Origin of the sequence: Achromobacter sp. 2789STDY5608615 (assembly GCF_001298995.1) — a bacterium.
GTDB lineage: Bacteria > Pseudomonadota > Gammaproteobacteria > Burkholderiales > Burkholderiaceae_B > Achromobacter > Achromobacter insuavis.
In genome coordinates this window covers 57,375-113,471 of sequence record NZ_CYTY01000020.1, presented here as the reverse complement: position 1 = coordinate 113,471, position 56,097 = coordinate 57,375, and the positions used below count along the sequence as shown (strand labels likewise).

Sequence of the window (56,097 nt, the reverse complement as noted above, 5' to 3'; positions counted from 1 at the left end):
GTGATCCTGCTCTGGATCCTGGCGCACTACACCTTGTACACGTACATCGCGCCGTTCATGGCGTCGCGCGGCCTGGGCGCGCGTGTCGATGCGGCGCTGCTGGTGTTCGGCGTGGCCGCGCTGGGCGGCATCTGGTTCACCGGGCTGTGGGTGGACCGGGGCCTGCGGGCGCTGGTCCTGGCCAGCCTGGGCGGATTCGCGCTGGTGGCGCTGGCGCTGGGGTCGGGATGGGCGCAGGGCGCGGCCGTGTACGTCGCGATCGCGCTGTGGGGCGCGAGCTTCGGCGGGGCGCCCACGCTGTTGCAGACGGCGTTGGCGGATGCCGCGGGCGAGGGCGCCGAGGTGGCGCAATCGATGCTGGTGACGGTGTTCAACCTGGCGTTCGCCGCGGGCGGGGCGCTGGGCGGGGTGTTGCTTGAAACGGCGGGCGCGCAGGCGCTGCCGCGCGGCATCCTGGTGTTGCTGGCGTTGGCGATTGCGGTGGCATGGCGCGCCAGGGTCCACGGCTTCAAGTCTGGCCGGCGGCGGGCGGCGCGTTGAGCGGCGGCGCTGGAGTACAGTACGCCAGCGCCGCCGCCCTTCGTGCCGTGACCGGCAAGGCGCGCCACTTCCTTCCTGGATGATTGCCGTGAACTTCCGCCTGTCTGTCCGCGCGCTTCTGGCCGCGCTGGTTCTGCTGCCCGTGGGGCCGGCCATGGCCAACCGGCCGACGCCCGCGATCCCGCCCACGGCGCCGATCGCGGTGCCGGCGGCCGGCACGCTCGAAGTGGGCTTTTCGCCCGATGGCGGCGCCGAGCAGCTGGTGTTGCGGGTGATCGCGTCGGCCAGGACCGAGCTCAAGGTGCTGGCCTACAGCTTTTCCAGCCCCGCCGTCACGGCCGCGCTGGTGAAGGCGGCGCGACGCGGCGTGGCGGTGACCGTGCTGGCCGACTACAAGCGCAATCTCGTCACCGACCACAGCGGCAAGGCGCGCGAGGCGCTGGCCAGGCTGGTGGAGGCGGGCATCGATGTGCGCATGGTGTCGACCTTCCACCTGCATCACGACAAGGTGCTGATCGCCGACCGCGAGACGGTGGAGCTGGGCAGCTTCAATTTCGTCGATTCGGCGGCGCATCGCAATTCCGAGAACGCGCTGGTCAATTGGAACAATGCGGCCCTGGCCGAGGCCTATCTGGCGCATTTCGAGCGCAACCTGGCGCTGTCGGAACCGTTCCGCGCCAAGGAGTGAGCGCCGGCGCTGCCGGCGTGCTAACGCGCCGCCGCGGGTCGTTGCAGCGCCGCGAACGTCTCGCGCACGCAGTCGGCCATGCGCCGCGCCAGCGTGTTGACCGGGTAATGCTCGGAGGTGACAGCGTAGCTGTGGAACTCCACTTTTTCCGAGAACGGGATTTCGCATAGCTCGGCGATGCCGAGCGCGCGCGGCACCACCGGGTTGACGATGGACACGCCCAGCCCCTTGCCGACCATGCTGCAGATGGTGGTGGCGTAGGGCGTTTCGATCGACAGCACGCGGGCGTCGTCGGGAAAGTGGCGGTCGATGGCGGCGCGGTTGAAACTGCCGGCCGGCAGCGAGATGAAATCCTGGTCGCGGAAGTCGGCGGGCGTCAGCATGGCCTTGGCCGCCAGCGGATGCGCGCGCGGCACGATGGCGGCGCCGTGGGTGGTGTCGATGCGCTCGTAGCGCAGTCCCGGCAGGTCGGTGTGCAGCGAGCAGAAGCCGATGTCGCAGACGCCAGTGGCCAGCCATTTGGCGACGGCGTCGGAGCCGCCCGTATTGACCACCACCGGGATGTCCGAGTGCTTGTGCCGGAACAGGCGGATGGCGTCGGGCAGGACGCATTGGGTGATCGAGCCGACCGCGCCGACCCGCAGCAGGCCGGTGCCGCGCCGGCGGATCGAGCTGGCGCTGTCGTTGAGCGATTCCAGGCCGATGAAGGCGCGCTCGACGTCGGCGTAGAAGGCCTCGGCTTCGGGCGTCGGAATGATGCGGGTGCCGACGCGCTGGAACAGCACGAATCCCAGCGCTTTTTCCAGCAACGCGATCCAGCGGCTGACATTGGGCTGCGAGGTGTGCAGCAGGCCGGCCGCGGTGGTCATGGAGCGCGTCATCATGACGGCGCGGAAGGCCTCGACTTGTTTGAAATTCATGCGTTCGACGGTCCGGAGACGAGCGGGTCAAATCATATCATTTTTGTATGAGAAGTCGTAAGAATCTGATTTGACGTATGAATTGGCCCGGCAGGAGACTACGGTTTTCCTTGCTTCCCTCCGGACCGATATGGAATCCAAAGTCAGCGCCCGTCTCAAGCAACCCCTGGCCAGGGAGGTGCTGGAGCATCTCTTCCTGCCGCGCCTGAATCGCGAGTTCTTCGCCAACTTCGACATGCTCACGCAGATCAACCTGGCGCACCTGCTGATGCTGCGCGAGCGCGGCATCGTCGATCACGACGCCGCGCGGCGGCTGGCGCGGGCGCTGCTGCAAATGCAGGCCGATGGCCCGCACGCGGTCGAGCTGGACGCGGCGCGCGAAGAGGCCTACTTCAACTACGAGGCGCACCTGATCAAGGCGGTGGGGCAGGAGCTGGGCGGCCGCCTGCATACCGCCCGCAGCCGCAACGACATCGGCGCGACCATCGACCGCATGCGGGCGCGCGATTTCACGGCGCGCATCGGCAGCGCGCTGATCGGCGTGTCGCGCGCCGCGCTGGCGCAGGCCGAGCGCTATGCCGATTGCGTGATGCCGGGCTACACCCACATGCAGGCGGCGCAGCCGATCACCTACGGCTATTACCTGTCGGCGCTGGTGGATGCGTGGTCGCGCGACATCGGCCGGCTGGCGCACGTGCTGGAGACGGCGGACGCCTCGCCGCTGGGCGCCTGCGCGCTGGCCGGCACCTCGTTCCCGATCGACCGCGACAGCACCAGCGCGCTGCTGGGCTTCAGCGGCCCGCTGGCCAATGCGCTGGACAGCGTGGCCTCGCGCGATTTCGCGCTGGAACTGAGCGCGACGCTGTCGATCATGATGATCACCTGCAGCCGCATGGTGCAGGACTTCTACATCTGGTCGACGCCGGAGTTCGGCTATCTGTCGTTCCCGGACAGCATCGCCAGCACCTCCAGCATCATGCCGCAGAAGAAGAACCCGGCGGTGCTGGAATACCTGCGCGGCAAGACCGGCCACCTGATCGGCCTGACCAGCGCGGCGCTGTCGACGGTCAAGTCGACCCACTTCACCCACTCGGGCGACAGCAGCCGCGAAAGCACCCGCACCTGCTGGGAAGCCTGCGAGGAAGCGCTGAAGGCGCTGGAACTGATCCAGTTGCTGGTCGAGCAGGTCGCGCCGAACCGCGAACGCATGGTGGCGCGCGCGGCGGATGACTTCTCGACCGTGACCGACCTGGCGGACCTGCTGGTGCGCCAGGCCGGCGCCTCGTTCCGCGACGCGCACCACATCATCGGCGCGGTGGTGCGGCAGGCGCTGGAGCAGGGCTTGCCGGCGCGCGCGATCCCGCCGGCGATGATCGCGGCGGCGGCCGAGCAACAGCTGGGCCGGCCGGTGGCGCTGGCGGCCGATGACATCGCCGCCTGCCTCGACCCGGTGCGCAACGTGGCCGCGCGGCTGTCGCCGGGCGGCCCGGCGCCGCAATCGGTGCGGGCGCACCTGCGCGAACAGCATGCGGTCCTCGACGCGCGCCAGGCGTCCATCGATGCCGCCCGGCAACGCGTCGCCGACGCCCGCGAGACGCTGCAACGGCGCGCCCACGCGCTGGTTCATCAGGAAAACGGCATGGCCGCCGCCTGAGGCGCCGCCGTATAAATCAAACCAAGGGGAATTCCTTCATGTTCAAAGCACTGCCCAAACTCGCCGTGGCGCTGGCCGCGGCCCTGAGCCTCAACCCGGCGGCCCGCGCGGCGCCGGTCTATCCCGCCAAGCCGATCACGCTGGTGGTGCCGTTCGCGCCGGGCGGCACCGTCAATCTGATGGGACGCCTGCTGGCCAACCGCATGTCCGAGGCATTGGGACAGACGGTGATCGTCGAGAACAAGCCGGGCGGCGGCGGCAGCATCGGCGCCAACTTCGTGGCCAAGGCGGCGCCGGATGGCTACACGCTGCTGCTGGCGACGATGGGGCAGCAGTCGATCCTGCCGCTGATATCGAAGAACCTGCCCTACAACGCCGACAAGGACTTCGCGCCGGTGGCGCTGTTCTCGACCGTGCCGAACGTGCTGGCGGTGTCCAGGGACGCGCCGGCCAAGACGGTGGCCGAGCTGGTGGCGTACGGCAAGGCCAACCCGGGCAAGCTGAACATGGCCTCGGCGGGCATCGGCTCGGTGAACCACCTGACCGGCGAACTGTTCATGTTCCGTTCGGGCGCCCGCTTCGAGCACGTGCCTTACCGCGGCGCGGGGCCGGCCACGTCGGACCTGCTGTCGGGCCAGGTGCAGGTGCTGTTCGCCAACCTGCCGAACGTGCTGGCGTACGTCAAATCCGGGCAGGTGCGGGTGCTGGCGGTGGCCAGCGACAAACGCAGCGAGTCGATCCCCGACATCCCGACGCTGGCCGAGGCCGGCGTCAAGGATGCGGTCGTCGAATCCTGGTACGGCGTGATGGCGCCGACCGGCACGGACCCGCAGATCATCCGCAAGCTGCAGGACACGGTGATCGCGATCGCCAACGACAAGGCGCTGGTGGGGCAGCTGGCGGAGCAGGGCGCGGTGCCGTTCCCGGGCGGCAGCGAAGACCTGGCCAAGCTGTCGGCCGAGGAAACGCGGCGCTGGAAGCAGATCATCGACAGCGCCAAGATCCAGCTGGATTGAGGCGGGGCGCCAGGGCCCCGCGCCAGGCGGCCGGTTGCGCGCAACCGGCCGTTTTGCGTTCTACAGCGTCATCACCATTTCATGCCAGGCCATGCCGCCATGATCGGACGGCGACGGCCGCACGTACTGGTAGCCGAGCTTGCGGTACAGCGCGACGTGGCGCTCCTTGCACATCAGATGGATGGTCTGCTTGCCGAGCCCGCGGGTCTGCTCGACGAAGGTATCCATCAGCCGCGTGGCATATCCCTTGCCCTGATGGGCGGGGTCCACCACGACCGACATGATCACCACGTTGGGGGCGGCGGGATCGTGGCCCACCAATTCCTTGAAGGCCTCGTCGGCCATCACCACCTCGCGGGCGCAGCCGCTGTTGATGAAGCCGACGATGACGCCGTCCTCCTCCAGCAGCAGGAAACCCTGCGGATACCGGGCGATGCGGGTGGCGATCTTGGCGTGGGTGGCGGCTTCGTCGCCTTCGTAGGCGGTGCTTTCGATCTCGAAGCAGCGGTCGGCGTCGGCGGGGGTGGGGGCGCGGAAAGTCAGGACGGGCATGAGGGGCGGGAAGGCGGGCCGCCCAGGATGGCGGCAAAGCCGGTATGGTAGCGGCTCGATAAAATGCATGCACTGCATTGTTTTCAATAGGGAGTGCATGCCATGCATGAGGTGCTGCGCCGCCTGGATATGAATCTGCTGCTGGTGTTCGACGCGCTGGTCCGGCTGGGCAGCGTGGCCGCCGCCGCCGAGGAACTGGCGATGAGCCCGTCGGCCTGCAGCCACGCGCTGACGCGGCTGCGCGGCGCGCTGTCGGATCCGCTGTTCGTGCGCTACGGCAGCGGCATGCAGCCCACGGCGCGCGCCCAGGCGATGGCGCCGGTCATCGGCCAGGCGCTGCAGGCGCTGGGCGGCAGCCTGGACGGCGCGCGGCCGTTCGCGCCGGCGGACAGCACCCAGGCCTTTGTCTTCGCGGTCACCGACTACACGGCTTACGCGGTGTTGCCGGCGCTGGCCGAGCGCCTGCGCACCCTGGCGCCCCGGCTGCGGCTGCGCGCGGTGTACTCGACCCGGCAGGATTCCTTCGACGACCTCGCGGCCGGACGCGCGCATTTCGCGCTGGGGTTCGACGAGGGGCCGGCGGCGCTGCCGGAAGGCGTGCAGGCGCGCGATGGGTTCACCGACGACTACGTGGTGGTGGCGCGCGAGGATCATCCCGAGGTTCGCGGCAGCCTGTCGCTGGCGCAATACCTGGCGGCCAGCCATCTGGCGGTGAAACCCTGGCGCGAGGGGCGCGGGGTGATCGACGGCGCGCTGGAACGGCAGGGGCTGCGCCGCCAGGTGACGATGGAGCTGCCCAGCCTGCTGGCGGCGCCTTTCATCGTGGCCGGTTCCGACCTGCTGGCGACGTTGCCGCGGCGGCTGGCGCGGCGCCTGGGGCCGGCGGCGCGCCTGGCGGCCTATCCCGCGCCGTTCGCGGCGCCGGCCTACACGCTGAAGGTGCTGTTCCATGCGCGCCACGCGGGTATTCCCGGGCATGACTGGATGCTGGAGCAGGTGCTGGCGGCGGCGCGCGAGACGGATGAATGAAAAAAAGCGCGCATTCCCCCTGAGGGGAATGCGCGAAATGCTTTGCGGCGCGCGCCGGGCAGTCCCGGCGCGGCGCCCCGCTGGCATGCGGTACTTCGGCCCGAGTCCGCGTACGTCTTGCGGAATCTCCTGGCAAGCTTAGATACTGTTAGTCTCGTGGCTATACCGTGCGTCTCAGTTTTTGGTGGGTGACGCCGGATTTACTTTTTGTCATATTTGGCCCCCCGAGTCCGCGCCATCCGCGCGGCAACCCGCAAGCATGAACCCGAGTGCTTACCCCGCCGGCCAACCGCCGCGCCTGCCGTCCGAGATCGCCCACCATCATTTCGATGTGGCGGCGCAGGCGCCTGAGCGCCGCCTGCTGGCCTGGCGCGACCAGGTCGGGCACGTGGTCGACGTGCTGCCCAGCCGCGACGCGCTGCGTCAGCCTTTCAATGCGTCCATCGACCGCTACCGCGCCGGCCGGCTGATGTTCACCGATTGCCGTTCCGACGCCATGCAGTTGGAACGCTCGCTGGTGCGCATTTCGCGCGACCACATCCGGGATTTCGCCCTGCACGTGTTCCTGGAGGGCGGGGTCGACGAGCTGGCGGTGCGCAATGGGCCGCGGCCCGCCGCCGACGGCGCCGCGGCGCGGGTGGTGGCGGTGGACCTGGGCCAGCCGATGCGCATGCGGCGCCAGGCCTGCCGGCTGCTGACGCTGTTCGTGCCGGCGGACCTGGTGCAGGAAGTGTTCCCGGATCCGCAGGCGATCCACGGCCGCATGCTGCGCGACGCCACGCCGCTGGCGCGGCTGGCGATCCGGCAGGCGGCGGCGCTGGGACAATCGGTGCGCGGCCTGGGCCTGGCGCAGGCCGAGGCGGACATCACCGCCTGTGCGCGCCTGCTGCTGGCCGCCTTCGGCAAGGACGCGCGGCTGGCGGGCAATGCCCGCGCCGCCGGACGGGCGGCGATGTTCGCGGAGGTGCGGCGCTACATCCAGGCCAATCTGCACCAGGCCGGCCTGACGCCGGACTCGGTGATCCAGGCGCTGCGCCTGCCGCGGCCGACGGTGTACCGGCTGTTCCAGCACGAGGGCGGGCTGGGCGCCTACATCCGCCACCTGCGGCTGCGGCTGGCGGCCGAGGAACTGGTGCGCTATCCGCACCTGGGCGTCATGGAAATCGCCTATGGGCTGGGGTTCGGCAGCGCCTCGGACTTCGCCCGCGCGTTCCGCCGCGCCTACGGCATGCCGCCGCAGGAATTCCGCGAGCAATCCTGGCGCTGGCCCGAGCGGGTCACGTTGCGGGCCTGAGCGGCGCCGCGCGGGCTCACGCCGCGCACACCTGCCGCACGCATTCGCGCAGCCAGCGGTGCCCGGGATCGGCGTCCATGCGCGGATGCCAGAGCATCGAGACCGTCAGGCCGGGCGCTTCCACGGGCAGCGCGAAGCTGTGCATGCCGGCGCGCAGGTTGGTGGTGTGGCGCTCGGGCACGCTGGCGATCAGGTCGGAGGCGCGCGCCAGGGCCAGCGCGTCGGAAAAGCCGGCGACGATGACCGTGATCTCGCGCGCCAGGCCGAGCGCGTGCAGCGCCTCGTCGATCGGGCCCTTGTCCAGGCCGCGGCGCGAGACCAGCACATGCTGGCCGGCGGCGTAGCGCGCCGCCGTGACCTTGCCCTTGGCCAGCGGATGGCCGGCCCGCACCACGCCGATGAAGCGATCGCGAAACAGCGCCCGGGTGCGGATCTCGGGGCTGCTGGCGGCGCCGATCACGCCGGTTTCCAGGTCGGCGCTGCCGTCGCGCAGCGGCGTGCTGTCCTTGTCGGGCTTGGGCACGAAGCGCAGCCGCACGCCGGGCGCCTCGCGTTGGGCCAGGGCGATCAGCGCCGGACCGAAATACTCGACGAAGCCGTCGCTGACGCGCAGGGTGAAGCCGCGCGACAGCCGCGACGGATCGAGCAGTTCCGCGGGGCGCAGCACGGCCTGCGCCTCCTGCACCAGGCGGCTGACCGGGTCGCGCAGTTCCTGGGCGCGCGGAGTCGGCACCAGGCCGCGGCCGGCCCGCACCAGCAGCGGATCGCCGGTGGTCTCGCGCAGCCGCGCCAGCGCCCGGCTCATCGCCGAGGGGCTCAGGCGCAGGCGGCGCGCGGCGCGCGCGACGTTGCCTTCGGTGAGCAGCACGTCGAGCGTGAGCAGCAGGTTCAGATCGGGGCGGGACATGGCGCGACGGTAGCACGGCGCCGCCGTGAGATGGCGTCAAACGCACGAATAAAGTGCAAATGCTGCGCCTTCCGCCATGGGCGCGGCAGTCCTACGCTGGCGGTTGGGCTGTTCCGGCGCGTGCCGGATGGCCATTTCCAACCGCTACGGACCTTCATGTCGCAATCGCTTCCGCATTCCTCCGCCCCGGCCGCCCGCGCCGTCGCCTGGCCGCTCGCCAGCCTGGCCCTGTCCCTGTTGCTGGCGTCGCTGGGCACCAGCAGCGCCAACGTCGGCCTGCCGACGCTGGCGCGCGTGTTCGACGCGCCGTTTTCCCAGGTGCAGTGGATCGTGCTGGCCTACCTGCTGGCGATCACGCTGTGCGTGGTCGGCGCCGGCCGCCTGGGCGACCTGATCGGCCGGCGGCGCCTGTTGCTGGCCGGGATCGCCGTGTTCACGGCGGCCTCGGCGCTGTGCGGGCTGGCGTCCTCGCTCGGGCTGCTGTTGGCGGCGCGCGCGCTGCAGGGCGCGGGCGCCGCGGTGATGATGGCGTTGACGATGGCGTTCGTCGGCGACCTGCTGCCCAAGGAACGGACGGGCAGCGCCATGGGGCTGCTGGGCACCATGTCGGCGGTGGGCACGGCGCTGGGGCCGACCCTGGGCGGCGCGTTGATCGCCGCGCTCGGCTGGCGCTGGATCTTCCTGGCGAACCTGCCGCTGGGCCTGTTGGCGATGGCGCTGGCTGGCCGCTTCCTGCCCGCCGATCGGCCGCGGGCGGCGGCCGGCGCGCGGTTCGATGCCGCGGGCACGCTGCTGCTGGCGGCGGCGCTGGCGGCCTATGCGCTGGCGATGACGCTGGGACGCGGCCATTTCAGCGGACTCAACGCCGGCCTGCTGCTGGCCGCGCTCGCGGCGGGCTGGCTGTTCCTGCGGGTCGAGACGGGCACGGCGTCGCCGCTGCTGGATCCCGCGCTGCTGCGCCAACCGCGCCTGGGCGCCGGGCTGGCGATGAACGCGCTGGTGTCCACGGTGATGATGGCGACCTTGGTCGTCGGCCCGTTCTACCTGACCCAGGCGCTGGGCTTGAGTCCGGCGCGGGCCGGGCTGGCGATGTCGGCCGGGCCGCTGGTCAGCGCGCTGTGCGGCGTGCCGGCGGGGCGCCTGGTGGACCGCTACGGCGCCGGGCGCATCACGCGCGCGGCGCTGGCCGCGCTCGCCGTCGGCACGGCCCTGCTGGCGGCCGCGCCGGCGACGCTGGGCGTGGCGGGTTACATCGGTCCGATCGTGTTGCTGACCGCGGGCTATGCGACGTTCCAGGCCGCCAACAACACGGGCGTGATGGCGGCGATCGACGCGCGGCAGCGCGGCCTGGTGTCGGGCATGCTGAACCTGTCGCGCAATCTGGGGCTGGTGACCGGGGCGTCGGTCATGGGCGCGGTGTTCGCGCTGGGGGCGGGCGCGGCCGAACTGGCGGGCGCCTCGGCGGCGGCGGTGGCGCGCGGCATGGCGCTGACGTTCGGGGTGGCGGCGGCGCTCGGCGCGGCCGCGCTGGCCATCGCCTGGCGCGGCCGTGGCTGAGCGGCCCTGACCCGGGCGCAACGTCGCGATGCGCTAGTCGCGCATTGGCTCGGGCAGGCTCAACAGCCGCTCGATGGCGTCGTCGTCGACGGCTTCGGACGCCGCGTCATGGGTGTCGGCGTCGCGCAGCGCCTGCGGAAACGCCAGGCCGGTGGCACCCTCGATCCACGCCAGCGGTTTCTGCTGCATCTTGAACAGCTTGTCGAAATGCAGCACCTCGAAGTCGATGCCGTCGACCAGCTTCTCCTGCGACAGCCGGAAGCCGGTGGCGCGCAGCGCGCCGCGGGCGTCGAACCAGGCCACCACCTTGAAGCAACTGAGCGCGACCTGCACCGAGGCGTAGACCGGATCGTCGTTCAGGAAGATCGGGCCGCTATAGACGCAGATGCGGGCGCTCTTGCCGGACTCGCCTTCCACTCCCTGTTCCAGCAGCATCTGTTCGAGCCGGCCCCATTGGCCGTGGTAGCCCATGATGGCGCGGTTGAACGCCGGCACCTGCGGCACCGCGTTGGCGTAGGAACAGGTCATGTCGGCGGCGGTCTTGGCGGCGGCCAGGGTCGGGCCCCATTCGGCGTCCTCGCGGCGCGACAGGTGGCCGCGATCGAAGCCGCTCTTGGCATACCAGGCGTCGTCCAGCTGGGCGTCGTAGTCGATGCGGTTGTCGCGCAGCCAGCGGTCCTTGCGGGTGCTGTCGTCCAGCTCGGCGTAGCGCTGCTTGCCGTAGACGTTGATGGCGCTGAGCACGGGCACGCGCCGCACGGCGTGCTGCAGGGTGCTGAAGTGGTGGTACTTCAGCACGAAGTCGGCGGGCGCGTCGCCGCGCCGCGCGAGCTTCTTGCGCAGGGCCGCGTTGGGCGCGGGCAGCGGCAGGCGGATGCCCATGAACTGGTCGTCGTAGCCCAGGCAGGCCGAGTAGTCCTGCTCGTCCTCGGCCTTCTTTTCGTAGGCCAGGGCCTGCGGGGCGGCGCCGTCCGTCAGCGCCTGGACGGCGACGGGCTGGTCGGCGCTGATGCGGATGCGGATCTCGATCGGCGCCGGGGCGGCTGGCGTGGCCGGAGCCGCGGCGGGCGGCGGGGTCAGCCCCAATTCGCGCATCGGCGGCAGCGCGGCGGCGGTGAAGGGGCGGGCGTTGGTGTAGGCGGGGCTGCGCAGGGTCTGGATCAGCGGGTGCGGGTCCACCCCGCTGGCGGGCGACAGCAGGTAGGCGACGATGGCGCTGACGCGGATGCCGCGGTTGCTGAGCCACACCAGCCGCGATTCGTCGACGCGGCCGTTCTCGACCGGGATGATCTGGCCGTCCCGGTCCAGGTAGTTGCCCGAGGCGTCCTGCCTGGCCACGCCGGCGCTGTGCAGGGCGATGACCTGCCATTCGTTGTTGAAGACCGCGGCGCCGCTGCTGCCGGGCGCGGTGTCGCTCTGGTAGATCAGGACGTCGGCCAGGCTGTTGTCGACGATCTCGTTGTTGCGCAGCGCCACCTGCTTCTCGCGGCCGTCGGGGTGCTGCACGATGGTGGCGTAGTCGCCCGCGCCGGCCTTGCCCAGCGCGCCGTCCAGCACCAGGTAGCCCTGGTCCGTCAGCGGGCGGCGGCCGCCGACGTCGAGCGGGCGCACCGCCACCAGCGCCAGGTCGAGCGCGGCGTGGGTGTGCAGGAAGGTCTCGGGGTCGAGGGCGTGGGCCACCGGTTCCTGGAGCCGGCCGAGCACGTCGTATTCGTAGCCGAATTCGATCACCGCGCCGTCGGCGAAGGCGGCGAACTCGGCGGCCGTGGCCACCGGGAAGACGTGATGGTTGGTGATCATCAGTTCCGGCGTCACCATGAAGCCGGTGGCGTAGGCGGCGCGGCGCGTCGTCCGGTCCAGGTAGCGGATGCGGCCGACCGCGCGCGCGTGCAGATGGCCCGACAGCAGGTAGTTGCTGGGCAGCAGGTCGTTGGTGCCGATGTAGCGCTCGAACGCCAGGTCGGCGCTTTCGCGGGCGTTGGCCGAGATCATGGCGCGGCGCCGGGCGAAATGCGCGGGGCCATCGAGCTGGAGGGCGGACTCGGCCGCGTTGCGCTGGCGCAGCGCGGCCATGTCGTCGGCGCGCCTGGGGTACGCGGCGGTGGCTTGGGCGAGCAGTTCGACCGGCAGCTTCATGGGCACCTCCGTCAAGGTGCGAAGAGCGTAGCGCGCGGTCGATGACAGGACTATTGCCGAAAAGGCGGAGGTCTGGCGGTGGAGCCCGCCGCCATCCGGCGCGGACTCAGCGGCGTCCGCCGCCGGCCTGGTAGATGTCCCAGGCGCGGGCGGCGTCGGCGTTGTCGTGGATCATGGCCATCAGCGCCCGCACCACCGCCGAGGGATCGGCATGCTGATACACATTGCGGCCGTACACCAGCCCCACGGCGCCCTGGTCCAGCAGTTCGCGCGAGCGGCCGAACACCTGGCGCAGGTCCTCGCGGCCGCCGCCGCGCACCAGCACCGGGCAGCGCGCGGCCTGCACCACTCGGTGGAACTCGCCGGCATGGGTGGTGGGGTCGGCCTTGACGATGTCGGCGCCCATCTCGCGCGCCAGCCGCACCAGCGTCACGATCTTGTCGGCGTCGCCGTCCACCATGTAGCCGCCGCGTTCGGAATGCGGCGCCATCACCAGCGGTTCGATCATCAGCGGCATGCCGTAGCGCTCGCAGTCGGCGCGCACGCGGGCGATGTTGGCGACGCACTGGCGGAACAGGTCGGGCTCGCCGGGCAGCATGAACAGGTTGACGACCACACAGGCCGCGTCCATTTGCACGGCGGGCAGCACCGGGTCGTGCTCGTTCTGCAGCACCGCCCACATGACGCGGTGGATCATGGCGTTGTAGGGGTTGCCCATGTCCAGCCGCATCACCAGCGCGGGCTTGGCGCGGGCGGGATGGTGCTGCAGCAGGTCGGCCTGGCCGTAGTTGAGCTGGATGGCGTCGGGGCCGGCGGCCAGCAGTTGCGCCATGACGGCGGGCATGTCCTCCAGGCCGTCGAGGAAGCTGGGTTCGTTGCAGACGCCATGGTCGACGGCGATGTCAAGGCAACGGCCGGCGGTGAAAAGGCGGTTCAGGCGGGCTTGCTTGAGATGGGGCATGCGGGTTCCTGGTTCAGTCCAGCGCTTGCAGGTGGCGCCGGGCCGCCGCGTCGATGGCGGCGATGTGGGAGGGGGAGAGGCGCAGCAGGGCCGCGCGGGCGTTCTGGGTGGCCTGGCGCGCGTCGCGGGCGCCGCACAGCGCCACGCTGACGCCGCCGGGGCGCGTAGTCCAGGCGATCATCAGTTGCGAGAACGGGCAGTCCAGTTGCCGGCGCAGCGGCTCCAGTTCGTCGAAGAACGCCGCCAGCCGGGCGCGGTTGGCGGCGCCGAAGCGCGGGTTGCCGGCGCGCTGGTCGTCGCCGGTGAATTGCCGCCCCGGGTCGATCGGGCCGGCCAGCAGGCCCAGCGCCAGCGACGAATAGCCGAGGATGCCGACGCCGTGATCGCGGCACAGCGGCATCAGGGTCGATTCGATCTCGCGGTCGATCAGGCTGTAGCGCTCCTGGATGGCGTCGACCGGGCCGTGGCGCAGGTACTCGGCCAGCGTGGCGGTGTCGACGTTGCTGACGCCGATGGCGCGGATCCTGCCCTGGCGCTTCAGGTCGAGCAGCGCGGCCATGGTCTCGGCCACTGGCGTGGTCTCGTCCTGCCAATGGGTGATGTACAGGTCGATGTAGTCGGTGCGCAGGCGCGCCAGGCTCTGTTCGACCTCGTGGAAGATGGAGTCGCGGCCCAGGTGGCGGTGCACCGCCTGGCCGGCCTCGTCGAAGAAATGGCGGCCCTGGCGGGTGTGCCACACCAGCCCGCATTTGGTGGCGACGATGGCCTGCTCGCGCCGGCCTTCCAGGGCGCGGCCGACCAGCGTCTCGGCATGCCCCAGGCCATAGGCCGGCGCGGTGTCGATCAGTTGCACGCCCGCGTCGAGCGAGGCGCGGATGGCGTCGATGGCGGCCGCGTCGTCGTTGCCGCCCCACATCCAGCCGCCCATGGCCCAGGTGCCCAGGCCGACGGACTGGCAGCGGATGCCGGAGCTGCCCAGCGTGATGGTGTTCATCGGTGTCCCTTCTTGACGTTCATGAGATGGTCGACGGTCACCGCGCCCAGCAGGATCAGGCCCTTGACCACGTCCTGCCAGTACGGCGACACGTCCAGCAGGATCAGCGAGCTGGTCACCACCGACAGCAGCGCCAGCCCCAGCACCGCGCCCAGCACGGTGCCCGAGCCGCCCTTGAGGCTGGCCCCGCCGATCACCACCGCGGCGATCACGTTCAGCTCCATGCCGACGCCGAAGGTCGGGGTGGCGGCGCCGAAGCGCGCGGTGTAGACCACGCCGGCCAGCCCGGCCAGCGCCGAGCACAGCACGGTGACCCAGAACTTGACGCGGCCGGTGCGGATGCCGGCGTAGAGCGCGGCCTTTTCGTTGCTGCCGGTGTAGAACACCTTGCGCAGCAGCGCCGAGCGGCGCAGCGCGAAGTCGCTGGCGATGACGATGGCGCCGAAGATCAGGATCACGGCGGGGATGCCGGCGACGTTGCCCTGGCCGATGAACTTGAACGACGGCGGCAGCGAGAACAGCGATTGCGGCGTGCCCTGGGTGATGGCCAGGCACAGCCCGCGCACGATCACCATGAAGGCCAGCGAGGCGATGAAGTGGCTCAGCCCGATGCGCGTGACGCAGCCGCCGATCAGGGCGCCGATGGCGGCGCTGGCCGCGATCGCCGCGAGACCCGCGGTCCACGGGTCCAGCCCCATCAGGAACAGCTTGCCGGTCACCACCATGGCTAGGCACACCACCGAGCCCACCGACAGGTCGATGCCGCCGACGATCACCAGGAAGGTCATGCCCACGACCACGATGCCCTCGATGGAGAACGACAGCAGCATCGCGCGCACGTTCTCCCAGGTCAGGAAGTGGGGCGAGGCGAAACTCATGATCACGCACAGCGCGGCGATGATCAGCAGCAGGCCGGCTTCGCGCAGGCTGGCCAGCCGGTGGCGCAGGCGCGGCGGCGCGTCGGCCGCGGTCGCGCCGGGCGCCAGCATCGCGCCGGCCGAAGGCGGGGAGGGGGGAAGGGTCATCATGGCGTCTCCTGTGCGCCCAGGCCGGAGGCCAGCCTCAGCAGCTTTTCTTCAGTCATGTCGGCCGCGGCCAGTTCGCCGGCCAGGGCGCCGTTGCGGATCACCAGCGCGCGGTCGCACAGGCCGATGATCTCGGGCAGTTCGGAAGAGATCACCGCCACGCCCACGCCCTGGTCGGCCAGTTCACGCAGCAGGTGGTGGATCTCGGATTTGGCGCCCACGTCCACGCCGCGCGTCGGTTCGTCCATCAGCAGCACGGCGGGGCGCGTTGCCAGCAGCTTGGCGATGGCGACCTTCTGCTGGTTGCCGCCCGACAGGCAGCTGGCGTCCTGCTCGACGCTCGCGGCCTTGAGCTTGAGGCGCGCGCCCAGCTCGGCGGCCAGCCGCCGCTCGGCCGCGCGCCGCAACAGGCCGAAGCGGCCGCTGACGCGGGCCAGCGCCATCGACGACACGTTGCGCTCGATCGGCATGTCCAGGAACAGGCCGGCGGCCTTGCGGTCCTCGCTCAGGTAGGCGATGCCATGGCGCAGGGCGTCGGCATAGCGCCGCAGCCGCAGGGGCTGGCCGCGCAGGCTGACCGAGCCGCGGCGCGCGCGCCGCAGGCCGCAGACGGTTTCGGCCAGCTCGCTGCGGCCGGCGCCCATCAGCCCCGAGATGCCGAGGATCTCGCCACGCCGCAACGTGAACGAAATGCCGTGCACGCGCGCGCCGTCGTCCAGGTCCGTGACTTCCAGTACGGTCTCGGGCGGCTGGCCGCCGTCGGCGGCGCGCGGCGGATGGTAGTTGCCCAGGTCGCGCCCGACCATGCGGCGCACCAGCGCGTCGGGCGTCAGCTCGGACAGGGCGCCGCAGTGCACGTCGCGGCCATCGCGCAGCACGGTGACGCGGTCGCAGTGCGCGAAGATCTCGGCCATGCGGTGGCTGATGTAGATGATGCCGATGCCTTGCGCCTTCAGCCCGTGCAGCACGCGGAACAGCGCGGCCGACTCGACTTCGGTCAGCGCCGCCGTCGGTTCGTCCAGGATCAGCACCTTGCAGTCCAGCGTCAGGGCGCGCGCGATCTCGACCAGTTGCTGGCTGGAGATGCCCAGCTGGTCGACCCGCAGGCCCGGGTCGATGTCCTGGCCCAGCCGCCCCAGCACTTCGCGGGCGCGCCGGTTCAGGCCGGCGTAGTCCATCCAGGCTCCGCGCTGGGTGTTGATGTGGGGCATGAACAGGTTCTCGGCCACCGTGGCGTCGCCGCACAGCGCGATTTCCTGGTGCACCAGGCCGATGCCCAGCCGCATGGCGTGGGCCGGGCCGTCGATCACCACGCGCCGGCCTTCGAGCAGGATGGCGCCGTCGTCGGGCTGGTGGATGCCGTCGATGATCTTCATCAGCGTCGACTTGCCGGCGCCGTTCTCGCCGCACAGGGCGTGGATCTCGCCCCGTTGCAGCGAGAAGCGCACGCCGGCCAGCGCCTGCGAGGCGCCGAAGTGCTTGCTGATGCCCTGCAGCTCCAGCAGGGGCGCGGCCGCCGTCATTCGTTGATGCCCTTGGTGCCGCGCCGCGCCAGGTACTTGTCCCAATAGAAGTCGTCGGCGTTGGCCTTGCTGACGATCGACAGGCCGTTGTCCAGGAACGGCACCGCCATCGGGTTGGTGCCGTTGCGCCTGGCGTCGCTCATCGGGTCGATCAGCTGCTGGTTGCGCGCCAGGAACAGCAGCATCATGCCCATGTAGCCCTGCACGCCCTGGTTCGGGTTGACCGAGCCGTAGACCTCGCCGGACTTGATCATGTCCAGGATCTTGGCGTTGACGTCGCAGCACAGCACCTTGATGTTCTTCTTGGTCTCGATGCTGGCCTGGGCCGCGCCCAGCGCCGAGTTGGCCTCGGGCATGAACAGCGCGCCCAGGCCGGGGTTGCCCTGCGCCAGGCTCAGCGTGGCCTGGTAGGCCTTGTTGGGATCCTGGTTGCTGGCCGCGCGGCCCACCAGTTTCATGCCGGGGTGCTGGGTCTTCATGCGGTTGATGAAGGCCGCGATGCGGCGGTCGTGGTTGTCCTGGCCGGGGTTCTCCAGCACCGCGTATTCGCCCTTGCCGCCCAGCGCGGCGGCGATCGCGTCGGCCGCCTGCGCGCCTTCGCGCTCGTTGTCCGAGGTCACGAACGAGACCCGCTTGGAATTGGGCGAGTCGGCGGCGAAGGTCACCACCGGGATGCCCATGGCGGCGGCGCGGTTGATGGGCTCGATGAACGGATCGGGGTTCATCGGATGCAGCAGGATGCCGGCCGGCTTGCGCGCCAGTTCCTGCTCGAACGAGGCCAGCTGCTTGTTGACGTCGTATTCCGGGGTGCCGGAATAGCGCGTGCGCACGCCGAGCGACTGGCCCAGCTGCTTCATCATTTCGTACACCGGAAACCAGTACTCCACGCCCGACACCATCACGTTCATCACGTAGACGTCATTGGCGTTGCCGCGCAGCCCGGGGGCCTGCGGCGCGGACTGCGCAAAGGCATTGGCGCTGGCCAGGCCCGCGCCCGCCGCCGCCACGGTCTTCAGGAAATCTCGTCTCATGTTCTCCGCTCCTCGTCCTTGCACTGATCCAGTGGGCTTGCGGCCCGGGAACCTGCTGATGATGCGTCTTGGGGCTGATTAGTTGTTATGACATCGTTGCCCTGGTCGCTGCACTATATGGCAGCCGAAATTTTTAGATTACTAGGGGAAACACTGCTATTCTCCAAAAAAATTCCGTAGACAATGTTATGACATGAGAACAGACATCTACCTCGGGATCGACATGGGCTCCACGGGCCTGAAGGCGGTTGCCTTCGCGGCCGGGAGCGGGGCCACGCTGGCGGCCGCGGGCGGCGCGCTGCCTTACCGGCAATTGCCGCAGGGCGGCTGCGAGCTGGCCGCCGACGCCATCGTGGCGGCGCTGGCCCGGGCGCTGCAGGGCGTGGCCGATCAGCTCGGCGCGCGGGTGCGCGACATCCGCGCCCTGAGCTGCACCGGCCATGGCGCGGGGCTGTACCTGCTGGACCCGCATGGCCAGTTGCTGGGCGCGCGCGCCGTGGCCTCGACCGACCAGCGCGCCGCGGCCCGGGCCCGCGCGCTGGGCGAACGCGCGGGCGATGCGCTGTATGACGAGGTCGGTTGCCGGCCATGGTCGGGCCAGTCCTCGCTGATCGCGGCCGAGTTGCTGGGCGCCGATCCCGGACTGCGCGACCGCGCCCGCCATCTGCTGTTCGCCAAGGACTACCTGACCTTCCTCCTGACCGGCGAGATCGCCACCGACGCCAGCGACGCCAGCACGGCGGGCCTGCTGGCGCTGCGCGATGGCGGCTGGTCGTCACTGGCGTTCGAGGCCGCCGGCCTGGCCGACCTGGGCGCGCGCGCGCCGGCGCCGATCGTGGCGGCCGGCAGCGTGGTCGGGCGGGTGTCGGCGGCCGCCGCGGCGGCCTTCGGCCTGCCGCCGGGCATCCCCGTGGCGATGGGCGCGATCGACCTGTTGGCCTCGCTGCGGGCCGTGGGCGCGGAACGCCAGGGCCACGCGGTGGCGGTGCTGGGCACCTGGTGCGTCAACGCCGTGGTGGCGCCCACGCGTGAACCCAAGCCCGAGGTCGGCGCCATCGTCAGCTTTGGCGACCCGGCGCGGCGGCTGTACCTGGAGAACAGCCCGTCTTCCATGGCCAACGTCGCCTGGGCGGCGCGCGCGCTGCAGTTCGCCGACGCCGCCGCCGTGGTCGAGTGCGCCATGTCCGTGCCGCTGGGCGCCGAGGGCCTGCGCTTCCTGCCGTTCATCAATGGCGGCAACTGGCCCGCGGGCGCCAGCGCCGGCTTCGTCGGGCTGCAGGCGCAGCACACCCGCGCCCACATGGCGCGCGCCGTGGTCGATGGCGTGGCGGCCTGGCATGCCTGGCACCTGAAGCGGCTGGCGGCCCTGGGCCTGGGCGCGCCGGGCCGGGTGGCGGCGCTGGGCGGCGGCGCGCGCGACCAGCGCATGGCGCGCTTGCTGGCGGGCTTTCTCGGCCACGCGGTCGAACGCTGCGGCGACGACGAGACGGGCGCCCGCGGCGCGGCCGGCTATGCGGCCCTGTCGCAAGGGCTGGACGCCGCCGATTGCCTGCCGGCGCCGTGCGAGCAGGTGGCGCCGGATCCGCATGAGCAGGCGGCCCATACCGATTTCTACGGACAGTTCCACCGCGTGGTGGAGAGCCTGGCGCCGGCCTTCGGCCAACTCTCGGGAGCGGCGCGATGACCCCCGGCGCCTCGGTCTACGCGCGCCCGGCGGCGCTGGCGGGCCGCCATTTCTCGACCGTGATCGTCGGCGCCGGCGTCAACGGCGCCGGCGTGTTCCGCGACCTGTCGCTGCAAGGCGTGGATTGCCTGATCGTCGACAAGGCCGACATCGCCGCCGGCGCCAGCAGCGCGCCGTCGCGCATGATCCATGGCGGCCTGCGCTATCTGGAGAGCGGCGCGTTCTCGCTGGTGGCCGAGGCCACGCGCGAACGCAACCTGTTGCTGCGCAACGCCGCGCACCTGGTGCGGCCGCTGGAAACCGTGGTGCCGCTGTCGAGCCGCTTCGGCGGCCTGGTGGGCAGCGTGCTGCGCTTCGCGGGCTTCAGCGCCTCGCCCGGCGCGCGCGGCCTGTGCGTGGTGGGATTGGGCCTGCGGCTGTACGACCGGCTGGGCCGGCGCCAGCGCGTCATGCCCGAGCACCGCATCGCGCGCGTGCCGGCCGCCGACGGCGCGCTGTTCGGCGCCGCGGTGCGCTGGACCGCGACCTACTACGACGCCTGGATCCGCCATCCCGAATGGCTGGTGCTGGAGCTGATCCACGACGGCCATCGCGACCAGCCGGCCTCGGCCGCCGCCAACTATTGCAGCGTCACCGCCTGCCAGGGGCGCAGCGTGACGCTGCGCGACGAACTCACCGGCGAATCGGTGCGGGTCACCGCCGACACCGTGGTCAACGCCACCGGCGCCTGGCTCGACCGCTCGGCCAGCGCGCTGCAAGGGGCCGGCTCGCGCGTCATGGGCACCAAGGGGTCGCACCTGATCCTGGACCATCCCGCGCTGCGCGACGCCCTGCGCGGCCGCATGGCGTATTTCGAGGCCTCGGACGGCCGCGTCTGCATCGTCTATCCGTTCCTGGACCGGGCGCTGGTCGGCTCCACCGACATTCCGGTCGACGATCCCGACCAGGCCGCCACCGAACCGGCCGAGGTCGACTATCTGCTGGACGTGTTGCGCGAGGTCTTTCCGCGCCTGGATTTCGGTCCCGGCGACGTGGTCTACACTTACGTCGGCGTGCGGCCCCTGGCGCAGTCCGGGGCCGACAAGCCCGGCCAGATCTCGCGCGACCACGCGGTGGCGATCGACCCGCCCAATGGCGCGCGCGAGGTGCCGCTGGTGTGCCTGGTGGGCGGCAAGTGGACCACCTTCCGTTCGCTGGCGCAGGCAGCGGCCGACGCGGTGCTGCGGCAACTGGGCCGCCCGCGCGCGCGGTCCACCGAAAGCCTGGCCATCGGCGGCGGCGCGGATATGCCCGCCGACGCGCCGGCCCGGGAACGCTTCGTCGACGGCATCGCGCAGGCCAGCGGATTGGGCCGCGCGCGCGTGGCCGAACTGGTCAACCGCTATGGTTCCCGCGCGCAGGCGCTGGCGGCGCGTTTCGCCGCCGAAGGCGACGCGCCGCTGCGGCACGCGCCGGACCATTCGGCGGCCGAGGTCCGTTTCCTGTGCCGCGAGACGGCCGTGCAGCACCTGGCCGATCTGGTGATCCGCCGCACGCTGCTGGCCATCCGCGGCCGCGTCACCGCCGCGCTGGCGGCCGAGCTGGCCGCCATCGCCGCGGCCGAGCTGGGTTGGAGCGCGGCGCGGCGCGAGCAAGAATTGCAGGCCTGCATCGATACGCTGCGGGACCGGCACCGTGTTCAATTTTCCGCTTCGATTCCAAGTCCCATCACGTTATGAGCAGCCTTACTCCGACCGAAGACACCGTGCTGGACCGCAGCGCCGGCGCCCCGCTATGGACCCAGTTCCGCGACGTGGTGCGCGGCAAGATCCTGCAGGGCGAGCTGGCCGTGGGCGCCAAGCTGCCGACCGAGGCCGAGTTCGGCGAGCAGTACGGCATCTCGCGCATCGTGGTGCGCGAGGCGCTGGCCGACCTGGTGCGCAACGGCCTGATCTACAAGATCCGCGGGCAGGGCGCGTTCGTCTCGGCGCGCGAGCGCGACGAGGACTTCGTTTCGACCGTGCTGGGCTTTTCCGATGAGATGGAGCGCAAGGGCCGCACCGTGCGCACCCAGGTGTTGCTGCAGGAACTGCGCGCGCCAAGCGAACGCGAGATGACGTCGCTCGGCCTGGCCGAGGACGCGCAGGTCGTCGCGCTCAAGCGCCTGCGCAGCGTCGATGGCGAGTTGCAGCTGCTGGTGGAAACCGCGGTGCCCGCCGACCTGGCGCCGGGGCTGAATCGCACCCGCCTGGACAACCGCTCGCTTTACGATGTGCTGCGGCGCCAGTACGGCCTGCGCATCGTGCGCGCCGAACGCTGGATCGACGCGGTGCTGCCGGATGCGGAGACCTGCGCCTTGCTGGGCATGACCGAGCCCGAACCGCTGCTGCGCATCGAGTCGATCGCTTACGGCGCCAACGGCCGGCCGCTGGAGCATTACCGCGCGCTGCACCGCTGCAAGTCCAGCCGCCTGCACGTGCAGACCACGACCTGAAGCCGGCCGGCCCGCGGGGCGCGGCATGCCCATGGCGCGGGTGGACAGTCCCTGATGGCCGATCCTGCGGGGAAGGGACCGCGCTTCAGGCCGCGCCGGTCGCGCGCAGCACCCACCACGCCAGTCCCACCACCACGGCCACCAGCACGATGCGGCGCAGGCCGCTGCCGCCGCGCGGCACCGCGCCCGGCGCGGATGCGTCGACGCCGGATGCCGCCGCCGAGGCGCCGGCGGGCGCCGCGTCGCGCACGTCGGGGATATCCGTTTCCATGATGAATTCGGGCTTGGCCTGGCTGGTCGGCGCGTCCGCGCCCATCAGGCCGCCAATATCCAGGCCGGCCTCGCGCAGCGTGTCCCACAAGCCGTCGTGGGCCAGGCCGTTGCGCAGCGCTTCGATGCGTTCGCGTTCCTCGCGCGGCACCTCGTCCAGGCTGTCGTAGCGGCGGCCATTCACCGTGACCGCGCCATCCTTGATCTCGACATTGAACGGCCCGTCGCCATCGTCGCCGGCGTAACGCCATTGCTCACTGACGCGGGCCCCGTCGCCGAGGCCCGCGCCGCGCAGCGCCTCGATGGCGTCGCGGTGTTCGCTCGACAGGCCGCTGGATATCGTCCAACTGCGGGTGGTGGTCGTGCTGCGCCAGGTATTGTTCTTTTCCGTCATCGAATGGTTTCCGTGAGTAACGTTTGTTATCCGGCGGCAGGCGGGCCAGCGCGGGCCGCGCGCGCACTCGCGCACTATACAGAGCAGGGGCTGTTTTGCATTCTTCTGACAGTGTCCTTAATGCAAAAGTAAATCCCAAGTCAAGAAAATCGATCTGATACGGTCGGGAGAGCAGATCAGTTGGTCTGAAAAGCGCATAATGAGGGCCACCTTTCCTTGCGTCCCTTTTCAAGGATCGGCCTGCTTTTCAGTAACGAAGAAGAGCGTGTTGTCACCAGGGCGCCGCCCGGCAGTTCGTGTTTCCAGAGTTCATGTTCGGCTGCGCGCTAGGACGACTTGGAATTTTCACGGAGATGTCCATGACAGAAGACACAAAGCCGCGCAGGCGGTTTCTGCAGGCGTTGGCCATCGTGCCGGCCTCGACGCTGGCGGCCGGCGTGGTCGCCGGCTGTAGCAACGCCGCCGATGGCGGCGCGGCCCGCGCGGCCAAGGCCTACGAGCCCACTTACTTCACCAAGCCCGAATGGAACTTCATCGTGGCCGCGGTCGATCACCTGATCCCCGCGGGCCAGTACGGTCCCGGCGCCATCGAGGCCGGCGTGCCGGAGTTCATCGATCGCCAGATGGAAACGCCTTATGGCCACGGCAAGCTCTGGTACATGCAGGGGCCGTTCCATCCCGACGTGGCGCCCGAACTGGGCTACCAGCTCAACCAGAACCCGCGCGAGGTCTACCGCCACGGCATCGAGGCCTGTGACGCGTGGTGCAAGAAGACCCACGGCAAGCTCTATGCCGAACTGGACAAGCCGCAGCAGGAACAGATCCTGAAGGACCTGCAGGCCGGCAAGATCGAGTTCGAGACCGTGCCCGCCAAAACGTTCTTCAGCTTCCTCCTGGGCAACACCAAGGAGGGCTTCTTCGCCGATCCGATGTACGGCGGCAACAAGAACATGGTGGGGTGGAAGATGGTGGGCTTCCCGGGCGCGCGCGGCGACTACATGGACTGGGTCGACCAGCCCAACGCCAAGTACCCCTACGGGCCCGTGTCGATCTCCGGGGATAAGGGGTAAGCCATGGCGATCAAGAAAGACAAAGTGGACGCGGTGCTGGTCGGGTTCGGCTGGACCGGCGCGATCCTGGGCCAGGAACTGACCGAGGCCGGCCTGCACGTGCTGGCGCTGGAACGCGGCGCCATGCAGGACACCCCCAAGGACGCGGAATATCCCAAGGTGCTGGACGAGCTGGCGTACTCCGTGCGCGGCAAGCTGTTCCAGGACCTGTCCAAGGAGACCGTGACGATACGGCATGGCGTCGACGACGTGGCCGTGCCGTATCGCCAGAATGGCTCCTTCCTGCTGGGCACCGGCGTCGGCGGCGCGGGCTTCCACTGGAACGGCATGCACTACCGCACGCTGCCCGAGGAGCTGGAACTGCGCACGCGCTACGAAACGCGCTACGGCAAGAGCTTCATTCCCGAAGGCATGACCATCCAGGACTTCGGCGTCACCTACGACGAACTGGAGCCGTACTTCAGCAAGTTCGAATACGTCTGCGGCACCTCCGGCAAGGCCGGCAACCTCAACGGCCAGATCGTCGAGGGCGGCAACCCGCTGGAAGGCAAGCGCAGCAAGGAATTCCCGCTGCCGCCGCTGGCCAACACCTACGGCGCCCAGCTGTTCGAGAAGGCCGCGCGCGAAGTGGGCTTCCATCCGTATCCGGCGCCCGCGGCCAACGCCTCCGGCCCATACACCAACCCGTACGGCGTGCGCCTGGGCCCCTGTAATTTCTGCGGATTCTGCGAGAACTACGGCTGCTACATGTATTCGAAGGCCTCGCCGCAGACCACCATCCTGCCGGTGCTGCTGAAAAAGCCCAACTTCGAACTGCGCACCCACTCGCACGTCATCAAGGTCAACCTCGATTCGACCGGCAAGAAGGCCGTCGGCGTGACCTACATCGACGCCCAGGGCCGCGAGATCGAGCAGCCGGCCGACCTGGTGATCCTGTCGGCCTACCAGATGCACAACGTGCGCCTGCTGCTGCTGTCGGGCATCGGCAAGCCCTACGATCCCAAGACCAACGAAGGCGTGGTCGGCAAGAACTACGCCTACCAGATGAACGGCGCGGTCAACGTGCTGCTGCCCAAGGGCACCCAGCTCAACCCGTTCGTCGGCACCGGCGCCGGCGGCGTCGGCATGGATGACCTGAACGGCGACCAGTTCGACCACGGCCCGCTCGGCTTCGTCGGCGGCGCCAGCATCCGCCACGTGCGCTACGGCGGCCGTCCCATCAAGATGACGCCCACCACGCCCGGCACCCCGTCCTGGGGCACCGCCTGGAAGGCCGGCGTGCAGGACGCCTACCAGCGCTACATGGCCATCGGCATCTCCGGTTCGGTGATGTCGTACCGCGACGCCTATCTGTCGCTGGACCCGACCTACAAGGACAGCTTCGGCCAGCCCCTGCTGCGCATGACGTTCGATTGGCACGACAACGAATTCGACATGCTGGGCTACATGGGCAAGCGCATGGAGGACGTGGCCAAGGCCATGAAGCCCGAGAAGCACTTCGTCGCCGTGCGCAAGAAGGGCGCGCGCTACGACACCCGGGTCTACCAGAGCACGCACAACACCGGCGGCGCCATCATGGGCGCCAACCCCAAGGAAAGCGTGGTCAACAAGTACCTGCAGAGCTGGGACGTGTCCAACGTGTTCGTGATGGGCGCCTGCGTGTTCCCGCAGAACATGGGCTACAACCCGACCGGCCTGGTGGGCGCACTGGCGTACTGGGCCGCGCAAGCGATCCGCGACCAGTGCCTGAAGAACCCCGGCCCGCTGGTCCAGGCGTAAGGAGCCGACAATGATGAAGAAAACCATTGTTGCCGCGCTCTCGATCCTGGCTTGCGGCACCGGCTGGGCCGCCGACGGCACGCCCGCCACCGCGGATGCGCAGCGCATCAAGCAGGGCGAATACCTGTCGCGCGCCGGCGACTGTATCGCCTGCCACACCGCCAAGGACGGCAAGCCGTTCGCCGGCGGCCTGGGCATCGAGTCGCCGCTGGGCACCATCTATTCCACCAACATCACGCCCGACAAGGACACGGGCATCGGCAACTACACGCTGGAGGACTTCGACCGCGCCGTGCGCCATGGCGTGGCCAAGGATGGCCACTCGCTGTATCCGGCCATGCCGTATACCGCTTACGCCAAGGTCACGCCGGATGACGTCAAGGCCCTGTACGCCTACTTCATGCACGGCGTCGAGCCGGTCAAGCAGGCCAACAAGGACACCGACATCACCTGGCCGTTGTCGATGCGCTGGCCGCTGGGCGTGTGGCGCTGGATGTTCGCGCCCGATGTCGTCACGGCGCCGGTCACCGCCCCGGCCAGCGACGCCGACAAGGTGGCGCTGCTGCGCGGCCAGTACCTGGTCGAGGGCCTGGGCCATTGCAGCACCTGCCACACGCCGCGCGGCTTCGCCCTGCAGGAAAAGGCGTTGACCGACGCCGACGGCTCGGCCTTCCTGTCCGGCGGCGTGGTCGAGGGCTGGCTCGCCAAGAACCTGCGCGGCGACATGACCGACGGCCTGGGCAGCTGGAGCAAGGAGGACATTGCCGCCTTCCTGAAATCCGGCCGCAACGGCCACTCGGCCGCGTTCGGCGGCATGGCGCAGGTGGTGCAGGACAGCACCCAGCATCTGACCGACGCCGACGTCAACGCCATCGCGGTCTACCTGAAGAGCCTGCCGCCGGTGAACAAGAACGCCACCAAGCCGCTCGCCTACAACGACACCGTGGCGCAGGCCCTGCGCACCGGCAAGGATACGAGCGACGGCGCCATGACGTTCCTGAACAACTGCGCGGCCTGCCACCGCAGCACCGGCAAGGGCTACGCGGAGACCTTCCCGCAGCTCGCGCTGAGCTCGACCGTGAACTCGGCCGATCCCGCCTCGCTGATCCACATCGTGCTCAAGGGCGCGCAGATGCCGGGGACCTCGGCGGCGCCCACGGCGTATGCGATGCCGGGCTTCGACTGGCGCCTGACCGACAAGGAAGTCGCCGACGTGGTGACCTTCGTGCGCGCCAGCTGGGGCAACGAAGGCGCGGCGGTCAGCGCGTCGGACGTGGCCAAGGTCCGCAAGGACGTGGGCGCGGCCAAGGCGCCGGTCAGGTAGGCGGCCTTGCCGGCAGGCGGCAAGCCTGCGTTGTTCCCAGATTCGCCCGCTTCGCCGGGCGAATTTTTTTTCGGCCTGTCGAGGGATCGCGCCGGGTTCAGGCTACAGTGGCTGGTGCATGTGGATCGAGGATGGATCGGGTATGGCCGACGAAGGCAGATTGCTAGATGACAACGCGGTGTACAGAACTTTGCTGGAGTCGACCAAGGCGATTCCCTGGAAGATCGATTGGGCCACGATGAAGTTCGCCTATATCGGTCCCCAGATCGAGGCGCTGTTGGGCTGGACGGTGGATAGCTGGGTGAGCGTCGAGGACTGGGCCATGCGCATGCACCCGGAAGACCGCGAGTACGTGGTGAATTTCTGCGTCTCCCAATCCCGGGCCGGCGTCGACCATGAGGCCGACTACCGGGCGCTGACCAAGGACAACGGTTATGTATGGATCCGCGACGTTGTGCACGTCGTGCGCAACGCCAGCGGCGAGGTCGATGCGCTGATCGGCTTCATGTTCGACATCACCGAGCGCAAGAAGACCGAGGAAAAGCTGCTGAACCTGCAAAAGGAGCTGGAGGACCTGTCCTTCAAGGATGGCTTGACGAACATTGCCAACCGGCGTCGCTTCGACAGTGGTTTTGAACGGGAGTGGGAGCGCGCGGGCAACGAACGCAAGCCGTTGTCGGTGTTGTTGCTCGACGTCGATTTTTTCAAGCAGTACAACGATCTCTACGGCCACTCACAGGGCGACCAATGCCTGGTGGAGATCGCCCAGACGCTGAGCCTGGCATTGGACGGGCCGCGCGATCTGGTGGCGCGCTATGGCGGCGAAGAGTTTGTCGTGCTGCTGCCCGAGGCGGATGCGGAAATCGCGCGCAAGGTTGCCGAACGTTGCCAGCGCTTGCTGCAGAAAAAGGCGATCGTGCATGCGCTGTCACCGCATGGCAGGCGGGTCACCGTCAGCATCGGCGCGGGCACGGTGGTGCCGGATGGGCGCGCGGACCGCGCCGGCTTCATCAGGACCGTGGACCAGCAGCTGTACGCGGCCAAGAACAACGGGCGCGACCGGATCGAGCACGTGCGGTGGGGGGGGGGCTGCTTGAGGCGATCCGGGCGATCCGGGTGATCCGGGCGGGCAGGGTGGCGCGGGCGGGCTGCGGGCTGGCAGCAGCATGGCTCCAGGCGCCGCGCGGCCTACAACGGCCGCTCGTAGCGCCGCGCCTGCACTTCGATGCCGCCGATCTGGTCGCTTTCGGTGCCGGTGTTGCGCCAGCCCTGGCGCTCGTAGAAATCGATGGCGCGGGTGTTGCCTTCGAGCGCGTACAGATACAGCCGCGACGCGCCGCGGGCGCGGGCCCAGGCCTCGGCCTGCGCCACCATCAGCTTGCCGGCGCCGGTGCCTTGCCAGGGCGGCAGCACGTGCAGGTTGTCCAGCAGCACCTCGCCGGGATGGCCGTGCTCCTGCTTGACGCAGACGAAGCCGATCGGCTGGCCGTCCTGTTCGGCGATGAACACGGCCTGCGCATCGGTGTCGGCCTCGCGCATCTGGTCCTGCCAATGGACCATGCGGTTGTCGGCCAGGCCGGCGTCGAGAAAGCCGTCCGGCAGCAGGCCGCGATAGGTGACGGCCCAGCTGGCCGCGTGCATGGCGGCAATGGCGTCGGCGTCGCGGGCGGTGGCCTGGCGCAGGGTGACGGCGGAGCGGGACATGGATTCCTTGCGGGGCGATGGAGGAGGATCCGGCCTGGCGCGTGACCAGGGCGATCATGCTGCCGGAGGAGTTTGACAGGTTTACCGGCGTCCAGCATCATCGTGCCATGAACCGTCCGCGCCGCCCGTCCGCCCTGATTATTCGCCCCGCTGGGACCTCGGTGGGGTAGCGCGCGTCGGATCATCGCTACATCAACCCGCCAATGGCGGGTTTTTTGTTGGCCCGCCCATTGGTCTTTTCCAGAGGCAGTCCATGCAATCGAACGCGTCTTCCGTGTCATCCCCCGCCGAACCGGTGCTGCATTTCCTGTGCGGCAAGATCGGCGCCGGCAAGTCCACCCTGGCGGCGCAACTGGCGTCGCGGCCGCGCACCGTGCTGATCAGCGAGGATGCCTGGCTGGCGGCGTTGTATCCGGGCGAGATCCGCGAGGTGGCCGACTATGCCCGCTGCGCCGGCCGCCTGCGTCAGGCGATGGGCGGCCACGTCGCCGCGCTGGCGGCGGCGGGGCTGTCTGTAGTGCTGGATTTTCCGGCCAATACCCGCGCCAGCCGGGCCTGGCTGCGCGAGGCGGCGCAGGCCGCCGGCTGCCGTCACCAGCTGCATTTCCTGGACCTGCCCGACGCGGTCTGCAAGGCGCGGCTGCGCGCGCGCAACGAATCCGGCACGCATCCCTTCACGACCAGCGAGGCGCAGTACGACGCGATCACGGCGTATTTCGTGGCGCCGCAGGACGATGAGGGGTTCGAGATCGTGCGTCACGCATAGGTATAAGCCGAGGGGGCGGCAGGCGAGTCGGCCTGCTATGATTACTGGATAAATACCCAGTCATTCGTTCCGGCCGATGTTGCCCCCGCACCGCTACTACTACCTGCACAATTTCCAGCGCGCCCTGGCGTGGGTCGGCGAACGCTACGCCGACCTGCTGGACGACCGCGAACGCCGTTTCATGGCGGACTTCGCGGCCTTGCCGCAAGCTTCGCAGGCGTTGCTGGTGCGCATGCTGATGCGCCGCGGGCCGTGGTTCCGCGCCAGCCGGCTGGTCTACGAGGAAATCCCCGACTCGGCCGAGGCTGCCGCGCCGCTGCTGGCGCTGGGCTGGCTGGACGCCGACGCGCCGATGACGCTGGACGAACTGTTCGGGCTGCATACGCGGCCCGAACTCGACCGGCTGTTCGCCGCCGCCCGCCCCAAGGGCGTGGCGCGCAAGGCCGATCTGCTGGCGGGCCTGCGGGCCAGCCAGCCCGAGGCGCAGCCCTATGCGGGCTGGAATCCCGCCGCTGCTCCCGGCGGCGCAGGCTTGGATGGCGCGCCCGCGCTTGTGGCCGGCCGCGGCGCCGCCGGGCCCTCCGATCCGGCCTGGCGCGTCGCGGTGGCCGACCTGTGCGAGCGCCTGCGCCTGATGTTCTTCGGCAACCTGCACCAGGACTGGTCAGAGTTCGTCCTGGCCGACCTGGGCGTGTTCCAGTACGAGGCGGTGCCATTCGAGCCTTCCTCGCGGGCCTTCCAGGCGCGGGCAGACGTCGACCGCTACCTGGCCCTGCACGCCTGCCGCCAGGCGCTGGACGACGGCCCCGATGTCGATGCGCTGCTGCAGGCGGTGGCCGACTGCGCCAGCGGCAATGCCTGGCTCGAAAAGCGCCGCGCCAAGGTACTGCTGCGCCTGGGCCAGGCCTGCGAGCGGGCCCAGGATTGGGAGGCCGCGCAGCGGGTGTACACGCTCTGCGCCTACCCCGGCGCGCGTCATCGCCGCATCCGCGTGTACGAACGCATGGCGCGCTTCGACGCGGCGCTGGCGCTGGCCCTGCAGGCCGAGGCCCGGCCCGAAAGCGAGGAAGAATCCCAGCGCCTGGCGCGCATGCTGCCGCGCCTGCGCCGCAAGCTGGGGCAGGGCGCGCCGCGCGGCGCGGCCGCCCCGGTCACGCGTTTCGACCTGGCGCTCGAGCGGCCCGCGCCGCCGGCGCCGGTCGAGTTCGCCGCGCGCGATCACCTGCACCGCGACGACGCGCCGGTCCATTACGTCGAGAACACGCTGATCAATTCGCTGTTCGGCCTGCTGTGCTGGCCGGCCGTATTCGCGCCGCTGCCGGGCGCGTTTTTCCATCCGTTCCAGCGCGGGCCGGCCGACCTGGACGCGCCCGATTTCCACGCGCGGCGCGAGGCGCTGTTCGCCGCCTGCCTGGCGCAGCTGGACACGGGCGAATACCGCGCCACCATCCGCCAGCGCTACGCCGACAAACAGGGCGTGCAGTCGCCGTTCGTCTTCTGGGGCGCGCTGGACGAACCGCTGCTGGAGCGGGCGCTGGACCATCTGCCGGCGGCGCACCTGAAGCTGTTCTTCCTGCGGCTGCTGCGCGACGTCAAGGCCAACCGCTCGGGCCTGCCCGACCTGATCCGCTTCCAGCCGGACGCGCCTGGCTATGAACTCATCGAGATCAAGGGGCCGGGCGACAAGCTGCAGGACAACCAGATCCGCTGGCTGGCGTACTGCGCCGAACACGGCATGCCGGTGCGCGTCTGCCATGTCAGCTGGCGCGAGCCGGCGTCCGCGCAGCCGCCGCCGGCCCCGGCGCCGCGCGCGGCCTCGAGCGAGCCGGCGCCATGAGCTACGCCGTGGCGGTGCGCGCGCTCTGCGAATTCACGGCCCGCGCGGGCGACCTGGACTTGCGCTTCACGCCCGCGCCCAGCGGCCTGGAAGGCATGGCCGGCCACGCCGCCGTGACGGGCCGGCGCGGGCCCGCCTACGAAACCGAGGTGGCGCTCTCCGGGCAATACGACAACCTGCTGGTGCGCGGCCGCGCCGACGGCTACGACCCGGTCGCCAACCAGCTCGAAGAGATCAAGACCTACCGCGGCCGGCTCGACAGCGTGCGCGACAACCACCGCGCCGCCCATTGGGCCCAGGCGCGGGTCTACGGCCACCTGCTGTGCCAGGCGCGCGGCCTGGCGCAGATCCGCGTGGCGCTGGTGTACTTCAACGTCGCCACCGAAGAGGAAACCGTGCTGGCCGAGACCCGCGACGCGGCCTGGCTGGCGGCCTTCTTCCATGAACAGTGCGACCGCTTCCTGGCGTGGTCGCGCACCGAACTGGCGCACCGCCAGGCGCGCGACGCGGCGCTGGAACAGCTGGCGTTTCCGCATGGCGAGTTCCGCAGCGGCCAGCGTGAGCTGGCGGTGTCGGTGTACCGCACGGCACGCGATGGCCGCTGCCTGATGGCGCAGGCGCCCACCGGCATCGGCAAGACGCTGGGCACGCTGTTCCCGCTGCTCAAGGCCGGTCCGGGCGCCGGGCTCGACAAGGTCTTCTTCCTGGCGGCCAAGGGCTCGGGGCGCGGGCTGGCGCTGGCCGCGCTGGATACGCTGAACGCGCAGCCGGCCGCGCCCGGCCTGCGGGTGCTGGACCTGCAGGCGCGCGACAAGACCTGCGAACATCCCGACAAGGCCTGCCACGGCGATTCCTGCCCGCTGGCGCAGGGCTTCTACGACCGCCTGCCGGCCGCGCGCGAGACGGCGCTGGCCCAGCCACGGCTGGATGCGCCGGCGGTGCGCGCCGCCGCCCGCGCCCACCAGGTCTGCCCGTACTACCTGTCGCAGGAATTGATCCGCTGGAGCGACGTGGTGGTGGGCGACTACAACTACTACTACGACGCCACCGCCATGCTGCACGCGCTGACGCAGGCGCACCAATGGAAGGTGGCGGTGCTGGTGGACGAGGCGCACAACCTGGTCGACCGCGCGCGCCGCATGTACACCGGCGAACTGAACCAGCTCGGGCTGGCGGCGGCGCGCCAGGCCGCGCCCAAGGCGCTGAAAAAGCCGCTGGACGGCCTGCAGCGGTCCTGGACCGCGCTCAACAAGAAGCAGGCCGAGGCCTACCAGGCCTACGACGAGGCGCCGGCCGGCGTGCTGGCGGCGGTGCAGAAGGCGGTGGCCGCCATCACCGACTACCTCGGCGAGGCGCCGCTGGCGCAGGACGATCCGGTGCTGGCGTTCTATTTCGAGGCGCTGCATTTCATGCGGCTGGCCGAGCAGTTCGGGCCGCACGCGCTGTTCGACGTGACGCGGGCCGAGGGCAGCGCGCGCGGCGCCAAGACGCCGCCGTCCACGCTGTGCGTGCGCAACGTGGTGCCGGCGCCGTACCTGGCGGCGCGGCACGCGGCGGCCCACGCGACCGTGCTGTTTTCCGGCACGCTGAGTCCGCAGCAGTTCTACCGCGACACCCTGGGCCTGCCGGCCGAGGCGGCCTGGATCGACGTGGCCGCGCCGTTCCAGACCGAGCAGCTGGCGGTCAAGGTGGTCGGCCATGTGTCGACCCGCTACCGCGACCGCGAACGCTCGCTGGCGCCGATCGCCGACCTGATCGCCGACCAGTACGCGCGCCGGCCGGGCAACTACCTGGGCTTCCTGAGCAGTTTCGATTATCTGCGGCAGGTGGCCGACCTGATGCGCGCGCGCCATCCGCAGGTGCCGATCTGGCTGCAGACGCCGGGCATGGACGAAGCCGGCCGCGCCGCCTTCCTGGGGCGTTTCACCGAAAGCGGGCAGGGCGTGAGCTTCGCGGTCCTGGGCGGGGCGTTCTCCGAGGGCGTGGACCTGCCCGGCAAGCGCCTGATCGGCGCCTTCATCGCCACGCTGGGGCTGCCGCAGGTCAATGCGGTCAACGAGAACATCAAGCGCGCCATGGAGCGGCGCTACGGCGAGGCACAGGGCTACGACTACACCTATCTCTATCCCGGCATGCAGAAGGTGGTGCAGGCCGCGGGCCGCGTCATCCGCACCGAGCACGACGTGGGCACGGTGCACCTGATCGACGACCGCTACCGCCGCGCCAAGGTGCGCAACCTGCTGCCGAGCTGGTGGCGGGTGGACTAGACGGGGGGCGGCGCCGGCGCCAGCATTCGCGCGAGACGCTTCTGGATGCAGGCCGAGGCGCTAGGCGGTGGCCGAGCGCAGTTCCGTCAGCGGCTGGTTCGGATCGCGGCTGAGCTGGTAGCCGTACCACAGGCTGCGCGCCATGCGCTTGGCCATCTCGCCGGCGGCGTCGGCCAGCGCGCGGTTGGGCAGGGCCGCCAGGGTCTCGCCCCACAGGACCAGCCAGCGCTCGAACAGCTCGGCGCTCAGGTGCGGCATCGCGGCATGCTTGGGCATGGGCATGCCGGTGAAGCGCCGCGTGCCCAGCAGCACGGCCGACCAGAAATCCGACAGCGTGGCCAGGTGTTCGTCCCAGTCGTGCACCTGGGCCGCGAACACCGGGCCGAGCGCGGCGTCGGCGCGGGCCTTGGCGTAGAACGTATGCACCAGGTCGCGGATTTCGGCTTCGGTGCAGATGTCGGGTTCGGGCAGGTCTGGTTCGGACAACGGGGTCTCCTGGCGGCGTGAAACGGCAGCGCGAATAGTAGGGCGCGGCGGAGCGGGGACGGATTGATCTGGCGCAAACCGCCGCGAGGCCCGCACGCCCGCGCGCGCCCGGTTCATGCGGCTGGCGATCAATGCGCCCAGGCCCCGCGGCGGGTAATCAATGCGCCCGGGCCATGCGGCCGGCGTTCAATGCGCCTGGGTCCGCACGCGCGCCATCGGCGCCGTCTCGGGCCGCGCCAGCAAGGCGTAGACCAGCACGGCCAGCGCCAGCGCGAAGCCCGCCAGCGCATACAGCACCTGGCCGAAGGCCAGGTCGTAGGCGTGGTGCAGCAGGTTGCCGGCGCCGGGCAGCAACGCGCCCGCCTCGTCCAGCTGGCCCAGCGCCGCGCGGTTGGCGGCCTGCAGCAGCGCCTGGGCGCCCGCGTCGGGCAGGGCGGTGGCGGCCTGGGCATGGATCAGCGTGGCCAGCAGGGCGCTGATGGCGGCGATGGCCACGCCATCGGCGGACACGCGCACGGTGTTGAAGATGCCGGTGGCCATGCCGACCCGTTCATGTTCCACCACGCTGACCGCCATGGCGTCCATCAGGCCCCAGGGCAGGCCGATGCCGATGCCGATCAGGCTCATCGGCAGCCACAGCCGGTCGGCGTCGCCGCCCAGGTCGCGGGCCAGCCAGGCCAGGCCGAGGGCCGCCAGCACCAGGCCGGTGCTGGACAGCGCGGCGGGGCTGAAGCGGCGCGTCAGCCCCGCCGCCAGGAACGGCACCACCAGCAGCGGCGTGGCCAGGCCCATCATCAATTGGCCGGCGCGCAGCGCGCTGTGGCCGTCGATGCCGATGAAGCGGCTGGGCAGGAGGGCGATCAGCGCGATGAACAGAAATGCCGGCGACGCCGCCAGCGCCTGCACGCCGACAAAGCGCGGGCGGCGGAACAGCGACAGGTCCAGCATCGGGTGCGTGGCGCGGAGCTCGGTGCGGATGAAGGCGATGCCCAGCAGCGCCGAGGCCAGCAGCGAGCCGGCCACCGCTGTGTCGGTCCAGCCGTTTTCGGGGGCGAGCAGCATGCCGTAGGTGAACAGCCCCAGCGCGCCCGTGAAACTGAGCGCGCCGCGCCAGTCGAAGCGGCCGCCGGCCGCGCCCGCGGTGGCGCGCACGCTGGCGGCGACCAGCGCCAGCCCGGCCAGCCCCACCAGTCCGGTGCCGTGGAACACCCAGCGCCAGCCGGCGGTCTGCACCAGCCAACCGGAGATCAGCGGTCCGAACGACAGGCCGATGCCGAAGGTGGTGCCCAGCAGGCTGAAGGCGCGGGCGCGCGCCGCGCCGTGGAACAGCGGCGCCAGCGACGACATGGCCGCGGCGAACGCGGCCGCGCCGCCCACGCCCTGCATCAGGCGCAGGAAGTCGATCCAGCCGGCCGACGGCGCCCAGGCGATGGGGAAGGTGAAGGCGCAGAACCAGGCCAGTCCGCCGAGCCAGACGCGGCGCGGGCCATACAGGTCGGTGAGGCTGCCGGACACCATGATGACGCTGCCGTAGGCCAGGATGTAGCCGTTGAGGATCCAGTTCAGCTGCACCGGCGTGCCGCCCAGCGCCTGGCTGATCGACGGCAGGACCACCGCCGGACCGGTGAAGCACAGGGGAATGAGCACGGCCGTGAGGCAGGCCGCCAGCAGTTGCAGCCAGCGGTTGGAGGCGGGTGAGGGATGCGATGGGGTCATGTCGGTAGAGCGGCGCGAAGCCGGGTTGGCAAACAGAAAAAGGGCGAGGGCGGCGCCTGGACGGCGCGCCATGGAACGCAATGCCGGCAGGATAGTGAGCCGCCGATAAAAGAAAAATAGGCTAGGATTCCGAATATTCCGGACATGGATGTCCGTATTGAAGGAAATGGGATGGACAGCCTGAGCGGTATCGGCGTTTTCGTGCTGGTGGCGGACACGCGCAGCTTTGCCGAGGCGGGGCGGGTGCTGGGCGTGTCGCCGTCGGCGGTGGGCAAGAGCGTGGCGCGGATGGAGGCGCACCTGAAGGTGCGGCTGTTCCATCGCAGTACGCGCCACATCACCCTGACTCCGGAGGGCGAGAAATTCCTGGAGCGCTGCCGCCGCATCCTGTGCGAAGTGGAAGCCGCCGAGCTGGAGCTGTCCGAGGCCGCGGGCACGCCCAGCGGCCGGCTGCGCGTCAGCCTGCCGCGCTACAGCCGGCTGTTCGAGCCGGCCATCGCCACCTTCATGAAGCAGTATCCGCAGGTGCGGCTGGACCTGGATTTCACCGACCGCATGGTCGACGTGATCGGCGAGGGCTATGACGCCGTGGTGCGCTCCGGCGAGATGCAGGATTCCGGCCTGAAGCGCCGCCGCCTGGGGCCGTTCCGCCGCATCCTGGCGGCCTCGCCCGATTACCTGGCGCGGCACGGCACCCCGCGCCGCGCCAGCGACCTGCTGCGCCACTGCTGCCTGCACTATCGCTATCCCAGCACCGGCAAGCTGGAGCAATGGCCGCTGAAGACGGCGGCCGGCGCGCCGCCGCCCGAGTTGCCGCTGACGCTGGTCTGCAACAGCGTCGAGACCCGCATCTTCCTGGCGGTGGGCGGGCTGGGGATCGTCTGCCTGCCGGATTTCACCGTCCGGGAAGAGCTGGCCGCGGGCAAGCTGGTGTCGGTGCTGGACGAACGCACCCGGGGCAATGCGACCATGTGGGCGGTGTGGCCCGCCAGCCGCCATCCCTCGCCCAAGCTGCGCGTGTTCGTCGATCACCTGGCGCAGCAGTTGTTCCCCTGAAACGGGGAAGCCTGGCCTGATATATGATGTTCGTCATATAACTCCCCAGACGATGTTTCCCCTTCAGGAGGACCGCGCATGACTTCCGTTTCGACTCCCGCCGGCAGCGCCGCCCCGCAACGCGAGCCCAGCCTGGTCGAACAGACCGGCGCCGGCCTGGACGGCCTGGCGCAACTGCGCGCCTTGCTGGCCTCGGGCCGCAAGCCGGGCATCCTGGTGTCGCTGGATTTCGATTTCGTCGAGGCCGAGGAAGGCCTGGCGGTGTTCGCCGGCACGCCCGGCCCGCACGCCTACAACCCGATCGGCACGGTGCATGGCGGCTATGCCGCGACCCTGCTGGATTCCGCTTGCGGCTGCGCGGTGCATTCGCGCCTGTCGGCCGAACAGGCCTACACCACGCTGGAACTCAAGGTGGCCTATCACAAGGCCATCACCCGTCACAGCGGCCGGCTGCGGGCGGAAGGCCGGGTGCTGTCGTTCGGCCAGCGGGTGGCGTACGCCGAAGCCAAGCTGACCGACGCCGAGGGCCGCCTGCTGGCGTCGGCGACCTCGACGCTGCTGGTGTTCGCGCGGCCGGCGGCCTGACACGGGGGGGGGGCGCGGCGCGCTGTGGCGCAGGTTGGTGCTGCGCTCCGCTTGTGCGCGGGGCTGGCGTAGTATCGTCGGCCTGCAACACAAAAAAGAGGAGACAACACCATGAATGCAGCCATCCCGGCGGCCCCCGGCCGCCTGGACGATATCGTCGCCATGCCCGCCCATGCGCTGTCGGACGCGATCCGGCAACGGCGCGTGTCCTGCCGCGAAGTGATGACGGCCTATCTGGGCCACATCGACGCGGTCAACCCCAAGCTCAATGCGCTGGTGGCGCGGCGCGAGCCGCCGGAACTGCTGCGCGAGGCCGATGAACGCGACGCGCAATTGGCGGCGGGGCAGTGGCTGGGCTGGCTGCACGGCATGCCGCAGGCGCCCAAGGACCTGACCGCGGTGCGCGGCATGGTGACCTCGATGGGCTCGCTGGTGTTCAAGGACCAGGTGACGGCCCACGACTCCATCCTGGTCGAGCGCATGCGCGCGGCCGGCGCCATTTTCATCGGCCGCACCAACGTGCCGGAGTTCGGCCTGGGCTCGCATACCTACAACCAGGTGTACGGCACCACGGTCAACCCCTACGACGCTTCCAAGAGCGCCGGCGGCAGCAGCGGCGGCGCGGCGGCGGCCCTGGCCGCGCGCATGCTGCCGGTGGCCGACGGCAGCGATTTCGGCGGCTCGCTGCGCAATCCGGCGGCGTTCTGCAACGTGTACGGCATGCGGCCGTCGGCGGGGCGGGTGCCGTATGGCCCGTCCAACGAGGTGTTCCTCAAGCAGCTGTCGTACGAAGGCCCGATGGGCCGCACGCCGCGCGACGTGGCGCGGATGCTGTCGGTGATGGCGGGGCCCGATGCGCGCGTGCCGCTGTCGCTGGGCGACGATCCGACCGTGTTCGCGCAGTCGCTGGAGGCCGATCTGCGCGGTCGGCGCATCGGCTGGCTGGGCGACTGGGACGGCTATCTGGCGATGGAGCTGGGCATCCTGGACCTGTGCGTCCAGGCGCTGGCCGACCTGGGGGCGGCCGGCTGCCAGGTGGACGATTACCGCGTGCCGTTCGACGGCGAGCGGCTGTGGCGCATCTGGCTGGCCCACCGCCACCTGATGGTGGGCGGACAGTTCCATGCGCTGGTGAACGATCCGCGGACCCGCAAACTGGTCAAGCCGGCGCTGATCTGGGAGGTCGAGGGGCTGGACGGCATGACGGCGCGCCAGGTCTACCAGGCCACCGAGGAGCGTAGCGCCTGGTACCAGGCCGTGCTCGGCATCTTCAAGGAGGTGGACTACCTGGCGGTGCCGTCGGCGCAGGTGTTCCCGTTCGATGCGCAGCTGGACTGGCCCAGGGAGATCGCCGGGCGCGCCATGGACACCTACCACCGCTGGATGGAGACCGTCACGCCCTGGACGCTGGCCGGCTGCCCGGTCATCAGCGTGCCGGTGGGCTTCGGCGCCGCCGGACTGCCGATGGGCATGCAGCTGATCGGCCCGCCGCGCGGCGACCTGGCGGTGCTGCAGCTGGCGCACGCCCACGAACAGGTGCGCGACTGGGTCCAGGCCCGCCCGCCGCAGGGTTTGTGGGGCTAGGGCTGAAATTGACCGCAGGCTTGCGGCCGTTCGCTACGCGTTGTCACACGAAAACACAAGCCCGTGTAACCGGGCTTGGCTTTTTCCCGACGAAGCGGGCACGGAATTGCGGGTTTGCCCTGTTTTTCCGTAGCTGACAGCGCCCGCGTTTGCAATAATTGTCGATTATTTCCACATCCGGTCATGAATGGGGCGTCCCGGTATGAAGAATCTGACATTACGCGAGCGCATCATCGCCAGCTTCCTGGTGATCCTGGCCATCATGGGCTTGATGGTGGTGGTCGATTACCAGCGGCTGCTGCAGGTCGAGGCCGAGGCCAAGTCGATCAACACCGACGCCGTGCCGGGCATCTACTACAGCACCTCGATCCGGGCCTCCTGGTTCGCCGGCTTCGTGGCGGTGCAGGACGCCTTCAATACCGACACCGAGCAGGAGCGCCGCGCCGCGCTGGCGGCCCTGCCGCGCAGCGACCAGCAGCTGCAGGAGAACATCGACCAGTACCGCCGCACGGTGCTGCGCGGCGAAGACCAGCGCATGTTCGAGGAATTCGAGAAGACGCTGCAGGCCTACATGCGCATCCGCGCGGAGATCCTGGACCCGGCCGTGTCGACCGATCCGGCGCGGGCCCAGGCCAAGATCAAGGCCGATCTGCGTCCGGCGTTCTACCTCGGCCGCGACGTGCTGGCCAACATGGTGGCGGCCAACAAGCAGCAGGCCGATGAATCGGCCATCAGCATCCAGCGGGCGGTGGACAAGGCCGAGGTCGGCATGCTGGCGTCGCTGGCGCTGGCGATCATCGCCGCGATCATCTGCGGCATTCTGCTGATGCGCGCCATCGTCAACCCGATGAACAGCATCGTCAAGACGCTGGAAGCCACCGGCGGCGGCGACCTGACGCGCCGCCTGACGCTGTCGCGCAAGGATGAATTCAACGCCATCGAGGGCGGCTTCAACGGCATGGTCGACGAGCTGACCGGGCTGGTCGGCAAGACCCAGCGTTCGGCGGTGCAGGTGGCCACGTCGGTGACCGAGATCGCGGCCACCTCCAAGCAGCAGCAGGCCACCGCGTCGGAAGTGGCGGCCACCACCACCGAGATCGGCGCGACCTCGCGCGAGATCTCGGCGACTTCGCGCGAGCTGGTGCGCACCATGACCGAGGTGTCGAACGCGGCCGAGCAGACCGCGTCGCTGGCCGGCAGCGGCCAGGTCGGCCTGGCGCGCATGGAAGACACCATGCGCAACGTGGTCGGCGCGGCCGGCTCGGTCAACGCCAAGCTGGCCATCCTGAATGAGAAGGCCGGCAATATCACGCAAGTGGTCACCACGATCACGAAGGTGGCCGACCAGACCAACCTGCTGTCGCTGAACGCCGCCATCGAGGCCGAGAAGGCCGGCGAGTACGGCCGCGGCTTCGTGGTGGTGGCGACCGAGATCCGGCGCCTGGCGGACCAGACCGCCGTGGCCACCTACGACATCGAGCAGATGGTGCGCGAGATCCAGTCGTCGGTGTCGGCCGGCGTGATGGGCATGGACAAGTTTTCGGAAGAAGTGCGCCGCGGCATGGCCGACATGCAGCAGGTGGGCGACCAGCTGTCGCAGATCATCCAGCAGGTGCAGACGCTGGCGCCGCGCGTGCTGATGGTCAACGAGGGCATGCAGGCGCAGGCCACGGGCGCCGAGCAGATCAACCAGGCGCTGCAGCAGCTGAGCGACGCGGCCCAGCAGACGGTGGAATCGCTGCGCCAGTCGAGCCTGGCGATCGAGGAGCTGACGCTGGTGGCCAACGACCTGCGCAGCGGCGTGTCGCGCTTCAAGGTCTGACGTTCCATGCCCGACCAGGCCCCGATCCCGTCCGCGGCCGCCGGCGCCACCGCCCGGCGCCGGCTGTACCTGCTGTTCCGCATCGCCGCGGACCGCTATGCGCTGGACGCGGCCGACGTGATCGAAGTGCTGGGCATGCGCACGTTCAAGCAGGTGCCGGGCACGCCGCCCTGGGTGGCGGGCATGTTCGATTGCCGCGGCGCGGCCGTGCCGGCCATCGACCTGAGCGCGCTGGCCGGCGCCGGCGCCGCGACGCTGGTGACCAGCACGCGGCTGGCGCTGGTGCGCTACCGGCCGGCGGGCGCCCACGAGGAACGCCTGCTGGGGCTGATCCTGGAGCAGGCCACCGAGACCGCGCACTATGATCCGGCGACGTTCCGGCCGGTCGGGCTGGAGACGCCGCAGGCGCGCTACCTGGGGCCGGTGCTGAGCGACGGCCGCGGCATGGTGCAGGCGGTCAAGGTGGCCGACCTGTTGCCCGAGGCGGTGCGGGCGCTGCTGTTTCCGGCCGCGATGGCGTCGGACGAAGGAGCCCGGGCATGACAAGGGTGGATGACTTCAGCGCGGCGCTCAAGCGCAAGATGGGGCTGGACAGCGGCTCCATCGGCAGCGCCGCGATCGAGCGCGCGGTGCGCCACCGCATGCAGGCGGCGGGCAGCGACGACGAGCAGGATTACCTGGCGCTGCTGCAGACCTCGCCGGCCGAGATGCAGCAGCTGATCGAGGCGGTGATCGTGCCGGAGACCTGGTTCTTCCGCTATCCGGAATCGCAGGCGGCGATGGCCTCGCTGGCGCGCGAGCGCCTGTTCGCGCCGGGCGCCGAGGCGCGCGTGCTGCGGGTGCTGAGCGTGCCCTGTTCCAGCGGCGAGGAGCCGTATTCCATCGCCATGGCGCTGCTCGATGCCGGGGTGCCGCCCGCGCGCTTCCAGATCGACGCGGTGGACATCAGCGAGCGCATGGTCGAGTTCGCCCGGCGCGCCTGTTATGGCCGCAATTCGTTCCGCGGCGACAACCTGTCGTACCGCGACCGCTATTTCACCGAGACCGCCGACGGCCATCAACTGGCCGACGTGGTGATGGCGCGGGTGCGCTTCCTGGCGGGCAATCTGTTCGATGCGCATCTGCTGCCGAACGTGCTGCCCTATGACTTCGTGTTCTGCCGCAACCTGCTGATCTATTTCGACGCCGCCACGCAGGAGCGGGCGGTGGCGCTGCTCAAGGGCTTCGCGCGCCGCGACGGCGTGCTGTTCGTGGGGCCGGCCGAGACCAGCCTGATGACTGGGCGGCGCCTGCCGGCGCTGCCCCTGGCGCGCGCCTTCGCCTTCCACGCCGAAGCGCCCAAGCCGGCCGAGCCGGTGGCGCCCGCTGCCTGGACGCCGCCCGCGCCGCGGCCGCTGGCGATGCATCTGTCGGCCCAGCGGCCGGTCCGGATGCCGGCCGCGCCGGCGCCAGGCGCGCGGCCATCCACGCTGGCCCCCTCGCCGCGCCCGTCGCCCGCCGCCGCGCCCGCCAGGCCGGCGGACAGCGGAAACGATGCCGCCTTGCGCGCCATCGCCGTGCTGGCCGACCAGGGCCGGGTGCAGGAGGCCATGGCTCAATGCCGCATCCACCTGGCCGAGCATGGCGCCAGCGCCGACGCGCTGTATCTGCTGGGCCTGCTGCAGGATGCCGGCGGCGACACGCGCCAGGCGCAGGCCGCCTACCGCAAGGCGCTGTACCTGGATCCGACCCACCGCGAGGCGCTGCTGCACCTGGCGGCGCTGGTCGAATCCGAGGGCGACGCGGAAGGCGCCCGCCGACTGCAGGCGCGCGCCGCGCGCCAGGAGGCCCGCCGTGAGTGATTTCCTGGCCAGCCTGGCGGAAGTGGACGATTGCTGGAACCGCATCGGCAGCCGCGGCGACAAGCGCTGCGAGCGCCTGCCCGAGTACGTGCATTGCCGCAATTGCCCGGTGTATGCGGGCGCCGCCAAGCGCATCCTCGACCGCCTGCCGCCGCAGATCGCCGCGCCGGTCGACGGCGCCGCGCGCAAGGTCCAGGCGCGGCTCTCGTCGCTGCTGGTGTTCCGGCTGCAGGGCGAATGGCTGGGCCTGCCGACCAAGGCGCTGGACGAGGTGGCCGGCACCCGCGCCATCCTGTCGCTGCCGCACCGGCGCGATCCGGCGGTGCTGGGCGTGACCAACGTGCGCGGCACGCTCACCGTCTGCGTGTCGCTGGGCCGGCTGCTGGGCCTGGACGGCGCGGCGGTCGACAACGGCCGCGAGCGGCCCGCCGCGGCGCGCATGCTGATCTTCGGCGGCGCGGGCCGCGCGGTGGTGTTGCCGGTCGACGAAGTGGAAGGCATCCACAGCGTGGACCTGGACGCGCTCGAAGCGCTGCCGGCCACGGTCGAAGGGGCCAGCCTGAAGTATTCGCGCGGGGTGGTCCGCTGCGGCGCCCGCAGTGTCGGCGTGCTGGACGAGACCCTGTTGATGCAAGCCTTGGAACGGAGCCTGGCGTGAACCCGGACCAGATGCGCGACGCCTCGCTGCTGGAGCTGTTCCAGCTGGAAACCCGCAATCAGGTGCAGGTGCTCAACAACGGCCTGCTGGCGCTGGAGCACGATCCGACCTCGGCGGCGCAGCTCGAGGCCTGCATGCGCGCGGCGCATTCGCTCAAGGGCGCGGCCCGCATCGTCGACCTGCATCCGGCGGTGCGCATCGCGCACGCCATGGAAGACTGCCTGGTGGCGGCGCAGGAAGGGCGCCTGCGGCTGCAGGCGGCCGACATCGACGCGCTGCTGCAGGGCACGGATCTGCTGCAACGGGTGGCGACGCCGGGCGCCGACCTGGGCGATGCCATCGACGACCTGGTGGCGCGCCTGTCCAATGCCCCCAACGCGCCGCCGGCCGCGCCGGTGGTCGAGCGTGCGCCCAAACCCTCGGACTTCCTGCCGCCGATCCACCAGCCCGACGATCCGCCGCCGGCCCCGCCGCCCGCGCGCCGCAGTTCCGACCAGACGCTGGGCGAGGGCGAGCGGGTGCTGCGGGTCACGGCCGACACGCTCAACAAGCTGCTGGGCCTGTCCAGCGAAACGCTGGTCGAATCGCACTGGATCGCGCCGTTCAGCGCCTCGATGCTGCGCCTGCGGCGCCTGCAATCGGGTGCGGGCCAGGCGCTGGACAGCCTGCGCGCGGCGCTGGCCGGCGTGCAGGTGGACGCCCGCGGCCAGGCGGCGCTGGACGATGCCCAGCGCATCGTCGAGGCCTGCCAGCAGGAATTGATCCAGCGCGCCGGCGAGGTCGACGAGTTCGGCTGGCGCATGGGCCATCTGGCGCAGCGCCTGTACGACACCGCGCTGGCCTGCCGCATGCGGCCGTTCGGCGACGGCCTGGGCGGCATGGCGCGCATGGTGCGCGACCTGGGCCGCTCGCTGGGCAAGCAGGTGCGCCTGGAGATCGAGGGCGATTCGACCCAGGTCGACCGCGACATCCTCGACAAGCTGGACGCGCCCCTGATGCACCTGCTGCGCAACGCGGTGGACCACGGCATCGAGATGCCGATGGACCGGCTTGATGCCGGCAAGCCCGCCGAGGGCCGCATCCGGCTGTCGGCGCGCCACGCGGCCGGCATGCTGCTGATCGAATTGAGCGACGACGGCGGCGGCATTTCGCTGGACCGCCTGCGGGTCGAGGTGGTGCAGCGCAAGCTGACCAACGCCGAGACCGCCGCCCGCCTGAGCGAGGCCGAGCTGCTGGAATTCCTGTTCCTGTCCGGCTTCAGCACGCGCGGCGAGGTCACCGAGATCTCGGGCCGCGGCGTCGGGCTGGACGTGGTGCAGACCATGGTGCGGCAGCTGCGCGGCGCGGTTCGCATCCACCAGCAGACCGGGCAGGGCACGCGTTTCGTGCTGGAGATGCCGCTGTCGCTGTCGGTGGTGCGCAGCCTGCTGGTCGAGGTGCAGGGCGACATCTACGCGTTCCCGCTGGCCTACGTCAGCCATGCGCTGCAGGTGCGGGCGCAGGACATCGAGCAGCTCGAAGGGCACCAGCATTTCCGCTTCATGGACCGCCAGATCGGCCTGGTGTCGGCGCGCCAGATCCTGCACTCGGGCGAGCCGGCGCCGGCCGCCGAGACCCTGTCGGTGGTGGTGGTCGGCGATCACGACCGCCTTTACGGCATCGCCGTGGACCGCTACGTGGGCGAGCGCACGCTGGTGGTGCAGCCGCTCGATCCGCGCCTGGGCAAGGTGCAGGACGTGATGGCCGGTTCGTTGATGGACGACGGCACGCCGCTCCTGATCCTGGACGTCGAGGACATGCTGCTGTCGGTGCAGAAGCTGGTCGAGGGCGGCCGCCTGGCCCGGGTCGACGGCGGCGGCCCGGTGGCGCAGGCGCGGCGCCGCAAGCGCGTGCTGGTGGTGGACGATTCGCTGACGGTGCGGGAACTGGAACGCAAGCTGCTGCTGAACCGGGGTTTCGAGGTGGCGGTGGCGGTGGACGGCATGGACGGCTGGAACATGCTGCGCAACGAGGCCTTTGACCTGGTCGTGACCGATGTCGACATGCCGCGCATGGACGGCATCGAACTGGTGTCGCGCATCAAGGCAGATCCCAAGTTGCAAAGCCTGCCGGTGATGGTAGTGTCTTACAAGGATCGCGAAGAGGACCGGCGACGCGGGCTGGACGCGGGCGCCGACTATTATCTGGCCAAGGGTAGTTTCCACGACGATGCCTTGCTGGACGCCGTGGAAGACCTGATCGGAAAGGCGCGGACGTGAGAATCGGAATCGTCAACGATCTTCAGATGGCGGTGGAAACCCTCAGGCGCGTCATCGCGCTGGAGCCGGGGCTGGAAGTGGCCTGGGTCGCGTCCAACGGCCAGGAGGCCGTCGAGCAATGCGCCCTGGACCGGCCCGACGTGGTGCTGATGGACCTCGTCATGCCCGTCATGGACGGCGTCGAGGCCACCCGCCGCATCATGGCCGAATCGCCTTGCGCCATCGTGGTGGTCACGGTCGACGTGGCGCGCCACACCGCGCGGGTGTTCGACGCCATGGGCTACGGCGCCCTGGATGCCGCCGACACGCCGGTGGTCGGCAGCGCCGACCTGCGCAGCGCGGCGGCGCCGCTCTTGCGCAAGATCCGCAACATCGGCTGGCTGATCGGGCGCTACGGCAGCAATCGCACCGCGCTCAGCCCGGTGGCCCGCACCGCGCCCCAGGCCGATCCGTCGCAGGGCCTGCTGGTGATCGGCGCCTCGGCCGGCGGCCCGTCCACGCTGGCGCAGCTGCTGCGCGACATTCCGTTGAGCTTTCCCGCCGGCATCGTGCTGGTGCAGCACGTGGACGCATCCTTCGCGGCCGGCATGGCCGACTGGCTCAATGACCAGATCGCGCTGCCGGTGCGGCTGGTGCGCGAGGGCGAGCGGCCGGCGCCTGGACAGGTGCTGCTGGCCGGCACCGACGACCATCTGCACCTGCTGGCCGATGGTACGCTGCGTTACACCGAGAATCCGAAAGAAAGCCTGTACCGGCCCTCTATTGATGTATTTTTCCATAGCGTCGCGCAGCATTGGCGCGGCCTGGTCGTCGGCGTGCTGCTGACGGGCATGGGGCAGGACGGGGCGCGCGGCCTGAAGGCGCTGCGCGAACGTGGCTGCCTGACCATCGCCCAGGACCAGGCCACCAGCGCGGTCTATGGCATGCCCAAGGCGGCCGCCGCGATGCAGGCCGCCGTTGAAATCCGTGCGCTGGACAAGATCGCACCCCGCTTGATCCAGGCGTTTGCCTGATCCGGCGGATATCGCTAGAAATCAAGGAACGAGACTATGCACCCCCCCCCTTTGACAGCCCGGCCTCGGCCGACCTGAACTCGCACGCGGCCATGGTGCTGCTGGTCGACGATCAGGTCATGGTCGGCGAGGCCATCCGCCGGGCCCTGGCCACGGAGGGCAATATCGACTTCCATTACTGCTCGGACCCCTACAAGGCGCTGACCGTGGCGGTGCAGACGCGGCCCACGGTGATCCTGCAGGACCTGGTGCTGCCGGGCGTGGACGGCCTGAGCCTGGTGCAGGAATACCGCAGCCATCCGGTCACGCGCGACATCCCCATCATCGTGCTGTCGACCAAGGAAGACCCGGCCATCAAGAGCGCGGCCTTCGCGGCCGGCGCCAACGACTATCTGGTGAAGCTGCCGGATTCGATCGAGCTGGTGGCGCGCATTCGCTACCACTCGCGCTCGTATCTGGCGCTGGTGCAGCGCGACGAGGCCTACCAGGCGCTGCGCCAGAGCCAGCAGCAGCTGCTGGAAAGCAATATGGAGCTGCGCCGCCTGACCAATTCCGACGGCCTGACGGGCCTGGGCAACCGCCGCTATTTCGACGAGTATCTGAACGCCGAATGGCTGCGGGCGCGCCGCGATGGCCGCGAGATCAGCATGCTGATGATCGACGTGGACCATTTCAAGTCCTACAACGACACCTACGGCCACATCGCCGGCGACGAGGCGCTCAAGCGCGTCGCCAACACCATCTTCGCCAGCTGCGACCGCTCCACCGACCTGGCCGCGCGCTTCGGCGGCGAGGAATTTGCGCTGGTGCTGCCGGGCACGCCGTCGGGCAGCGCCCGGCTGGCCGCCGAGAAGCTGCGCCGCGCCGTCGAGGCCATGCAGATTCCGCAGAAGGACACCAACGGCGGCCCGTGGCTGACCGTCAGCATCGGCACCGCCACCGCCGTGCCGGCCGCCGACCAGCCGTGCACCGACCTGATCCAGGTGGCCGACCGCGGCCTCTATCAGGCCAAGAACCAGGGCCGCAACCGCGTGGTGCAGGGCCAGATGTAAAACGCCGCCAGGCCGCTAGGCCGACCGGCCGCGCCGGATCGAGGTGGCGGCCAGCATCAGCGTCAGGCTGACGCCGACCGCCACCGCGGCCATGGCCATGCCTTCGCCCACCGAACCCTGCTCGAACTGCCGCCAGACGAACGCCGACACCGTCTGCACGCCGGCGGGCGCCAGCAGCAGCGAGGTGACCAGTTCGCGCGAGGCCACGGCGAACACCATCAGCATCGCGGCCGCCAGGCCGGGCAGCACCAGCGGCAGCACGATGCGGCGCAAGGCCGCCGCGGCGCTGGCGCCATGCACCCGCGCCGCCGCCTCCAGGTTGGCGCCGATCTGCGCCAGCGCGGCGCTGACGTAGCGCACCGGGTAGGGCAGCAGCAGGCAGGTGTACGACAGCAGCAGGATGCCCCAGGTGCCATACGGCGAGGCCGGCCAGAACGGCTGGTTCCAGGCCAGGATCAGGCCGACCCCCACCACCACGCCGGGCAGCGCCGCGGGCAGCAGCGCCAGCGCGTCGATGACGGCCGCGCCCGGCACGTGGCGGCCGGCCACGCACCAGGCCGCCAGCAGGCCCACGGCGCCCGCGGCCAGCGCGGTGCCGGTGGCCAGCAGCAGGCTGGTCGAAAGCGCCTGCCAGGCCTCGCCGCCGGCCTGGAACAGGGCCGCGAAGTTGGCCAGGGTCAGGTTGTCCAGCGACAGCCCGGCGGAGACGTGGCGCGTCAGGGCCGCGGCCAGCATCGATGCCAGCGGCGCCGCCACCGCCACCAGCGCGACCGCCGCGAACAGGCCCAGCACCGGCCAGCGCCAGGCGCCGAGCCGGCCGCGCGCCAGCGGCGCGGGCTTGCCGGTGGTGGTCTCGAAGCCGCGTCCGGCGACCAGCGCGCGCTGCACCGCGTAGGCCGTCAGCGCCAGCGCCACCAGCACCAGCGACAGCAGCGCCGCGCCCGGCAGGTCGATGGGCCAGTCCGCCAGGCGCCGCTCGATGGCGGTGGTCATGACGGCGACGCCGGCCTGCGAGCCCAGCGCGGCGGGCACGCCGTATTCCTCGATCGCCAGCGTGAAGGCCAGCAGCAGGCTGGCGGCGATGGCCGGCAGGGCCAGCGGCAAGGTCACGCGCAGGAACGCGCGCCACGGGCCGGCGCCGAACACGCGCGCGACGTCGGCCAGGCGCGCGCCGGTGGCGGCCATGCTGCGCGAGACGGCGAAATACACCACCGGAAAGATCGCCAGCCCCATTGCCAGCGTCACGCCGGCGGGCGAGAACAGCAGCGGTCCGAGATGCAAGCCCGTCAGTTGCTCCAGGTAGCCGCGCGGTTGCAGCGCCATGGTCCACGACAGCGCGGCGATGTAGGGCGGCAGCAGGAACGGCACCAGGAACAGCAGGTCCCAGAGCCGCGCCAGCGGCACCTGGAACAGGCCGCGCAGCGCGCCCAGCGGAATGCCGATGAGGGCGCTGACGGCGGCCACGCCCAGGCCCAGCTTGAGCGTGCCGCCCACCAGCGTCAGCGCCGCCGGCGTGGCCAGGGTGGCGGCCCAGGCGCCGAAGGGATTGCGCAGCGAGCCTTCGGCCAGATGGGGAAAGACGGCCTGCAGCGCGACGAAGGCCATCGGCAGGGCGACGAGCACGCCCAGGGCGGCCACGGTGATGGCCGCCAGGAGAAAGACGCTTTTCATGGTCGGGGTGGGGATGCCGGACGCGCCGGCATCCCGGCCTGTCAGTGTTGGCCGAACAGGCGCGCGAAACGCGCCAGCACCTCGGCGCGCGAGGCGCCGGGCGCGGTCTCGGGCAGCAGCGCCAGGTCCTTGAACAGCGGCCGCTTGCCGGCCACGTCCTGGCGCGCCGGCATCAGCCAGGCGTCGGCGACGGCGCGCTGGCCGTCCTCGGACAGCACGTAGTCGATGAACTGGCGCGCCTGGTCGGGCGCCTTGGTGGTCTTCAGGATCATCATCGGGCGCGGCGCGATGGCGGTGCCGCTGGACGGGAAGATCACCTTGATCGATTCGCCTTTCTCGACGCTGGCGTACGACACGTAGTCGACCGCGCCGAACACCGCCGCCTTGGCGCCCTGCAGCACCGGCGTCAGCGCCTGGGCGTTGGGGCCGGAGATGGTCATGCCGTTGTCGCGCAGCGTCTCGAACAGCTTCCAGGCCGATTCGCCCTGGGCGCTTTGCAGGCCCAGCAGCAGGTCGAGCGAGGCGCCCGACAGGGCCGGGTCGGGGGTGGTGACCTTCTGCTTGAACTGCGGGCCGGTCAGGTCTGACCAGTCGCGCGGTTCGGGCGTGCCGCTGCGCGAATTCCAGACGATGCCCAGCGCCGAGATGCCCTGCGCCACGTAGGTCGGGGTCTTGAAGCGGGCCGGCACCTGGGCCGCGTTGGGGCTGTCATAGGCCAGCAGCCAGCCGCGCTGGTCGAGGTCCTGCGCGGTGTCCCACGAGGCCGAGATCAGCACGTCGGCGCGCGGGTTGGCGGCCTCGGCTTCGAGCCGGGCCATGACCTTGCCGGTGGTGGCCTGGAACACGTCGACCTTGATGCCGGTCTTCTCCTGGAAGCCGGCGGCCAGCTGCTTGATCAGGCCGCCGGGGCCCGCGGTGTAAACGGTCAGCGCCTTGGCCTGGCCCGAGGCCAATCCGAACGAAAGCGTCATAAAGAACGTGGCAAGTAGTTTGGAAAGAGGTACGTGGGGCATTTTAGGCAGAGTCCTGGGGTTTGGACATCACGAGGTCGGCGATGCGGCCGTGTTCCATGCGGGCGATCGTGTGCGCCAGGGCATGGGCTTCCTCGTGGTCGTGGGTGACGTAGACGGCGGTGGTGCCGAGCCGGCGCAACAGGGCGCCGATTTCGACGCAGAGCGATTCGCGCAGGGCCCGGTCCAGGTTGGACAGCGGTTCGTCGAACAGCAGCACGCGCGGCCGCGCCACGATGGCGCGGGCCAGCGCGACGCGCTGCTGCTGGCCGCCCGACAGTTCCGAGGGCCGGCGCGCGGCGTGCTCGCCCAGGCCGACCAGGGCCAGGGCTTCCCGCACCCGCGCCGGCCGCTCGCGCCGGGCGACGCCGCGCATTTCCAGCGGAAAGGCGACGTTGCCGGCCACGCTCATGTGCGGCCACAGCGCGTAGTCCTGGAACGCCATGCCGAGGCCGCGGCGTTCGGGCGGTTCGTGGCGCTGCGCGTCGCAGACGACGGCATCGCCGAAGGCGATGCTGCCGCCCTGCGGCCGCAGCAGGCCGGCGAGCGACTTGAGCAGGGTGCTCTTGCCGCAGCCCGACGGACCCAGCAGCGCCAGGACAGTGCCCGCGGGCACGTCCAGGTCGACGCCGTCCAGCACGGTGTGGCCGTTGAAGGCGTGGCGCAGGCCGCGCACGGCGATCGCCGTGCCGCCCGCGGAAGGTTCAAGCGCGTTCAAAACCGGTGCCGCAGGCCAAGGTTCAGGCCGAACTGGTTCTTGCCCGGCTCGACGTTGGCGCCATACTTGCCGCCGATCAGGCTCTGCGCCGATTTGTCGTCGTTCACCGCGTAGGCCGCGACGGCATAGACGGTGGTGCGCTTGGACAGGTCATATTCGTTGCCCAGGACGAACATGGTGGACTTCTGGCCGGTGCCGGCGGCCTGCGCGGCCGGGCAGACGGCGTTGTTCATGTCGTCGCAGACCGAGTCGTTCAGGTGGTACACGGCGAACGACAGGCGGTTGTTCGACACCGGCAGGTAAGTCACGCCCAGCCAGGTCAGGTTGTTCTTGTAGTTGCGCTGCGTCAGCTTCTGTTCCAGCCAGCGGTAGCCGGCATAGACCTTGACGCCTTCGAAGTCGTACGACAGGCCCGCGACGATGCGGTCTTCGCGGTTGTCGCTGTTGGCGTCCTTGGCCGGCTTGTCGGCGTTCTTCGAGTGATACAGCACGCCGGCGTCCAGGCCGCCGGACTGGTAGCGCACGCCGCCGCCGATCATGCGGCCCAGCGTCTTGTCGTCGAACGACTGCTCGTTGTTCCAGCCGAAGCTGTAGTAGCCGCCGACGGACACGGGGCCGAACTTGCCGACGTACATCACCGCGTTGTCGGTGCGGTCGGAGAAGGCGGCGTCGGGGCGCTTGATCGAGAAGTTGGCGTTGTCGAACGGGTTGTACTTGCTCATCCAGTCGATCATGAGCGTGTTGTGGCGGCCCAGCGTCAGGCGGCCCAGGCTCTTGCTCGACAGGCCCACGTAGGCCTGGCGGCCGAACAGGCGGCCGCCCTGCATGGTCTGGCCGTTGTCGGAGTCGAAGCCGTTTTCCAGCACGAACACGGTCGACAGGCCGTCGCCCAGGTCTTCGGTGCCGCGCAGGCCCCAGCGCGAACCGCTGAGATTGCCCGTGCTCATGCCCGTCTTGCTGTTGCCGCCGGGACCGTTGCTGAGGTATTGCAGACCGGTGTCGATCAGGCCGTAGAGCTGGACCGAACTGGAGGTGGCCGTCGCCGCGAGGGCGGGGGAGAAGCTGAAGACGGACAGGCAGGCGCCAGCCGCCGCGATGCGGAGAGTCGATTTCATAACAGGAAGTCCTCTTTGGGATTCAATCGGAATCGACACTCTAGGTACGGGTCGCTACAGCTTCGTGACACTCCTTGCGGTTGTGGTTTTTCGGCGATGGGCGCGGATCACAGGTGCAGCTTGGTCGACGACTTCACTTCGTGCATCGACAGCGTGCTCAGCAGTTCCTTCACGCCGGGCAGCGTGCGCAGCCGGTTGCGCACGAATTCGGAGTAGGCGTCGAAGTCGCGCGCCACGATGTGCAGCAGGTAGTCGTGCTGGCCGGTGGTGTTGTGGCAGGCCAGCACTTCGGGCATGGCGGCCACGGCGGCCTCGAACGCGTGGCAGGTCTTCTCGGTGTGGTTTTCCAGCGAGATGCTGACGAACGCCACCACCCCCATGCCGAGCGCGCGGCGGTCCAGGATGGCCTGGTAGCCGCGGATGACGCCCGAGCTTTCCAGGCGCTTGAGGCGCTTCCAGCAGGGCGAGGCCGACAGCGACACGCGCTCGGCCAGTTCGGCGTTGGAAAGCCGGCCATCTTCTTGAAGGATTTTCATGATTTTCCAATCGATCGCGTCAAGTTGATGTAACAAGGCAGTCTCTTTCATGGTTTCAAGGCTATGGGAAACGATGTTTCCCATTATCCGGTTCCTGAAGCATAAATGGAAAGAATATTGTGGCCGGACGCGCCCATACTCCCTGCATCCCCTGGCCGGCGGCGCTATCGTGTCCGAACCCGTGATACCGCCGTCCGGTAGGCCGTCATTCCCCCTTGAGAGGCACACCATGAGTTATTCCAGCTATCACAAGAAAGACATCTCAGGCCGTCCCCTGCACGCCGAAACGCAGATGATGTCGTACGGCTTCGACCCGTTCCTGTCCGAGGGCGCGGTCAAGCCGCCGGTGTTCCTCACCTCGACCTTCGCCTTCCGTTCGGCCGAGGACGGCGCCGAGTTCTTCGACCTGGTGTCGGGCCGCAAGCCGCTGCCGCAGGGCGAGTCGGCCGGGCTGGTGTACAGCCGCTTCAACCATCCCAGCCTGGAGATCGTCGAAGACCGACTGTCGCTGCTGGACGGCTCGGAGGACGCCGCGGTGACCTCCAGCGGCATGTCGGCGATCAGCGCGGTGTTCCTGGCGTTCCTGCGCCCGGGCGACCAGCTGGTGCAGTCGGTGCCGCTGTATGGCGGCACCGAGACGTTGATCGCGAAGATCTTCCCGGAATGGGGCATCGGCTCGCACCCGATCCACGACGGCCTGTCGGCGCAGAGCATGCGCGAGGCGCTGGAAGCGGCCGCGGCCAAGGGGCCTGTCAAGCTGTTCTACGTGGAGACGCCGGCCAATCCGACCAACGCGCTGATCGACTTCCAGGCGGTCAAGGCCGAGCTGGACGCGTTCGCCGCGCGCCACGGCTATCGCCCGATCTCGGTGTGCGACAACACGCTGCTGGGCCCGATCTTCCAGAAGCCGGCCGAGCATGGCGTGGACCTGTGCGTGTACTCGCTGACCAAGTACGTGGGCGGCCACAGCGACCTGGTGGCCGGCGCCGTCACCGGCACCAAGGACCTGATCAAGAAGGTGCGCGCCATCCGCAGCGCCTTCGGCTCGCAGCTCGATCCGCATTCGTGCTGGATGATCACGCGCTCGATGGAGACCGTGGTGCTGCGCATGAAGCAGGCCGCGCGCAGCGCCACCCGCGTGGCGCAGTGGCTGGCCGGCAATCCGCACGAGAAGGTGCGCATCTATCACCCCGAGATCATCGCCGACGAGGCCTACCAGGCGGTCTACAAGCGCCAGTGCACCGGCCCGGGCTCGACCTTCGCGTTCGTGCTGGACGGCGGCCGCGCCAAGGCGTTCCGCTTCATCAACGCGCTGCGGCTGTTCAAGTCGGCGGTGAGCCTGGGCGGCACCGAGTCGCTGGTGTGCCATCCGGCCTCGACCACGCATTCGGGCGTGCCGGCGGCCGAGCGAGACGCGGCCGGCGTGTCCGAAGGCCTGATCCGCATTTCCATCGGCCTGGAGCACGAGGAAGACCTGATCGCCGATATGGACCAGGCCATGCGCAGCCTGGCCTGAGGGGCGGCGCGCGGCGACCGCGTCAGGCCGCCGCGGGCGGCCAGTCGACGCGCGCCGGCGCCAGCGCGTCGCGCAGCGCCGCCAGGTCGGCGGGCGTGTCCAGGTCGGTGACGTAGGTGCGGTTGGCGCTGTCGAAGACGGCATGGCGCCCGCTGCGCGGGTCCAGCCATTGGCGCAATCCGGCGCCGGCCGGCAGCGCGTTGGCGGCCCGCGCCGCCGCGGCCGACAGCAGCAGCGGATGGCCCGGCGCGCCGTCCACGCGCGGGCGCAGGCTGTCTGCGCCGGGCGCGCAGGCGCGCCATTGCGCCAGCAGGTCGGCGATGGCGTTCGCGTCGAGCAGGGGCAGGTCGGCCAGCACCAGCAGCAGGTCATGGTCGGGATGGGCGCGGACGTGTTCGCGCAGCGCCAGGCGCTGGGAATCGGCGAGCGAGGCGTCCGGCAGCGCCTGCGCCAGCGGCGCGATCGCGGCGCGTTGCGCCAGCGGCATCAGGATATCCGCATAGGGGCCGATGACGGCGCGCACCGGCGCGACGCCCGCGTCGCGCAGGCCGCGGGCCAGCCGTTCCAGCAGGCTCACGCCGTCGATGCGCAGCGCCGGCTTGGCGCGGCCGCCCAGGCGCGATCCCTGCCCGGCGGCGAGGATGATGGCGGCAATGGGGGCGGGCATGGCGTAATCAGAGGGGGCAGGCGGTGGCCAGATCGACAGGAGCGATGCGGACGCCGTCGCGCGCCTTGCCGGCGGCCACGCTGTCGAGCGCGCCGCGCGCCACGCCGTTCTTGGCGGCGACGATCTCGGCCATGATCGATAGCGCGATCTCGGCGGGCGTCTTGCTGCCGATATAGAGGCCGGCGGGGCCGCGCAACCGCGCCAGGTCGGCGTCGCCCAGGTCGAAATGCTCGCGCAGCCGCGCGCGGCGCGCGTCGCTGTTGCGGCGCGAGCCGATCGCGCCGACGTAGAACGCTTGCGACTGCAGGGCGTCGATCAGCGCCAGGTCGTCGAGCTTGGGATCGTGGCTCAGCGCGATGATGGCGGTGCGGCGGTCGGGCCGCAGGCGCAGGATCAGGTCGTCGGGCATCTCGCGGCTGTGGACCGCGCCGGGCATTGTCCAGGCCGGCGACTGGGTGTCGCGCGGATCGCAGACGATGACCTCGAAGCCGAGCGTCAGCGCGATCTGGCACAGATAGCCGGTGGTGTCGCCGGCGCCGATCACGATCAGCCGCACCGACGGGCCGAAGTGCGAGGTGAAGGCGGCGGCCGTCAGGCGCGGCAGCCCATCGGCGGGGCCGGGGCGCAGGCTGACGGCGCCGGTGGCCAGGTCCAGCTCGCGCTCGATGCAGTCGCGGCGCAGGCAGTGATCGCGCAGCGCCGGCAGCTGGCTGGCGGGACCGATGCGTTCCATCACCAGTTCGAGGGTGCCGCCGCAGGGCAGGCCGAACTGGCGCGCCTGGTCGGCGTGCACGCCGTAGCGCAGCACCTCGGGCCGCGCCGCCGGGGCCGCGCCGGCGCGCACGCGCGCCACCAGATCGTCCTCGATGCAGCCGCCGGACACCGAGCCGGCGACCTCGCCGCGGGCGTTCAGGGCCATCAGCGCGCCCGGCGGCCGCGGCGACGAGCCCCAGGTGCGCGCCACGGTGACGAGCCACGCAGGCACGCCGTCGCGCTGCCATTGCGCGGCCTGCTGCAGGACCAGGGTGTCGATATCAATCATGCGGACCTCGGGGAGCGGTCTGGATGGGCGAGGGCGGCGCGCACCACGTCGGGCGTGAAGGGCGCCTGGTGGAAGCGCCGGCCGGTGGCGTCGAACAGGGCGTTGGCGATGGCCGCGGGCCCGGGGACCGAGGCGGATTCGCCGGCGCCCATGGGCGGTTCGTCCTGGCGCGGCATCAGCAGCACGTCGATGGGCGGCAGGTCCTTGAAACCGATGATGGGGTAGCCGCCCCATTCGCGGCTGACCACGCCGGCCGCGTCGAACTGCACGCGTTCGAGCAGGCAGCGGCTCAGGGTCTGGTTGATGTTGCCATGGATCTGGTGGCGCACGCCATCGGGGTTGACGATCATGCCGGT

Annotated in this window: 48 protein-coding genes and 1 pseudogene (1 of these 49 cut by a window edge); 28 read left to right on the top strand and 21 right to left on the bottom strand. The window is 70.3% G+C overall.

Annotated elements, in window-relative coordinates; all coding sequences use genetic code 11:
- Together AOZ49_RS18535 and AOZ49_RS18530 are read left to right on the top strand one after the other, a co-directional pair.
- Positions 1–540: the 3' end of an MFS transporter gene (locus AOZ49_RS18535; RefSeq protein ID WP_054477034.1), read on the top strand. 678 nt of this gene lie to the left of the window's left edge; the window shows 540 of its 1,218 coding nt (coding positions 679–1,218); the start codon falls outside the window, past its left edge; it ends in the stop codon at positions 538–540.
- Positions 541–628: 88 nt separating this feature from the next.
- Positions 629–1,228, top strand: coding sequence for a phospholipase D family nuclease (locus tag AOZ49_RS18530; protein WP_231690383.1), 600 nt, complete (start codon positions 629–631; stop codon positions 1,226–1,228).
- Between the two features lie 20 nt (positions 1,229–1,248).
- Here the strand turns inward: AOZ49_RS18530 and AOZ49_RS18525 are convergent, their stop codons facing one another.
- Entirely contained in the window at positions 1,249–2,148 is a 900-nt protein-coding gene (locus AOZ49_RS18525; protein ID WP_054434651.1) for a LysR substrate-binding domain-containing protein, read from the bottom strand.
- Positions 2,149–2,278: 130 nt separating this feature from the next.
- Here AOZ49_RS18525 and argH point away from each other — a divergent pair, with 130 nt between their 5' ends.
- Together argH and AOZ49_RS18515 are read left to right on the top strand one after the other, a co-directional pair.
- On the top strand, positions 2,279–3,802 hold the full coding sequence (gene argH / locus AOZ49_RS18520) for an argininosuccinate lyase (protein WP_054434654.1): 1,524 nt from the start codon (positions 2,279–2,281) through the stop codon (positions 3,800–3,802).
- Positions 3,803–3,840: 38 nt separating this feature from the next.
- The gene (locus AOZ49_RS18515) at positions 3,841–4,818 is read left to right on the top strand and encodes a Bug family tripartite tricarboxylate transporter substrate binding protein (RefSeq protein WP_054434656.1); all 978 of its coding nucleotides are present in this window, start codon (positions 3,841–3,843) and stop codon (positions 4,816–4,818) included.
- 60 nt (positions 4,819–4,878) lie between these two features.
- Here the strand turns inward: AOZ49_RS18515 and AOZ49_RS18510 are convergent, their stop codons facing one another.
- Positions 4,879–5,370: a GNAT family N-acetyltransferase gene (locus AOZ49_RS18510; RefSeq protein ID WP_054434658.1), complete on the bottom strand. Its 492-nt coding sequence runs from the start codon at positions 5,368–5,370 to the stop codon at positions 4,879–4,881.
- Positions 5,371–5,472: 102 nt separating this feature from the next.
- Between AOZ49_RS18510 and AOZ49_RS18505 the strand changes: the two genes are divergently transcribed.
- Both AOZ49_RS18505 and AOZ49_RS18500 read left to right on the top strand, forming a co-directional pair.
- Positions 5,473–6,399 (top strand): LysR family transcriptional regulator, encoded by a 927-nt coding sequence (locus tag AOZ49_RS18505; RefSeq protein ID WP_054477032.1) that lies wholly within the window; start codon positions 5,473–5,475, stop codon positions 6,397–6,399.
- A gap of 259 nt (positions 6,400–6,658) precedes the next feature.
- A complete protein-coding gene (locus AOZ49_RS18500) occupies positions 6,659–7,693 on the top strand; it encodes a helix-turn-helix transcriptional regulator (RefSeq protein ID WP_054477030.1) in 1,035 nt (344 codons plus the stop codon).
- Positions 7,694–7,709: 16 nt separating this feature from the next.
- On the opposite strand, the gene AOZ49_RS18495 is transcribed toward AOZ49_RS18500, so the two are convergent.
- Entirely contained in the window at positions 7,710–8,600 is an 891-nt protein-coding gene (locus AOZ49_RS18495) for a LysR family transcriptional regulator (RefSeq protein ID WP_054434664.1), read from the bottom strand.
- Between the two features lie 156 nt (positions 8,601–8,756).
- Between AOZ49_RS18495 and AOZ49_RS18490 the strand changes: the two genes are divergently transcribed.
- The gene (locus AOZ49_RS18490; RefSeq protein ID WP_054477028.1) at positions 8,757–10,157 is read left to right on the top strand and encodes an MFS transporter; all 1,401 of its coding nucleotides are present in this window, start codon (positions 8,757–8,759) and stop codon (positions 10,155–10,157) included.
- A 33-nt stretch (positions 10,158–10,190) separates the two neighbouring features.
- Here the strand turns inward: AOZ49_RS18490 and AOZ49_RS18485 are convergent, their stop codons facing one another.
- The 6 genes from AOZ49_RS18485 to AOZ49_RS18460 form a co-directional block, all read right to left on the bottom strand.
- Positions 10,191–12,293 (bottom strand): DNA/RNA non-specific endonuclease, encoded by a 2,103-nt coding sequence (locus AOZ49_RS18485; RefSeq protein ID WP_054477026.1) that lies wholly within the window; start codon positions 12,291–12,293, stop codon positions 10,191–10,193.
- 106 nt (positions 12,294–12,399) lie between these two features.
- Complete coding sequence (locus AOZ49_RS18480) at positions 12,400–13,254, bottom strand: class I fructose-bisphosphate aldolase (protein WP_054434670.1); 855 nt, start codon at positions 13,252–13,254, stop codon at positions 12,400–12,402.
- Positions 13,255–13,267: 13 nt separating this feature from the next.
- Positions 13,268–14,248: an aldo/keto reductase gene (locus tag AOZ49_RS18475; protein ID WP_054477023.1), complete on the bottom strand. Its 981-nt coding sequence runs from the start codon at positions 14,246–14,248 to the stop codon at positions 13,268–13,270.
- Positions 14,245–15,237, bottom strand: coding sequence for an ABC transporter permease (locus AOZ49_RS18470; RefSeq protein ID WP_054434734.1), 993 nt, complete (start codon positions 15,235–15,237; stop codon positions 14,245–14,247). The genes AOZ49_RS18475 and AOZ49_RS18470 overlap by 4 nt, the downstream gene beginning before the upstream one ends.
- A gap of 35 nt (positions 15,238–15,272) precedes the next feature.
- Positions 15,273–16,796, bottom strand: a complete 1,524-nt coding sequence (locus AOZ49_RS18465; RefSeq protein WP_054477021.1) for a sugar ABC transporter ATP-binding protein — start codon at positions 16,794–16,796, stop codon at positions 15,273–15,275.
- Positions 16,793–17,827, bottom strand: a complete 1,035-nt coding sequence (locus tag AOZ49_RS18460) for a substrate-binding domain-containing protein (RefSeq protein ID WP_054477019.1) — start codon at positions 17,825–17,827, stop codon at positions 16,793–16,795. The genes AOZ49_RS18465 and AOZ49_RS18460 overlap by 4 nt, the downstream gene beginning before the upstream one ends.
- Before the next feature lie 193 nt (positions 17,828–18,020).
- On the opposite strand from AOZ49_RS18460, the gene AOZ49_RS18455 reads away from it, so the two are divergent.
- The 3 genes from AOZ49_RS18455 to AOZ49_RS18445 are packed head-to-tail and all read left to right on the top strand — an operon-like array spanning position 18,021 to position 21,984.
- Positions 18,021–19,511, top strand: coding sequence for an FGGY family carbohydrate kinase (locus AOZ49_RS18455; RefSeq protein WP_054477017.1), 1,491 nt, complete (start codon positions 18,021–18,023; stop codon positions 19,509–19,511).
- A complete protein-coding gene (locus AOZ49_RS18450; RefSeq protein WP_054477015.1) occupies positions 19,508–21,229 on the top strand; it encodes a glycerol-3-phosphate dehydrogenase/oxidase in 1,722 nt (573 codons plus the stop codon). Before AOZ49_RS18455 ends, AOZ49_RS18450 begins: the two co-directional genes overlap by 4 nt.
- Positions 21,226–21,984, top strand: a complete 759-nt coding sequence (locus AOZ49_RS18445) for a GntR family transcriptional regulator (RefSeq protein ID WP_054434680.1) — start codon at positions 21,226–21,228, stop codon at positions 21,982–21,984. The genes AOZ49_RS18450 and AOZ49_RS18445 overlap by 4 nt, the downstream gene beginning before the upstream one ends.
- Before the next feature lie 85 nt (positions 21,985–22,069).
- Here AOZ49_RS18445 and AOZ49_RS18440 read toward each other — a convergent pair whose 3' ends face one another.
- Positions 22,070–22,648: a hypothetical protein gene (locus AOZ49_RS18440; protein ID WP_054434682.1), complete on the bottom strand. Its 579-nt coding sequence runs from the start codon at positions 22,646–22,648 to the stop codon at positions 22,070–22,072.
- Between the two features lie 359 nt (positions 22,649–23,007).
- Here AOZ49_RS18440 and AOZ49_RS18435 point away from each other — a divergent pair, with 359 nt between their 5' ends.
- The 4 genes from AOZ49_RS18435 (at position 23,008) to AOZ49_RS18420 (ending at position 27,941) form a co-directional block, all read left to right on the top strand.
- A complete protein-coding gene (locus tag AOZ49_RS18435) occupies positions 23,008–23,718 on the top strand; it encodes a gluconate 2-dehydrogenase subunit 3 family protein (RefSeq protein ID WP_054477013.1) in 711 nt (236 codons plus the stop codon).
- Between the two features lie 3 nt (positions 23,719–23,721).
- On the top strand, positions 23,722–25,497 hold the full coding sequence (locus tag AOZ49_RS18430; RefSeq protein WP_054477011.1) for a GMC family oxidoreductase: 1,776 nt from the start codon (positions 23,722–23,724) through the stop codon (positions 25,495–25,497).
- A gap of 10 nt (positions 25,498–25,507) precedes the next feature.
- Positions 25,508–26,821 carry a c-type cytochrome gene (locus AOZ49_RS18425; RefSeq protein WP_054434686.1) on the top strand — a complete coding sequence of 438 codons (1,314 nt, stop codon included), beginning with the start codon at positions 25,508–25,510 and terminating at the stop codon, positions 26,819–26,821.
- A gap of 142 nt (positions 26,822–26,963) precedes the next feature.
- The gene (locus tag AOZ49_RS18420) at positions 26,964–27,941 is read left to right on the top strand and encodes a sensor domain-containing diguanylate cyclase (RefSeq protein WP_054477010.1); all 978 of its coding nucleotides are present in this window, start codon (positions 26,964–26,966) and stop codon (positions 27,939–27,941) included.
- 68 nt (positions 27,942–28,009) lie between these two features.
- Here the strand turns inward: AOZ49_RS18420 and AOZ49_RS18415 are convergent, their stop codons facing one another.
- Complete coding sequence (locus AOZ49_RS18415) at positions 28,010–28,525, bottom strand: GNAT family N-acetyltransferase (RefSeq protein WP_054477008.1); 516 nt, start codon at positions 28,523–28,525, stop codon at positions 28,010–28,012.
- A 253-nt stretch (positions 28,526–28,778) separates the two neighbouring features.
- Here AOZ49_RS18415 and AOZ49_RS18410 point away from each other — a divergent pair, with 253 nt between their 5' ends.
- The 3 genes from AOZ49_RS18410 to AOZ49_RS18400 all read left to right on the top strand — a co-directional run bounded on the left by AOZ49_RS18410 (position 28,779) and on the right by AOZ49_RS18400 (position 33,395).
- The gene (locus AOZ49_RS18410) at positions 28,779–29,291 is read left to right on the top strand and encodes a P-loop nucleotide/nucleoside kinase family protein (protein ID WP_054434692.1); all 513 of its coding nucleotides are present in this window, start codon (positions 28,779–28,781) and stop codon (positions 29,289–29,291) included.
- Positions 29,292–29,367: 76 nt separating this feature from the next.
- Positions 29,368–31,128: a VRR-NUC domain-containing protein gene (locus tag AOZ49_RS18405; protein WP_054477006.1), complete on the top strand. Its 1,761-nt coding sequence runs from the start codon at positions 29,368–29,370 to the stop codon at positions 31,126–31,128.
- Positions 31,125–33,395, top strand: a complete 2,271-nt coding sequence (locus AOZ49_RS18400; RefSeq protein WP_054477004.1) for an ATP-dependent DNA helicase — start codon at positions 31,125–31,127, stop codon at positions 33,393–33,395. The genes AOZ49_RS18405 and AOZ49_RS18400 overlap by 4 nt, the downstream gene beginning before the upstream one ends.
- Positions 33,396–33,455: 60 nt before the next feature.
- Here the strand turns inward: AOZ49_RS18400 and AOZ49_RS18395 are convergent, their stop codons facing one another.
- Positions 33,456–33,866, bottom strand: coding sequence for a group III truncated hemoglobin (locus AOZ49_RS18395; RefSeq protein ID WP_054434737.1), 411 nt, complete (start codon positions 33,864–33,866; stop codon positions 33,456–33,458).
- A gap of 201 nt (positions 33,867–34,067) precedes the next feature.
- Complete coding sequence (locus AOZ49_RS18390; RefSeq protein ID WP_054477003.1) at positions 34,068–35,597, bottom strand: MFS transporter; 1,530 nt, start codon at positions 35,595–35,597, stop codon at positions 34,068–34,070.
- 171 nt (positions 35,598–35,768) lie between these two features.
- Here AOZ49_RS18390 and AOZ49_RS18385 point away from each other — a divergent pair, with 171 nt between their 5' ends.
- The 10 genes from AOZ49_RS18385 (at position 35,769) to AOZ49_RS18340 (ending at position 47,466) form a co-directional block, all read left to right on the top strand.
- Positions 35,769–36,653 (top strand): LysR family transcriptional regulator, encoded by an 885-nt coding sequence (locus tag AOZ49_RS18385; RefSeq protein WP_054434699.1) that lies wholly within the window; start codon positions 35,769–35,771, stop codon positions 36,651–36,653.
- 78 nt (positions 36,654–36,731) lie between these two features.
- Positions 36,732–37,238, top strand: a complete 507-nt coding sequence (locus tag AOZ49_RS18380) for a PaaI family thioesterase (protein ID WP_054434701.1) — start codon at positions 36,732–36,734, stop codon at positions 37,236–37,238.
- Between the two features lie 111 nt (positions 37,239–37,349).
- Entirely contained in the window at positions 37,350–38,822 is a 1,473-nt protein-coding gene (locus AOZ49_RS18375; protein ID WP_054477000.1) for an amidase, read from the top strand.
- 202 nt (positions 38,823–39,024) lie between these two features.
- Positions 39,025–40,644, top strand: coding sequence for a methyl-accepting chemotaxis protein (locus AOZ49_RS18370; protein ID WP_054434705.1), 1,620 nt, complete (start codon positions 39,025–39,027; stop codon positions 40,642–40,644).
- A gap of 6 nt (positions 40,645–40,650) precedes the next feature.
- Positions 40,651–41,187 (top strand): chemotaxis protein CheW, encoded by a 537-nt coding sequence (locus AOZ49_RS18365; protein ID WP_054476998.1) that lies wholly within the window; start codon positions 40,651–40,653, stop codon positions 41,185–41,187.
- Positions 41,184–42,485: a CheR family methyltransferase gene (locus AOZ49_RS18360; protein ID WP_054476996.1), complete on the top strand. Its 1,302-nt coding sequence runs from the start codon at positions 41,184–41,186 to the stop codon at positions 42,483–42,485. The genes AOZ49_RS18365 and AOZ49_RS18360 overlap by 4 nt, the downstream gene beginning before the upstream one ends.
- Positions 42,478–43,143 carry a chemotaxis protein CheW gene (locus AOZ49_RS18355; RefSeq protein WP_054434712.1) on the top strand — a complete coding sequence of 222 codons (666 nt, stop codon included), beginning with the start codon at positions 42,478–42,480 and terminating at the stop codon, positions 43,141–43,143. Before AOZ49_RS18360 ends, AOZ49_RS18355 begins: the two co-directional genes overlap by 8 nt.
- On the top strand, positions 43,140–45,401 hold the full coding sequence (locus AOZ49_RS18350; RefSeq protein ID WP_054434714.1) for a hybrid sensor histidine kinase/response regulator: 2,262 nt from the start codon (positions 43,140–43,142) through the stop codon (positions 45,399–45,401). Before AOZ49_RS18355 ends, AOZ49_RS18350 begins: the two co-directional genes overlap by 4 nt.
- Positions 45,398–46,414, top strand: coding sequence for a chemotaxis response regulator protein-glutamate methylesterase (locus tag AOZ49_RS18345; protein ID WP_054476994.1), 1,017 nt, complete (start codon positions 45,398–45,400; stop codon positions 46,412–46,414). The genes AOZ49_RS18350 and AOZ49_RS18345 overlap by 4 nt, the downstream gene beginning before the upstream one ends.
- Before the next feature lie 92 nt (positions 46,415–46,506).
- A complete protein-coding gene (locus tag AOZ49_RS18340; protein ID WP_054476993.1) occupies positions 46,507–47,466 on the top strand; it encodes a response regulator in 960 nt (319 codons plus the stop codon).
- A 15-nt stretch (positions 47,467–47,481) separates the two neighbouring features.
- On the opposite strand, the gene AOZ49_RS18335 is transcribed toward AOZ49_RS18340, so the two are convergent.
- The 5 genes from AOZ49_RS18335 to AOZ49_RS18315 form a co-directional block, all read right to left on the bottom strand.
- Positions 47,482–49,137, bottom strand: coding sequence for an ABC transporter permease (locus AOZ49_RS18335; RefSeq protein WP_054476991.1), 1,656 nt, complete (start codon positions 49,135–49,137; stop codon positions 47,482–47,484).
- 41 nt (positions 49,138–49,178) lie between these two features.
- The gene (locus AOZ49_RS18330) at positions 49,179–50,108 is read right to left on the bottom strand and encodes an ABC transporter substrate-binding protein (RefSeq protein ID WP_197286744.1); all 930 of its coding nucleotides are present in this window, start codon (positions 50,106–50,108) and stop codon (positions 49,179–49,181) included.
- Between the two features lie 43 nt (positions 50,109–50,151).
- Positions 50,152–50,865, bottom strand: a complete 714-nt coding sequence (locus tag AOZ49_RS18325) for an ABC transporter ATP-binding protein (RefSeq protein ID WP_054476989.1) — start codon at positions 50,863–50,865, stop codon at positions 50,152–50,154.
- Positions 50,862–51,980 (bottom strand): porin, encoded by a 1,119-nt coding sequence (locus tag AOZ49_RS18320; RefSeq protein ID WP_054476986.1) that lies wholly within the window; start codon positions 51,978–51,980, stop codon positions 50,862–50,864. Before AOZ49_RS18320 ends, AOZ49_RS18325 begins: the two co-directional genes overlap by 4 nt.
- Positions 51,981–52,087: 107 nt before the next feature.
- Positions 52,088–52,567 (bottom strand): Lrp/AsnC family transcriptional regulator, encoded by a 480-nt coding sequence (locus AOZ49_RS18315; RefSeq protein WP_082380495.1) that lies wholly within the window; start codon positions 52,565–52,567, stop codon positions 52,088–52,090.
- A gap of 178 nt (positions 52,568–52,745) precedes the next feature.
- Here AOZ49_RS18315 and AOZ49_RS18310 point away from each other — a divergent pair, with 178 nt between their 5' ends.
- Positions 52,746–54,032 carry a cystathionine gamma-synthase family protein gene (locus tag AOZ49_RS18310; protein WP_054476983.1) on the top strand — a complete coding sequence of 429 codons (1,287 nt, stop codon included), beginning with the start codon at positions 52,746–52,748 and terminating at the stop codon, positions 54,030–54,032.
- Positions 54,033–54,054: 22 nt separating this feature from the next.
- Here the strand turns inward: AOZ49_RS18310 and AOZ49_RS18305 are convergent, their stop codons facing one another.
- From AOZ49_RS18305 to AOZ49_RS18295, 3 genes and pseudogenes are all read right to left on the bottom strand, one after another.
- Positions 54,055–54,699 carry an NTP transferase domain-containing protein gene (locus AOZ49_RS18305; RefSeq protein ID WP_054476981.1) on the bottom strand — a complete coding sequence of 215 codons (645 nt, stop codon included), beginning with the start codon at positions 54,697–54,699 and terminating at the stop codon, positions 54,055–54,057.
- Positions 54,700–54,706: 7 nt separating this feature from the next.
- Positions 54,707–55,741, bottom strand: a complete 1,035-nt coding sequence (locus AOZ49_RS18300) for an XdhC family protein (RefSeq protein ID WP_054434729.1) — start codon at positions 55,739–55,741, stop codon at positions 54,707–54,709.
- A pseudogene (locus AOZ49_RS18295) lies at positions 55,738–56,097 on the bottom strand (molybdopterin-dependent oxidoreductase); the annotation flags it as partial. The gene AOZ49_RS18300 and the pseudogene AOZ49_RS18295, both read right to left, overlap by 4 nt.

What these genes read in the sequence shown, in the direction of transcription:
- AOZ49_RS18455 (WP_054477017.1), top strand. Translation starts at nt 18,021, where the DNA reads ATGAGAACAGACATCTACCTCGGGATCGACATGGGCTCCACGGGCCTG.
- AOZ49_RS18470 (WP_054434734.1), bottom strand. Translation starts at nt 15,237, where the DNA reads ATGCTGGCGCCCGGCGCGACCGCGGCCGACGCGCCGCCGCGCCTGCGC.
- AOZ49_RS18335 (WP_054476991.1), bottom strand. Translation starts at nt 49,137, where the DNA reads ATGAAAAGCGTCTTTCTCCTGGCGGCCATCACCGTGGCCGCCCTGGGC.
- AOZ49_RS18475 (WP_054477023.1), bottom strand. Translation starts at nt 14,248, where the DNA reads ATGAACACCATCACGCTGGGCAGCTCCGGCATCCGCTGCCAGTCCGTC.
- AOZ49_RS18370 (WP_054434705.1), top strand. Translation starts at nt 39,025, where the DNA reads ATGAAGAATCTGACATTACGCGAGCGCATCATCGCCAGCTTCCTGGTG.
- AOZ49_RS18435 (WP_054477013.1), top strand. Translation starts at nt 23,008, where the DNA reads ATGACAGAAGACACAAAGCCGCGCAGGCGGTTTCTGCAGGCGTTGGCC.
- AOZ49_RS18300 (WP_054434729.1), bottom strand. Translation starts at nt 55,741, where the DNA reads ATGATTGATATCGACACCCTGGTCCTGCAGCAGGCCGCGCAATGGCAG.
- AOZ49_RS18445 (WP_054434680.1), top strand. Translation starts at nt 21,226, where the DNA reads ATGAGCAGCCTTACTCCGACCGAAGACACCGTGCTGGACCGCAGCGCC.
- AOZ49_RS18525 (WP_054434651.1), bottom strand. Translation starts at nt 2,148, where the DNA reads ATGAATTTCAAACAAGTCGAGGCCTTCCGCGCCGTCATGATGACGCGC.
- AOZ49_RS18330 (WP_197286744.1), bottom strand. Translation starts at nt 50,108, where the DNA reads ATGACGCTTTCGTTCGGATTGGCCTCGGGCCAGGCCAAGGCGCTGACC.
- AOZ49_RS18410 (WP_054434692.1), top strand. Translation starts at nt 28,779, where the DNA reads ATGCAATCGAACGCGTCTTCCGTGTCATCCCCCGCCGAACCGGTGCTG.
- AOZ49_RS18450 (WP_054477015.1), top strand. Translation starts at nt 19,508, where the DNA reads ATGACCCCCGGCGCCTCGGTCTACGCGCGCCCGGCGGCGCTGGCGGGC.
- AOZ49_RS18340 (WP_054476993.1), top strand. Translation starts at nt 46,507, where the DNA reads ATGGTGCTGCTGGTCGACGATCAGGTCATGGTCGGCGAGGCCATCCGC.
- AOZ49_RS18320 (WP_054476986.1), bottom strand. Translation starts at nt 51,980, where the DNA reads ATGAAATCGACTCTCCGCATCGCGGCGGCTGGCGCCTGCCTGTCCGTC.
- AOZ49_RS18400 (WP_054477004.1), top strand. Translation starts at nt 31,125, where the DNA reads ATGAGCTACGCCGTGGCGGTGCGCGCGCTCTGCGAATTCACGGCCCGC.
- AOZ49_RS18430 (WP_054477011.1), top strand. Translation starts at nt 23,722, where the DNA reads ATGGCGATCAAGAAAGACAAAGTGGACGCGGTGCTGGTCGGGTTCGGC.
- AOZ49_RS18315 (WP_082380495.1), bottom strand. Translation starts at nt 52,567, where the DNA reads ATGAAAGAGACTGCCTTGTTACATCAACTTGACGCGATCGATTGGAAA.
- AOZ49_RS18365 (WP_054476998.1), top strand. Translation starts at nt 40,651, where the DNA reads ATGCCCGACCAGGCCCCGATCCCGTCCGCGGCCGCCGGCGCCACCGCC.
- AOZ49_RS18420 (WP_054477010.1), top strand. Translation starts at nt 26,964, where the DNA reads ATGGCCGACGAAGGCAGATTGCTAGATGACAACGCGGTGTACAGAACT.
- AOZ49_RS18500 (WP_054477030.1), top strand. Translation starts at nt 6,659, where the DNA reads ATGAACCCGAGTGCTTACCCCGCCGGCCAACCGCCGCGCCTGCCGTCC.
- AOZ49_RS18305 (WP_054476981.1), bottom strand. Translation starts at nt 54,699, where the DNA reads ATGCCCGCCCCCATTGCCGCCATCATCCTCGCCGCCGGGCAGGGATCG.
- AOZ49_RS18490 (WP_054477028.1), top strand. Translation starts at nt 8,757, where the DNA reads ATGTCGCAATCGCTTCCGCATTCCTCCGCCCCGGCCGCCCGCGCCGTC.
- AOZ49_RS18415 (WP_054477008.1), bottom strand. Translation starts at nt 28,525, where the DNA reads ATGTCCCGCTCCGCCGTCACCCTGCGCCAGGCCACCGCCCGCGACGCC.
- AOZ49_RS18505 (WP_054477032.1), top strand. Translation starts at nt 5,473, where the DNA reads ATGCATGAGGTGCTGCGCCGCCTGGATATGAATCTGCTGCTGGTGTTC.
- AOZ49_RS18440 (WP_054434682.1), bottom strand. Translation starts at nt 22,648, where the DNA reads ATGACGGAAAAGAACAATACCTGGCGCAGCACGACCACCACCCGCAGT.
- AOZ49_RS18390 (WP_054477003.1), bottom strand. Translation starts at nt 35,597, where the DNA reads ATGACCCCATCGCATCCCTCACCCGCCTCCAACCGCTGGCTGCAACTG.
- AOZ49_RS18375 (WP_054477000.1), top strand. Translation starts at nt 37,350, where the DNA reads ATGAATGCAGCCATCCCGGCGGCCCCCGGCCGCCTGGACGATATCGTC.
- AOZ49_RS18425 (WP_054434686.1), top strand. Translation starts at nt 25,508, where the DNA reads ATGATGAAGAAAACCATTGTTGCCGCGCTCTCGATCCTGGCTTGCGGC.
- AOZ49_RS18515 (WP_054434656.1), top strand. Translation starts at nt 3,841, where the DNA reads ATGTTCAAAGCACTGCCCAAACTCGCCGTGGCGCTGGCCGCGGCCCTG.
- AOZ49_RS18480 (WP_054434670.1), bottom strand. Translation starts at nt 13,254, where the DNA reads ATGCCCCATCTCAAGCAAGCCCGCCTGAACCGCCTTTTCACCGCCGGC.
- AOZ49_RS18405 (WP_054477006.1), top strand. Translation starts at nt 29,368, where the DNA reads ATGTTGCCCCCGCACCGCTACTACTACCTGCACAATTTCCAGCGCGCC.
- AOZ49_RS18495 (WP_054434664.1), bottom strand. Translation starts at nt 8,600, where the DNA reads ATGTCCCGCCCCGATCTGAACCTGCTGCTCACGCTCGACGTGCTGCTC.
- AOZ49_RS18465 (WP_054477021.1), bottom strand. Translation starts at nt 16,796, where the DNA reads ATGACGGCGGCCGCGCCCCTGCTGGAGCTGCAGGGCATCAGCAAGCAC.
- AOZ49_RS18310 (WP_054476983.1), top strand. Translation starts at nt 52,746, where the DNA reads ATGAGTTATTCCAGCTATCACAAGAAAGACATCTCAGGCCGTCCCCTG.
- AOZ49_RS18380 (WP_054434701.1), top strand. Translation starts at nt 36,732, where the DNA reads ATGACTTCCGTTTCGACTCCCGCCGGCAGCGCCGCCCCGCAACGCGAG.
- AOZ49_RS18485 (WP_054477026.1), bottom strand. Translation starts at nt 12,293, where the DNA reads ATGAAGCTGCCGGTCGAACTGCTCGCCCAAGCCACCGCCGCGTACCCC.
- AOZ49_RS18385 (WP_054434699.1), top strand. Translation starts at nt 35,769, where the DNA reads ATGGACAGCCTGAGCGGTATCGGCGTTTTCGTGCTGGTGGCGGACACG.
- AOZ49_RS18360 (WP_054476996.1), top strand. Translation starts at nt 41,184, where the DNA reads ATGACAAGGGTGGATGACTTCAGCGCGGCGCTCAAGCGCAAGATGGGG.
- AOZ49_RS18460 (WP_054477019.1), bottom strand. Translation starts at nt 17,827, where the DNA reads ATGAGACGAGATTTCCTGAAGACCGTGGCGGCGGCGGGCGCGGGCCTG.
- argH (WP_054434654.1), top strand. Translation starts at nt 2,279, where the DNA reads ATGGAATCCAAAGTCAGCGCCCGTCTCAAGCAACCCCTGGCCAGGGAG.
- AOZ49_RS18510 (WP_054434658.1), bottom strand. Translation starts at nt 5,370, where the DNA reads ATGCCCGTCCTGACTTTCCGCGCCCCCACCCCCGCCGACGCCGACCGC.